The sequence below is a fragment of the Bacteroidales bacterium genome (assembly GCA_021157585.1).
Taxonomy (GTDB): Bacteria; Bacteroidota; Bacteroidia; order Bacteroidales; family UBA12170; genus UBA12170.
Genome location: JAGGWH010000104.1, coordinates 1 through 55212, shown reverse-complemented (window position 1 = coordinate 55212; position 55212 = coordinate 1). Strand labels below are relative to the sequence as shown.

49 protein-coding genes are annotated in these 55212 nt (G+C 33.6%); 30 read left to right on the top strand and 19 right to left on the bottom strand.

What is annotated here, in order from left to right; translation table 11 throughout:
- On the top strand, nt 1–867 hold an 867-nt coding region (locus J7K39_07455), incomplete at its 5' end, for a bifunctional riboflavin kinase/FAD synthetase (protein MCD6179724.1).
- A 113-nt stretch (nt 868–980) separates the two neighbouring features.
- Here J7K39_07455 and J7K39_07450 read toward each other — a convergent pair.
- The 4 genes from J7K39_07450 to J7K39_07435 form a co-directional block, all read right to left on the bottom strand.
- Entirely contained in the window at nt 981–2195 is a 1215-nt protein-coding gene (locus J7K39_07450; protein ID MCD6179723.1) for an acetate kinase, read from the bottom strand.
- Between the two features lie 24 nt (nt 2196–2219).
- On the bottom strand, nt 2220–3191 hold the full coding sequence (locus tag J7K39_07445) for a 3-hydroxyacyl-CoA dehydrogenase family protein (GenBank protein ID MCD6179722.1): 972 nt from the start codon (nt 3189–3191) through the stop codon (nt 2220–2222).
- A gap of 11 nt (nt 3192–3202) precedes the next feature.
- Nucleotides 3203–4210: a phosphate acetyltransferase gene (gene pta / locus J7K39_07440; protein ID MCD6179721.1), complete on the bottom strand. Its 1008-nt coding sequence runs from the start codon at nt 4208–4210 to the stop codon at nt 3203–3205.
- Nucleotides 4211–4372: 162 nt separating this feature from the next.
- Nucleotides 4373–5407: a proline racemase family protein gene (locus J7K39_07435; GenBank protein ID MCD6179720.1), complete on the bottom strand. Its 1035-nt coding sequence runs from the start codon at nt 5405–5407 to the stop codon at nt 4373–4375.
- A 132-nt stretch (nt 5408–5539) separates the two neighbouring features.
- Between J7K39_07435 and J7K39_07430 the strand changes: the two genes are divergently transcribed.
- Both J7K39_07430 and J7K39_07425 read left to right on the top strand, forming a co-directional pair.
- On the top strand, nt 5540–6988 hold the full coding sequence (locus J7K39_07430; protein MCD6179719.1) for an LptF/LptG family permease: 1449 nt from the start codon (nt 5540–5542) through the stop codon (nt 6986–6988).
- Between the two features lie 156 nt (nt 6989–7144).
- Nucleotides 7145–8668 carry a 2,3-bisphosphoglycerate-independent phosphoglycerate mutase gene (locus J7K39_07425; protein MCD6179718.1) on the top strand — a complete coding sequence of 508 codons (1524 nt, stop codon included), beginning with the start codon at nt 7145–7147 and terminating at the stop codon, nt 8666–8668.
- Nucleotides 8669–8686: 18 nt separating this feature from the next.
- Here J7K39_07425 and J7K39_07420 read toward each other — a convergent pair whose 3' ends face one another.
- The 4 genes from J7K39_07420 to J7K39_07405 form a co-directional block, all read right to left on the bottom strand.
- Nucleotides 8687–8974 carry a hypothetical protein gene (locus J7K39_07420; protein MCD6179717.1) on the bottom strand — a complete coding sequence of 96 codons (288 nt, stop codon included), beginning with the start codon at nt 8972–8974 and terminating at the stop codon, nt 8687–8689.
- 448 nt (nt 8975–9422) lie between these two features.
- Nucleotides 9423–10013: a nicotinate-nucleotide adenylyltransferase gene (locus J7K39_07415; protein ID MCD6179716.1), complete on the bottom strand. Its 591-nt coding sequence runs from the start codon at nt 10011–10013 to the stop codon at nt 9423–9425.
- The gene (gmk, locus tag J7K39_07410; protein ID MCD6179715.1) at nt 10010–10579 is read right to left on the bottom strand and encodes a guanylate kinase; all 570 of its coding nucleotides are present in this window, start codon (nt 10577–10579) and stop codon (nt 10010–10012) included. Before gmk ends, J7K39_07415 begins: the two co-directional genes overlap by 4 nt.
- Nucleotides 10580–10666: 87 nt before the next feature.
- A complete protein-coding gene (locus J7K39_07405) occupies nt 10667–11542 on the bottom strand; it encodes a YicC family protein (GenBank protein MCD6179714.1) in 876 nt (291 codons plus the stop codon).
- A gap of 168 nt (nt 11543–11710) precedes the next feature.
- Between J7K39_07405 and J7K39_07400 the strand changes: the two genes are divergently transcribed.
- The 15 genes from J7K39_07400 (at nt 11711) to meaB (ending at nt 25603) form a co-directional block, all read left to right on the top strand.
- Nucleotides 11711–13261 carry a response regulator gene (locus J7K39_07400; GenBank protein ID MCD6179713.1) on the top strand — a complete coding sequence of 517 codons (1551 nt, stop codon included), beginning with the start codon at nt 11711–11713 and terminating at the stop codon, nt 13259–13261.
- A 166-nt stretch (nt 13262–13427) separates the two neighbouring features.
- On the top strand, nt 13428–13940 hold the full coding sequence (locus J7K39_07395) for a Na+/H+ antiporter subunit E (GenBank protein MCD6179712.1): 513 nt from the start codon (nt 13428–13430) through the stop codon (nt 13938–13940).
- Between the two features lie 2 nt (nt 13941–13942).
- Nucleotides 13943–14209, top strand: a complete 267-nt coding sequence (locus J7K39_07390) for a hypothetical protein (GenBank protein ID MCD6179711.1) — start codon at nt 13943–13945, stop codon at nt 14207–14209.
- A gap of 1 nt (nt 14210) precedes the next feature.
- Complete coding sequence (locus tag J7K39_07385; GenBank protein MCD6179710.1) at nt 14211–14558, top strand: Na+/H+ antiporter subunit G; 348 nt, start codon at nt 14211–14213, stop codon at nt 14556–14558.
- Nucleotides 14555–14854 (top strand): DUF4040 domain-containing protein, encoded by a 300-nt coding sequence (locus J7K39_07380; protein MCD6179709.1) that lies wholly within the window; start codon nt 14555–14557, stop codon nt 14852–14854. The genes J7K39_07385 and J7K39_07380 overlap by 4 nt, the downstream gene beginning before the upstream one ends.
- Nucleotides 14851–15567 (top strand): Na(+)/H(+) antiporter subunit B, encoded by a 717-nt coding sequence (locus J7K39_07375; protein ID MCD6179708.1) that lies wholly within the window; start codon nt 14851–14853, stop codon nt 15565–15567. The genes J7K39_07380 and J7K39_07375 overlap by 4 nt, the downstream gene beginning before the upstream one ends.
- Before the next feature lie 9 nt (nt 15568–15576).
- The gene (locus J7K39_07370; protein MCD6179707.1) at nt 15577–15939 is read left to right on the top strand and encodes a cation:proton antiporter subunit C; all 363 of its coding nucleotides are present in this window, start codon (nt 15577–15579) and stop codon (nt 15937–15939) included.
- On the top strand, nt 15933–17423 hold the full coding sequence (locus J7K39_07365; protein MCD6179706.1) for a hypothetical protein: 1491 nt from the start codon (nt 15933–15935) through the stop codon (nt 17421–17423). Before J7K39_07370 ends, J7K39_07365 begins: the two co-directional genes overlap by 7 nt.
- A 12-nt stretch (nt 17424–17435) precedes the next feature.
- A complete protein-coding gene (locus tag J7K39_07360; GenBank protein MCD6179705.1) occupies nt 17436–19286 on the top strand; it encodes a hypothetical protein in 1851 nt (616 codons plus the stop codon).
- Nucleotides 19287–19339: 53 nt separating this feature from the next.
- Complete coding sequence (locus tag J7K39_07355) at nt 19340–20251, top strand: NADH-quinone oxidoreductase subunit H (GenBank protein MCD6179704.1); 912 nt, start codon at nt 19340–19342, stop codon at nt 20249–20251.
- A gap of 20 nt (nt 20252–20271) precedes the next feature.
- Nucleotides 20272–20817 carry an NADH-quinone oxidoreductase subunit B gene (locus tag J7K39_07350; GenBank protein MCD6179703.1) on the top strand — a complete coding sequence of 182 codons (546 nt, stop codon included), beginning with the start codon at nt 20272–20274 and terminating at the stop codon, nt 20815–20817.
- Nucleotides 20818–20827: 10 nt separating this feature from the next.
- Complete coding sequence (locus J7K39_07345) at nt 20828–21406, top strand: NADH-quinone oxidoreductase subunit C (GenBank protein ID MCD6179702.1); 579 nt, start codon at nt 20828–20830, stop codon at nt 21404–21406.
- A complete protein-coding gene (locus J7K39_07340; protein MCD6179701.1) occupies nt 21381–22511 on the top strand; it encodes an NADH-quinone oxidoreductase subunit D in 1131 nt (376 codons plus the stop codon). The genes J7K39_07345 and J7K39_07340 overlap by 26 nt, the downstream gene beginning before the upstream one ends.
- A gap of 51 nt (nt 22512–22562) precedes the next feature.
- Nucleotides 22563–24368, top strand: a complete 1806-nt coding sequence (locus J7K39_07335) for an FAD-dependent oxidoreductase (GenBank protein MCD6179700.1) — start codon at nt 22563–22565, stop codon at nt 24366–24368.
- A gap of 137 nt (nt 24369–24505) precedes the next feature.
- Nucleotides 24506–25603, top strand: a complete 1098-nt coding sequence (meaB, locus tag J7K39_07330; protein MCD6179699.1) for a methylmalonyl Co-A mutase-associated GTPase MeaB — start codon at nt 24506–24508, stop codon at nt 25601–25603.
- 28 nt (nt 25604–25631) lie between these two features.
- Here the strand turns inward: meaB and J7K39_07325 are convergent, their stop codons facing one another.
- Nucleotides 25632–26693: a TerC/Alx family metal homeostasis membrane protein gene (locus tag J7K39_07325; GenBank protein MCD6179698.1), complete on the bottom strand. Its 1062-nt coding sequence runs from the start codon at nt 26691–26693 to the stop codon at nt 25632–25634.
- Between the two features lie 144 nt (nt 26694–26837).
- Here J7K39_07325 and J7K39_07320 point away from each other — a divergent pair, with 144 nt between their 5' ends.
- From J7K39_07320 to J7K39_07310, 3 genes are all read left to right on the top strand, one after another.
- Nucleotides 26838–30203, top strand: coding sequence for an isoleucine--tRNA ligase (locus J7K39_07320; GenBank protein ID MCD6179697.1), 3366 nt, complete (start codon nt 26838–26840; stop codon nt 30201–30203).
- A 34-nt stretch (nt 30204–30237) separates the two neighbouring features.
- Nucleotides 30238–30639, top strand: coding sequence for a TraR/DksA family transcriptional regulator (locus J7K39_07315; protein ID MCD6179696.1), 402 nt, complete (start codon nt 30238–30240; stop codon nt 30637–30639).
- Nucleotides 30640–30729: 90 nt separating this feature from the next.
- The gene (locus tag J7K39_07310) at nt 30730–31335 is read left to right on the top strand and encodes a lipoprotein signal peptidase (protein ID MCD6179695.1); all 606 of its coding nucleotides are present in this window, start codon (nt 30730–30732) and stop codon (nt 31333–31335) included.
- 29 nt (nt 31336–31364) lie between these two features.
- Here the strand turns inward: J7K39_07310 and J7K39_07305 are convergent, their stop codons facing one another.
- The 5 genes from J7K39_07305 to J7K39_07285 all read right to left on the bottom strand — a co-directional run bounded on the left by J7K39_07305 (nt 31365) and on the right by J7K39_07285 (nt 38600).
- Nucleotides 31365–33743: a LysM peptidoglycan-binding domain-containing protein gene (locus tag J7K39_07305; GenBank protein ID MCD6179694.1), complete on the bottom strand. Its 2379-nt coding sequence runs from the start codon at nt 33741–33743 to the stop codon at nt 31365–31367.
- 24 nt (nt 33744–33767) lie between these two features.
- Nucleotides 33768–35411 carry an alanine:cation symporter family protein gene (locus J7K39_07300; protein MCD6179693.1) on the bottom strand — a complete coding sequence of 548 codons (1644 nt, stop codon included), beginning with the start codon at nt 35409–35411 and terminating at the stop codon, nt 33768–33770.
- A gap of 11 nt (nt 35412–35422) precedes the next feature.
- The gene (locus J7K39_07295) at nt 35423–36241 is read right to left on the bottom strand and encodes a universal stress protein (protein MCD6179692.1); all 819 of its coding nucleotides are present in this window, start codon (nt 36239–36241) and stop codon (nt 35423–35425) included.
- A 7-nt stretch (nt 36242–36248) separates the two neighbouring features.
- Nucleotides 36249–37244 (bottom strand): potassium channel protein, encoded by a 996-nt coding sequence (locus tag J7K39_07290; protein ID MCD6179691.1) that lies wholly within the window; start codon nt 37242–37244, stop codon nt 36249–36251.
- An 87-nt stretch (nt 37245–37331) separates the two neighbouring features.
- On the bottom strand, nt 37332–38600 hold the full coding sequence (locus tag J7K39_07285; GenBank protein MCD6179690.1) for a DUF2851 family protein: 1269 nt from the start codon (nt 38598–38600) through the stop codon (nt 37332–37334).
- Between the two features lie 182 nt (nt 38601–38782).
- Between J7K39_07285 and J7K39_07280 the strand changes: the two genes are divergently transcribed.
- The 3 genes from J7K39_07280 (at nt 38783) to J7K39_07270 (ending at nt 40934) form a co-directional block, all read left to right on the top strand.
- Complete coding sequence (locus J7K39_07280; protein MCD6179689.1) at nt 38783–38983, top strand: PspC domain-containing protein; 201 nt, start codon at nt 38783–38785, stop codon at nt 38981–38983.
- 152 nt (nt 38984–39135) lie between these two features.
- The gene (locus tag J7K39_07275) at nt 39136–40263 is read left to right on the top strand and encodes a hypothetical protein (protein ID MCD6179688.1); all 1128 of its coding nucleotides are present in this window, start codon (nt 39136–39138) and stop codon (nt 40261–40263) included.
- A 329-nt stretch (nt 40264–40592) separates the two neighbouring features.
- Nucleotides 40593–40934 carry a single-stranded DNA-binding protein gene (locus J7K39_07270; GenBank protein MCD6179687.1) on the top strand — a complete coding sequence of 114 codons (342 nt, stop codon included), beginning with the start codon at nt 40593–40595 and terminating at the stop codon, nt 40932–40934.
- A gap of 50 nt (nt 40935–40984) precedes the next feature.
- Here J7K39_07270 and J7K39_07265 read toward each other — a convergent pair whose 3' ends face one another.
- A complete protein-coding gene (locus tag J7K39_07265) occupies nt 40985–41989 on the bottom strand; it encodes an NAD(P)/FAD-dependent oxidoreductase (protein MCD6179686.1) in 1005 nt (334 codons plus the stop codon).
- Between the two features lie 155 nt (nt 41990–42144).
- Between J7K39_07265 and J7K39_07260 the strand changes: the two genes are divergently transcribed.
- The gene (locus J7K39_07260; protein ID MCD6179685.1) at nt 42145–43557 is read left to right on the top strand and encodes a hypothetical protein; all 1413 of its coding nucleotides are present in this window, start codon (nt 42145–42147) and stop codon (nt 43555–43557) included.
- 15 nt (nt 43558–43572) lie between these two features.
- Here the strand turns inward: J7K39_07260 and pssA are convergent, their stop codons facing one another.
- The gene (gene pssA, locus J7K39_07255) at nt 43573–44301 is read right to left on the bottom strand and encodes a CDP-diacylglycerol--serine O-phosphatidyltransferase (GenBank protein ID MCD6179684.1); all 729 of its coding nucleotides are present in this window, start codon (nt 44299–44301) and stop codon (nt 43573–43575) included.
- Nucleotides 44302–44445: 144 nt separating this feature from the next.
- Here pssA and J7K39_07250 point away from each other — a divergent pair, with 144 nt between their 5' ends.
- Nucleotides 44446–45972, top strand: a complete 1527-nt coding sequence (locus J7K39_07250) for a glycine--tRNA ligase (protein ID MCD6179683.1) — start codon at nt 44446–44448, stop codon at nt 45970–45972.
- A gap of 12 nt (nt 45973–45984) precedes the next feature.
- Here J7K39_07250 and ispD read toward each other — a convergent pair whose 3' ends face one another.
- Both ispD and J7K39_07240 read right to left on the bottom strand, forming a co-directional pair.
- Nucleotides 45985–46677, bottom strand: coding sequence for a 2-C-methyl-D-erythritol 4-phosphate cytidylyltransferase (gene ispD, locus J7K39_07245; GenBank protein MCD6179682.1), 693 nt, complete (start codon nt 46675–46677; stop codon nt 45985–45987).
- A gap of 129 nt (nt 46678–46806) precedes the next feature.
- Nucleotides 46807–48039 carry an MFS transporter gene (locus J7K39_07240; GenBank protein MCD6179681.1) on the bottom strand — a complete coding sequence of 411 codons (1233 nt, stop codon included), beginning with the start codon at nt 48037–48039 and terminating at the stop codon, nt 46807–46809.
- A 171-nt stretch (nt 48040–48210) separates the two neighbouring features.
- On the opposite strand from J7K39_07240, the gene J7K39_07235 reads away from it, so the two are divergent.
- Genes J7K39_07235 through J7K39_07220 form a run of 4 tightly spaced genes read left to right on the top strand, consistent with a single transcriptional unit; the run spans nt 48211 to nt 52816 of the window.
- Complete coding sequence (locus tag J7K39_07235) at nt 48211–48765, top strand: cob(I)yrinic acid a,c-diamide adenosyltransferase (protein ID MCD6179680.1); 555 nt, start codon at nt 48211–48213, stop codon at nt 48763–48765.
- 47 nt (nt 48766–48812) lie between these two features.
- Nucleotides 48813–49514 carry an HAD family hydrolase gene (locus J7K39_07230; protein MCD6179679.1) on the top strand — a complete coding sequence of 234 codons (702 nt, stop codon included), beginning with the start codon at nt 48813–48815 and terminating at the stop codon, nt 49512–49514.
- Nucleotides 49515–49574: 60 nt separating this feature from the next.
- Nucleotides 49575–51191, top strand: coding sequence for a S41 family peptidase (locus J7K39_07225; protein ID MCD6179678.1), 1617 nt, complete (start codon nt 49575–49577; stop codon nt 51189–51191).
- Nucleotides 51191–52816, top strand: a complete 1626-nt coding sequence (locus J7K39_07220; GenBank protein MCD6179677.1) for an O-antigen ligase family protein — start codon at nt 51191–51193, stop codon at nt 52814–52816. Before J7K39_07225 ends, J7K39_07220 begins: the two co-directional genes overlap by 1 nt.
- A gap of 374 nt (nt 52817–53190) precedes the next feature.
- On the opposite strand, the gene J7K39_07215 is transcribed toward J7K39_07220, so the two are convergent.
- Complete coding sequence (locus tag J7K39_07215; protein ID MCD6179676.1) at nt 53191–54339, bottom strand: N(5)-(carboxyethyl)ornithine synthase; 1149 nt, start codon at nt 54337–54339, stop codon at nt 53191–53193.
- Nucleotides 54340–55212: the final 873 nt, after the last annotated feature.

The window sequence follows — 55212 nt, the reverse complement described above, 5'->3', positions numbered from 1 at the left end:
TTAGGACATAAAAAACTTATTGAACGTCTGAAAAATATCGCTAAAAAAAATCTGGGACAAACGGTAATTATTACTTTTAGCCCTTCGCCCGAGGAAGTGCTTTATGCCTCAGAAGGAAAAAATATAAGGTTGTTGAATATTCAACAAGAAAAAGAAGAGCTATTACAAAATTTAGGGATAGACTATTTATTGGTTCTTCCGTTTACCGAATCATTTTCTAGGATTACTTCCGAAAATTTTATTCTTGATTATTTGGTCGATAAGATTCATCTGAAAGAATTAGTTGTAGGTTTCTCTCATAATTTTGGATATGGTAGAGAAGGCGATTTTCTTCAGCTTAACAGCTTAGGGAAAAAGTGTGGTTTTCGTGTAAACGAGATTCCTATGGAGGATATCAGAAAACGAAATATCACGGCAGTAAAAATCAGGAAATTTTTAAAAGACGGCTTAATAAAAGAAGCTAATGAACTTTTGGGATATCCGTATAGCATTAGTGGTAAGGTAATTAAAGGAAATCAAATAGGCAGAACCATAGGCTATCCAACAGCAAATATTGATGTAAAAGACACTTATAAAAACAAGCTTATTCCTAAACAAGGTGTTTATGCTGTCTTAATCCGCTATCAAGAAAATACTTATAGAGGAATGGCAAATATAGGCTATCGTCCTACTCTTAAATTGGAGAAACACGAACTAACTACGGAAGTATACATTTTTAATTTCTCCGGGGAAATTTATGATAAAAAACTAACAATATATTTTGTGGAACGCATACGCGATGAGGTTAAATTTGATAGCTTGGAGAATCTGAAAACTCAGTTGAAAAAAGACGAAAACCGTAGTTTGCAGTTATTGGCAGGTTACTAGAAAAGAGTAATTGTAAAATAGTTTACATCTAAGTCCAACTTATATACTTTTTTTAAAGCTCTAAATTTGGTATTGGTCGGGATGCTGTTTAAAGTTGCATCCCGACTAATAATCTAAAGCTTATCCAATCCTTTATCTAGAATTTCAAAAGTATCAGAAGCAATAACCAACTCTTCGTTTGTAGGAATTACTAAAATTTTAACTTTAGATGAATCTGTAGAAATATCCATAGTTTTACCACGCATTCCGGTATTTTTTGATTTGTCTAACTCAACACCCATAAATTCTAATCCTTGAACAGAATTCTGACGAGTCAGCCAATCATTTTCACCAATACCTCCGGTAAATACTATGGTATCAACACCACCCATTGCAGCTGCGTAAGAGCCAATATATTTTTTAATCCTATACTGATACATTTTTAGAGAACACTGAGCACGTTCATTACCTTCTTCAGCGGCTTTTTCAATGTCGCGCATATCTGAAGAAACACCACTAATACCCAACATTCCGCTATGCTTATTAATTAAAGTGTTGGCAGTAGCAAGATCTATTTTCTCTTTTTTAATAATGTGAAATAATGCTCCAATATCTAAATCCCCACTACGAGTTCCCATAATTAAACCTTCTATGGGAGTCATGCCCATACTGGTATCTATTGATTTCCCTTTCTGAATAGCGGCAATACTAGCTCCATTACCTAAATGACAGGTAATAATATTTAGTTCTGACATTGGTTTATTTAGAAATTCAGCGGCTTTTTTTGATACAAATTTATGGCTGGAGCCATGAAATCCATATCGCCTAACGCCATGTTTCTTGTATAATGAATACGGAATTCCATATAAAAAGCTGTGTTTTGGCATAGTTTGATGAAAAGCAGTATCGAAAACTCCCACTTGAGGAACTTCCGGAAGAAGTTCTGTAATGGCATTGATACCATCTAAATTGGGGGGATTATGCAAAGGTGCTAAATCAATCATTTCTTCTAAAGTATTAGTAACAGATTCGTTGATTCTAACACTTTCTCCATAACGCTCTCCACCATGTACAACGCGGTGACCTACAGCATCAATTTCTTCCAATTCTTTTATGCTTCCATATTTTTCGCTTAGTAAAACGCCTAAAACATATTCTATACCTTGTTTGTGATCAAGAATTTCACCCTCTAATATAGCATGAGCTCCATCTTCTCGTTCATGATCGATTAGAGAACCCTTTAAGCCAATTTTATCAACTAGCCCCTTAGCTATAACTTGTTGACTGGGCATATCAAATAATTGATATTTTATTGATGAACTACCACAGTTTAATACAATAATTTTCATAATTCTTTTTGATTTTTAATTAGCTTAAATGCTTCTTCCCAGATGCAAAATATTGCCTTTTTTCTGTATACGTTTACCGTCTTTATAAAGATAAAATCCTTCTCCAACTCTTCGTCCAAGCATACCGGCACGTACCAAACGTTTAATAAATGGGGATGGTTTAAATCTAATTTCTCCAAACTCTCTATAAAGATTTTCCATCCATTTTAATACTTTATCTAAGCCAATAGTATCAGCCATTTCAAAAGGTCCGTTTAAGAGACCTGTTGAGCTTTTAATAGTTTTATCAATTTGAGCAACATCAGCAACACCTTCTAGTAAAATAGCGCAAGCTTCATTAATCAAAGGCACCATAATTCGAGTATTAATATTTCCGGGTGATTCCTGAACTTCAACCATTTGACGCTCAGTCATTTTTAAAAATTTACTGATACAATTCATAGTCGGGTCATTGGTGCTAACAGTTTTTACTACCTCTACAACTTTAACATGATCTATAGGTAAAATAAAATGCAAACCTATTGCACGTTCTTTATGCTTAAGCACCGAAGAGATTTCGGAAATCATCAGCGTAGCCGTATTTGAAGCTATGGTTGTTTCAGGAGATACAACAGCCTCTATTTTTTGAAACACTTTTTTTCGCTCTTCTAAACTAGTCCCCGGTTTTTTAGAATTGATAGCTTCTATAACAATATTACAACCTTTTAATATTGAATAATCTGCCGATCCGTGAATACGACTCAACATCGCCCTTTTTTCTCCTTCGGTTAGTCCCCATCGATTAATCTTTGCATCTAACTGTTCATTGAGGAGTTTCATTACTTCTTGAACTCTTTCTTCACTAATGTCAACAAAAACGGCTTCAATACCTTTTCGTGCCACTAAACGAACAATTTCTTTTCCGGTACTTCCTGCACCAACAACCCCAATTTTTTGGAGTCCGCCTTGTTTAATCATTTTCTTTCCAAGAGAAAAATCTTCTAATCTTTCTTTCATAGCTTTTATTTTTAAGCCTTTTTACTTGCTGCTTGTAGTGAAGTAATAGCTATCATATTTATTATATCATCAACGGAACAACCACGCGATAAATCGTTAATTGGAGCTGCCATACCTTGTAATACCGGACCTACAGCTTGAGCTCCCGCTAAACGCTCTACTAATTTGTATGCAATATTTCCAACTTCTAAAGTAGGAAATACTAAGACATTAGCATAGCCGGCAATAGTACTATTGGGAGCTTTTTTATTTCCAATAGCCGGGATAATTGCTGCATCAGCTTGTAACTCACCATCAAATTGATATTCGGGAGCCATTTTTTGTGCCAATGCTGTTGCTTCTATAACTTTATCTACCATTTCGTGTTTCGCGCTTCCTTTAGTTGAAAAACTTAATAAGGCAACACGTGGTTGCATATTAGCAATGGCTTTAGTTGTGTGAGCCGTAGAAACTGCTATTTGAGCCAATTCCTCGGCTGTTGGATTAGGATGAACAGCACAATCGGCAAATACCATCATACCATAATCACCAAAATCTTTGTTTTCTAATAGCATGAAAAATGCACCTGAAACGACAGTAATGCCGGGTAAAGTCTTTACTATTTGAAAAGCCGGACGTAAAACATTGCCGGTGGTGTTCATTGCACCTGCAACCTCTCCGTCAGCATCTCCATTTTTAACTAATAAAGTTGCCAAATAAAGAGGGTCTTCAACTAATTTCTCGGCTTGTTCACGACTCTCAATTTTTTTTCCTCTGATTTTCATCAGTAAATCCACGTATTTATCTTTACTTGGGTTATTCTTAGGATCAATAATTTTAGCTTTGTTCAAATTTTTTAAGCCCAAAGTTTTTGCTTGATTCTCAATCTCTTTTGAGTTTCCTAATAAAATTAAATCGGCAATGCCCTCTGTAAGAACAAAATCGGCTGCTTTTAAAGTTCTTTCTTCTGTTCCTTCGGGTAAAACAATGCGCGAATGTGCTTTTATTGCTTGTTCCCGAATTTTTGTTGTAAATGTCATCTTTTATTCTTCTGAAATTATATTATAAATGTCTGTAAAATAACGGCTTACAAAAGCCGTATTACTTTTGCAAAGATATAATAAAATTTCTATTGTTAATTGAGTAGCAAAAGAAATATTTAAAATAAATGGTGCTATATAGTTTTGCTTTTCTAAAAGGGATTATCTAAAGATAAAACCGGCTTTAAAAGGGTCGTTTGTATCGAAAATAAATTCATGTTTTCCCGTAAAAAATGCAGTTCCACTAACTTCCGGAATAATAGCATCATAGATACCGAATTTGGTTTCTTTTACTACTTTAACATTCATAGTAGATCCGACTATACTTTCTATGCTGATATTTTCTTCTATTTTTAGTTCGCTTTTAGCAAAATGTAAAGCTGCACGGGCACTAACTCCTGATCCTGTTGCGCTTCTGTCTACTTCGCCATTGGCAAAAATGCAAATATTCTTAGAGTGATGGTTTTTGTTATCAGCTTTGCCAACAAAAATAGTTCCGTATAAAAAACTAAGGTCTTCTTCAAAAGGATGCTTAATTTCCATTTCATCCATAATTGATAGTTTAATTTTACGTCCCCAATCAATTTGTTTTAAATAATTTGATTTATCTAAACTTAATCCTATCGAATCCGCTTCGACAAAAGCATAAAAAGCACCTCCAAAAGCAATATCAAATGTAAGCTTACCAATACCTTTAACATTAATTTCCTTATTTAAAGCATAAACAAAAGAAGGTACATTTTGAAAACTTATCGTTTCTACTATTCCATTTTTACGTTTAGCAAAGGCTGTAATTTTACCCGGTGGTGCATCAATTACTAATCTTGGATTATCGCCTCTTTTTTCAATCATTCCGGTTTCGAGTACCAATTTACATAATGCCAAAATAGCATGACCACACATTGTTGAATATCCTTCATTATGCAAAAAGAATGTTCCAAAATCAGCATCTGCACTTTGCGGTTCTGTTATTATAGCACCATACATATCGGCATGACCGCGAGGTTCCCACATTAATCCTGTTCTGATATAATCTAAATTCTCTTTAAAATATCTTCGTTTTGCTAAAATACCCTGTCCTTTAATTTCCGGTAAACCATCAATAATTATACGTAAAGGTTCTCCACCTGTGTGCATATCAATAGTTTTAATTATTTGCCATTTGTTTGGAATGTTCCAGTCACTTTTTATGTTCATGCTGTGCTTTTTTTCAAAAATACTTCTTTTTAAAAAAGGAAAGTCATTTGCTTTCTTACTTTTTAGTTATCAAAAGGTGGTGTTAAAAAGCGAATACTTTATCTTTGACGAAAATTTTGTGAATAAATACAAATGAAAAAGGTTGACATCTTTATTTTAAGGACATATATCGGGCCACTTATTATGACCTTTTTTATTGCGTTGTTTATATTGCTAATGCAGTTTCTATGGCTATATATTGATGATTTGGTGGGAAAAGGATTAGATTGGTATGTTCTGATGGAATTACTTTTTTACGCATCATCAACTTTTGTTCCAATGGCATTACCTTTATCTATATTACTTTCCTCGTTAATGACTTTTGGTAACTTAGGAGAAAATTATGAGTTGGTAGCTTTAAAATCTTCCGGAATTTCTTTAAAGCGATTAATGCGACCTTTAATTGTTTTATCGGTTTTAATTAGTATTTCCGCATTTTTATTCTCTGATTTTATATTACCGGTTGCTAATCTGAAATTCCGTTCTCTTCTTTATGATGTGCAGCATCAAAAGTTGGCTTTTAAAATGAAAGAAGGAATTTTTAATCGTGATTTAGGTGAATATGTTTTACGAATAGGATCTCGTGATGATGATGGAGAGGGTATAAATGATGTAATGATTTACGATCATTCGCAAAAGTATGGAAACACTAAACTCACAATTGCGCAGACAGGCATAATGAAACAAACGCCAAATGGAAGTGCTATTTTGTTTACTCTTAATGATGGTGTTAATTATGAGGAAAAAATCGATAAACAAAATTATCGTAAAACCCGTCCATTTCAACGAATGGAGTTTAAGGAAGAACAAATAAGGTTTAAACTTGATAATGGATTAGGAAGAACGGACGAAAATTTATTCAAGTCAAGTTACCATATGATGAATTTGGAACAGCTTAGTATTTCGAAAGATTCATTACAAAAAGAATTAGTTAAAAGAAAAGAAGTTTTTAGCCGTACGCTAAAAAATAGGTTAACACAATATAACAAATTGGATTCTTCAAGGTTGGCACGTAATACTATGGTTATAGATACCCAACAGCTGGCGTACAATAGTTTTTTATTTAAAATGGATATCAAACTCAGAAAAAAAGCTATTGAAAAAGCATTGGAAGCTGCCAGAAATACAAAAGACAATATTAAATATCAGAAAAAAGATTTTAATCATCGAAGGGAACAAATAAGAAAACACACTATAGCTTATCATAAAAAATTCACCCTTTCGTTTGCTTGCTTAATATTGTTTTTTGTTGGTGCACCATTGGGCGCAATTATTCGTAAAGGTGGCTTGGGCTTACCTGTAGTAGTGTCTACATTGTTTTTTGTTCTATATCATATTTTATCTATGATAGGTGAACGCTCGGCTGTAGCCGGAGGTATAAACATATTCTTTGGAATGTGGTTAGCTTCAATGGTATTTCTTCCTTTAGGTATTTTTCTCACATACAAAGCTACTTCGGATGCTCCTTTATTCGATTCGGAAACATATAAAAGGATGTTTAGTAAACTACATAAGCTAATTCCTTTTTTGCACAAAAATTAAAAGAAAAAGCCTTTTTAATCAATTATAGGTATTTAAGTTTTTTGGGAAGGCTCTATTAATATTCTTCAGTATCTTTGCGCTCAGTTTGAAAACATACAGACATAAAGTAAATTTCAAACAAATAATAAGTTTTAGCAAATATGAATCAAAAAATTTATGAATAAAAAAGTTGTATTTATTATAATGGATGGCTGGGGCGAAGGTAAAAAAGATAAAGCCGACGCTATTTTTCAAGCCGACACAAAATATATCAAAAGTTTATATCTTCCGGAAAATGCCGCTCATTCTCACCTTTTAACAGATGGAGAAAATGTAGGCTTACCCGAAGGGCAAATGGGTAATTCTGAAGTTGGACACTTAAATATAGGAGCCGGTAGAGTTGTTTATCAAGATTTGGTAAAAATTAATCATGCTATTCAAGATGGCTCTATCGAAAAAAATAAAGTTATAACAGACGCATTTAAATACGCTAAAAAGAACAATAAAAACGTTCATTTTTTAGGTTTGGTTTCTGATGGAGGAGTTCACTCATCAACTAAACATTTGATGAAACTTACAGATATTGCCAAACAATATGATTTAGAAGATGTTTTTATACATGTTTTAACCGACGGAAGAGACACTGATCCAAGAAGTGGTGCTGCTTATGTTCAGGAATTAGAAGATCATTTAAAAAATTCTACGGGAAAAATTGCATCTGTTTGTGGTCGTTATTATACCATGGATAGAGATAAACGTTGGGAACGTATTAAACTTGGATACGATCTTTTAGTAAATGGAAAAGGTAAAGCGGTTAAGTCTGCGGTTAAAGCAATTAAAGATTCTTATACTGAAGGAAAGACCGATGAGTTTATAGAACCCCAAGTAATAGTTGATGAAAATGGAAATCCTCTAACTAAAATTGCTAATGACGATGTAGTGTTTTGTTTTAATTTTCGCACCGATCGTCTTCGCGAAATAACTACCGTACTTAGTCAGGAAGATATGCCTGATTATGGTATGAAAACCTTGCCTTTATATTATGTTACTCTAACAAAGTACGACGAGAAATTTAAAAATATCCATCTTGCTTTTACCAAAGACGATTTAAAAAATACTTTGGGAGAAGTTATGGAACAGCAAAATAAAAAGCAGGTTCGTATTGCCGAAACAGAGAAATATGCTCATGTAACTTTTTTCTTTAGTGGAGGTAGAGAGAAGGAATTTAAAGGTGAAAAAAGGATTTTAATTCCTTCGCCAAAAGTGGCTACTTACGACTTGCAACCTGCTATGAGCGCTCCGGAAGTTACCGATGCTATTGTTAAAGAATTACAAGCTAATAAACCCGATTTAGTAGTGTTGAATTTTGCCAATTCCGATATGGTTGGACATACAGGAGTTTATTCTGCTATTATTGAAGCTGTGGAGACAGTGGATCGTTCGGTAGAGAGAGTCGCCAAAACAGCTCGCAGTTTAGGCTATTCTGTTTTAATTACTGCCGATCACGGAAATTCGGATAATGCTATTAATACCGATGGAAGTCCAAATACGGCTCATTCTCTAAATCCCGTTCCAATATTTCTTTTAGACGATAATTATAAAGAAATGAAAGATGGTAAATTAGCAGATATTGCACCCACTATTTTAAAAATAATGGAGCTGCCAATTCCAAAAGAGATGGATGGTAATGTTCTGATTTAAAATAATTAGCCTTATTAATTAAGTAGTAGTTACTTCTTGCTTTATTAATTTTATTTCTTTTCCGTTTTTACTGCAATAGGGACAAAATTCCAACTCTTCGGTAAAATTATAGCCGCAACGCGGACAATGATATTGAAACTCAGAATAAGTAATCTTTTTTGAGGAATTGGCAACAACTACTATTCCAATAATAGGAGTAAACAACAGGCTAAAAACAAAGGCTTTTGTAGATCCAATATTTCTATTTTCCCCTAAATAAGCTACTACCATAGTGAGTAGTAAATAAATTATTATCAAATATATCATCCTTGGTTATTGAGTTTCAAATATAATAGCTTTAAGTATAACATACAAACCAGTATAAAAAACACGAAAATAAGCGATTTATCATTTATGATAAAAAACGTATTAAGAAACTCGCCATTTCATGTAAAACTATCTTAAAAAATAGCTTTAGTTAATTTTCAACTAAAAAAGCGGAACTTTAAATATTTAATATTTGGTTGAAAAATAAATGAAAAATAATTGCTTTTTTATGGTAACGTTTTTACAAAATCTGTAAATTAATATGAAAAATCCAGCGAAAGAAGCCTATGGATTAAAATTTAATACTGTAATGAATGGTTTTAAATTTGGAATGGCAGACGTTATAATGAATTCTATAGAGTGACCTTAAGTCATCTTATGTCTTGGATATTGCAATAGTTTGCTTCTAATAGTGAGAGTGCGACTTCAAGTCGCGCCCTCACTTTTATCACTTCTGATAAAAATGCATTTCTGTTAAATAATCCCAAACTTTAGGCGATAGAAAATGCCTTAAATCTTTTCCTTCTTTAATTCCTTTACGAATAAAGCTACTCGATATTTCCATTTGTGGTGCATCAAAAAATTGAATATCGCCTTGAGCAGAAAAATCATCTTTTTTAAATCCCGGACGAGCATAAACATAAAGCGGATAGTAATCTAAAATGCTTTGATAATTTTTCCACTTATGGAAATTACTTAAATTATCGCCACCAACAATCAAACAAAACTGGTGCTGTGGATATTTTTCGTGTAAGTACGTGAGCGTATCAATAGTATAGGAAGGTTGAGGTAATTTAAACTCAATATCCGAAGCGCGAAAGCGATAATCGTCTTCAATAGCCAAACGTACCATTTCCAAACGTTGGTAATCATCAAGCAAGGTTTTCTTTTCTTTTAGCGGATTATGAGGCGAAACTACAAACCAGATTTCTGTTAAATCGCTATATTCAAGCATATAATTGGCAATGGCGGTATGTCCAATATGTATTGGGTTATAACTTCCAAAAAACAAACCTATTTTATGTTGTGCAGTATTCATTTTTCCAAAAAATCCTGAATTTGTTTTTTTGTTTCTTCAATAGCTTTATTTAGATTGTCGTTTATAATTATGGTATCAAACTGAGTAGCAAAACTCATTTCGTAAGCGCTTTTAGCTAATCGCTTTTGAATACTTTCTTCATCGTCTGTGGAGCGATTTCGTAGTCGCTCTTCAATAATTTCAATTGAAGGAGCTTGTACAAAAACAGCGAGGGCATCGTCACCAAAATATTTTTTTAGATTTAAACCGCCAACAACATCAACATCAAAAATTGGGTATTTTCCATTTTCAAAAATCCTTTCAATCTCACTTTTTAAAGTCCCGTAAGAAACGTTTTCATACACTTCTTCCCACTCGACAAACTCATCATTTTCCACCTTTTGTTTAAATTCTTCAGGACTAACAAAATAATAATCTCTGCCGTGAGTTTCTGTTTTTCTACTCGGACGACTTGTTGCGGAAATAGAAAATGAAAAAGGTAAGCCTGCATCTAATAAAGCACGGACTATAGTTGTTTTGCCCGATCCTGATGGAGCCGAAAAAATAAATACTTTACGCTTTTTCATGTGTCTATAATTTAATTTTTAATGGTCACATAGAACATCCATTTTATAGTCATTCCACTGTAAGAACGTATTCTTATGGATGTTTCATTATAAAATATTAGATAGTTGTTCTTTGATTTTTTCCAGTTCATCTTTCATCATTACCACAAGCTTTTGAATATCGGCACTGTTGGCTTTTGATCCAATAGTATTTACTTCGCGTCCAATTTCTTGAGCTATAAAGTTGAGTTTTTTTCCATTGGTACCACCGTCGTTTAGCGTTTCAATAAAATAATCTAAATGACGTGCTAAGCGCACTTTTTCTTCTGTAATATCAAGCTTTTCAATATAATAAATCAGCTCTTGCTCAAAGCGGTTAGTATCAAAAGTCGATTCTTCAGCAAGGCTATATAGGTTCTTCTTAAAGCGAGTTCTTAAAAGCTCAATTCGTGGTTCTTCAAAAGGCACTACCGCCTCAGAGTATTCCCGGATTAATTCAATCCGTTTTGAAAAATCTTTAAGTAAAACATCTCCTTCGCTTATACGAAAAGCATCTAACTTAACTGCGGCTTGTTTTAATCCTATTTCAATTGCCAACCATTCTTCTTCGTCTAAATCTTCCATTGGCGAGCTTAAAACATCAGGCATTTTCAAAAGAGTACTCAATAAATTGGGATCATCCGGTAAGTTAAGCTTGTTTTGTAATTCTTTTACTTGCTTTAAATAGGCGTCGGCAGCAGCTTGATCGACTTTTACACTAGTATCTCCACTTTTGTTTTCGGTAAGCATACTCAGCTCAATTTTCCCTCTTTCTAATATCCCATTAAGTAAAGTTCTAATAATAGGCTCTTTTTCTTTATAAAGAGACGGTATACGGGAAACGAAATCGAAATATTTACTGTTTAGAGCTTTTATTTCTATTACTATACTTTTGTTGGGTAAGCTTACGATTGCTTTTCCGTAACCCGTCATTGATTTAATCATAATTCGATGTTTTTGCAAAGATAAGATTTATAGAAAGATCATATAATAATTAATGAGTTAAGATATTATTGCGGTTGTTAATGGTCTGTAAATGAATACGATAATTTATTATTTTCTTTTTTGCAGCTATAGTTGTATATTTGAAAAGCTATTTAAAACAAAATAACTATGTCGAACCCACTTTCGTTAAACGCTATATTTTCACTAATTATCAAGCATTCTAATCAATTTATTATTTTAAGCAACGAAGAAGGCAAAATCCTTTTTGTTAATGAAATGTTTGAGAAAATTAGTGGTTATTCTTTTCGTGAAGGAGATACCCTCAGAGATATTCCTTTTGAAAAACTTATAAGTAAAGAAGATAAAGAATCTATTTCCTTACTTTATAAAGCAAGCTTATTAGGGAAGAAAAAGAATTTCAGTTTTAATATTAAAAAACAAGATGTAAACGGAAAAGTTATTTGGTATCATTTAACGAATAAAGTAATAAAAACTGAATCGGGGGACTACTATTTTCTCCATTTAGGTGAGGATATCAGTTTACAAAAGATAACAGAAGAAAAGCTTATTAAAGATAAGGCAAAAGCAGAAGAAAACGACAGGCTTAAATCGGCATTCTTAGCTAATATGAGTCACGAAATTCGTACTCCTATGAATACTATTATTGGGTTTACTAAATTACTTGCCGAATCGGAAGATGCAGAAGAAAAAGAGCAATTTGCCGAAATAGTAAAAACAAGTGGAGCTCATTTATTAACTCTTATTAATGATATAATAGATATTTCTAAAATAGAAGCCGGTTTTCAGGATATAAAATTGGTATCCACCAATATTAATGAAATTTTAATAGACCTGCAGAAACTTTATAAACACGATAAACGATTAGTTTCTAAAGCTTTGGATTTAGAGTTAGAACAGGGGTTACCCTATCTTAATGCAGATATTTTAACCGACGAAACACGCCTTCGTCAAGTAGTATCTAACCTTATTGATAATGCGATTAAATTTACAGAAAGTGGTAAAATAACTTTTGGATATAAGCTTATTTCTGAAACTTATAATGATGGAACACCTAAGTTGTTGTTTTTTGTGAATGATATGGGAATAGGTATTTCCAAAGAAGATCAAAAACTGATTTTTGAACGTTTTCATCAGGTAGATGGCAAAGGTAAAAAGATGGGTACAGGTCTAGGTTTGACAATTGTAAAAACCCTTGTAAAAAAATTAGGTGGCGATATTTGGGTAGAATCAGTTTTAGGAAAGGGGAGTAGTTTTTACTTTACCCTTCCTTACCTCCAAAGAAAGCAGGAAAAAGAAGGAGTTACGATAAAAGAAAACAAAAAAATTCCCAATTTTGAGAATAAGGTTATACTGATTGCAGAAGATATCGCATCAAACTACCAATATTTAGAAGCTCTTTTACGTAAAACAAAAGCAGAGCTTATTTGGGTAAAAAACGGTAAAGACGCTGTCAAAGAAGTGCTTACGGAGCGTAAGATTGATTTGATATTGATGGATCTTAGAATGCCGGTTATGAATGGTTATAATGCAACTAAGCAAATAAAACTATTAAATCCAAAACTTCCTGTTTTAGCTGTTACCGCTTATGCTATAGATGGCGATATGGAAAAAGCCTTCGATTTTGGTTGCGATGAGTATATTACAAAACCTATAATAAAAGCCGAGTTATTTCAGAAGATTAAGATGTTTTTAAGCTGAAAATCAATAGTATATATAGTAATAATTGTAAGCTTAGATATACCTACTTACATAGATTTATTATAAATTAGGATTCAACTTAGCTACCCTGCATTTTTGAACTATTTTTGTGTCAATATTTAGGCTTAACCTAAGTATTAAAGCCAAAAACTTAAGTTCTTAAAACATGAAAAATACTTCTTCAAAATGGAGCCGGTTTTTATATACCTGGCTATTGTTAATGGTGGTTTGGTATGCCTTTACTGTTAGTTTTGCAACTGCCGAAATTGTTACGGGACTTATAGTAACGGGAATAATATCTGCATTAAATTTTACTTCTTTTTCCCATTATGGCTTTCGTCTTTTTCATCCCCGTAGAATAATGTATTTGCTTCAATATTCTTGGGTGTTCTTAATTGCTCTTATAAAGGCTAATTTTCAAGTTGCTAAAATTGTAATCAATCCTAAATTACCTGTTAATCCGGGGATAGTTAAATTTAAGTCGAGCTTAAAATCCGATTTTGCCAAAATGGTTTTAGCAAACAGTATTACTCTCACTCCCGGAACGCTTACCGTTGATTTAATTGAAGATGAATTTTATATTCATTGGTTAAAAATGACAACAAAAGATGAAGCAGGTGTTTATGAAGCAATAGCTGCTGATTTCGAGAAAATTTTAATTAAAATATTTGATAAATAGATATGGTATTCGAGGACTATTTTAATTTGGTAATCATTGCAATTATTTCTCTTGGTATTTTGTTGGGATTCGTTAGGTTTTTAAAAGGGCCTACGGCTTCTGATAGAGTGGTTGCTCTTGATACCATTTCCGTTTTAGCAATAGCTGCAATGGTATTTATGTCGCACGTTTTTGGGCGCTTTATTTATGTTGATGTTGCATTAGTATATGCTGTCTTAGGTTTTATTGGCGTTTTAGCATTTGCCCGCTATTTGGAGGGAGGTATTTAATATGGAAAATATTTTTACTTACATAGGCTATTTCTTTGTTAGTATCGGAGCTGTCTTTTTGTTTTTGGGAGCTTTAGGTATTTTTCGTATGCCCGACATCTATACTAGGATCCAAGCCGGAACAAAAGCTTCTACTTTAGGTGCTATGAGCTTAATTTTTGGAGTCGCTTTTTTAGAACCTGATTGGTGGATAAAATTGGTATTAATGATTTTGTTTATTGCCTTTTCTAATCCGCTTAGCTCGCATGCAATTGCTAGAGGAAGCTATAAAGATAAACTTAAACCCATTTCTAAAGAGCATATTGATGCCTACGAAGAAGTGGTAGAAAAAATGGAGGAATCAAAATGAATTGGTTAGTAATTCCTGTTTTTGCTTTAGTTATTTTAACTATAGGATCAGCAATTTATGCGGTAATCTCTAAAAACTTACTTTATGCCGTTGTTGCTACCGGTCTTGTTAGTTTGGGTCTTTCGTTATTCTTTTTTATTCTGCAAGCACCCGATGTTGCACTTACCGAAGCTGCTATTGGAGTGGCTTTAACAACTATCATTTTTATTATTACTATTCGTAATACTACCGATAAGGAAAGATGTTGCGACAAAAAAACATCTTATGTTGAGATGAAGAAAGGAGATGATAAATGATTAAAAGAATTATAGTATTTCTCATTTTAGCTACTATCGGTTATTTTCTTGTAGGTGTTGTTTCTCAAATTCCATTTGGAGAAGATCGTAATAACGTTGGCGATTATTACATTGAAAAAACTCCGTCTGAACTTAAAGTGTCGAATGCGGTTACAGCTATTGTAGTTAACTATCGGGGTTTTGATACTTTGGGCGAAGTAACAGTATTATTTTTGGCTGCTACCGGCTTGTCAAGTATTATGTATCGTCGTCGTCGAAAAGGCGAAAAACAAATACGCGCCAAATTACCTTCAAGTCGCATTGTTCAGATAGGAAGCCAAATATTATTTCCTTTAATTGTTCTTTTGGGAGCTTATGTTTTTATTCACGGACACCTTTCACCAGGTGGAGGATTTCAAGGAGGAGCAATAATAGCAACGGCTACCTTGTTAATGTTAATTTCATATAGAAAATTTAAAGTTAATCATAATGTCATTAGCTGGATAGAATCTATAGCAGGAGTTGTTTTTGCTACTGTTGGTTTTGTAGGACTTATTCTTGGTATGACTTTTCTTGAAAACTTTTTGCCTACCGGCGAATTAAACGATTTATTGAGTGGAGGTATCATCGGAATTATTTATGTAGCTGTTGGATTTAAAGTAGCTTCAGAACTTGCTGGTGTTATCGATACCGTATTGTTAAACAATCGGCCTGAGGCCAAAAATGAAAATTAAGACGCTAAAATGAACGAATTTTTAACGATAAGTATTTACGGAACAGCAGTAGCTCTGATGTTAATCGGACTCTACGCTGCTCTAGCTAAGAAAAATCTACTTAAGATCGTTATCGGTCTTTCGATAGTAGATTCTGGTCTTCACCTACTTTTTGTAGCTATAGGATATGTTAATAACGGAACAGCTCCTATTTTTTCACCGGAAGTTTTGGGCTCTACTCAAGCTATGGTCGATCCTGTTCCTCAAGCATTAGTGCTTACGGCTATTGTTATTGGTTTTGCTGTAACCGCCGTAGCTCTCTCGTTGGTTATCCGATTATACAGACATCATAATACTGCAGCTATTGACGAAATAAAGAATTTAAGATGGTAATATCTCCGGTACATTATATAGCACTTCCGCTTATGGCGGCTTTCTTAATCCCTTTGTTTGGGAAATTAAATAAGAATCTAGTACGACTCATTCCCGGATTGGTATTGCTTTACCTTTCCTATATCTCGGTTATTTTAATGACACAGGTCATTACAAAAGACACAACTATTATCGAAATTATTGCAGGTTGGTCGCCTCCTTGGGGAATCAATCTGGTATTTAGTCCTTTCACAGGCTTTCTTGTTAGCCTTTTTAGCTTTCTTGGACTTATAATATGGATATATACTTATAATTTTAAACCTGAAGTTGATTATGCTCAAACACAAAAATTTTATGTGTTATTTATGATGCTTATTACAGGTGCAATTGGAGTTGTGCTAACGGGTGATATTTTTAACTTATTTGTATTTCTTGAAATTACAGCCATCTCGGCATATTCCTTAACGGCTTTTTATCGCGAACGCGATGGTGCTGAAGCTGCGTTTAAATATTTATTGATTGGTTCTTTTGCCTCATTTCTTATACTATTAGCTATATTAATTCTTTATACTCAGGTTGGAACACTTAATATGGCCGAAATTGCTCAGAGAGTTCCTGATATGAATCCATATATGAAAGGTGTTATTCTGATACTATTTTTTGTTGGATTTGGTATTGAAGCCGAAATGTTTCCATTAAATGGTTGGGCTCCCGATGTTTATACTCAAGCTCCCGGACCTATAGGTGCTATTTTTGCAGGTATAGTTGTAAAAGCCGGTGTTTATGCCCTTATTCGTATAATATTTACTCTGTTTGATGTTGTTGAAGTTCTACAGTTATTAGTTGTTATGGGATTAATAACGATGGCTGTTGCCGAAGTAACTGCTATGCGTCAAGGAAGATTAAAGCGGATGTTGGCTTATTCCAGTATTGGTCAGATGGGATTAGTCTTGGTTGCTTTTGGTATTGGAACACACGAAGCCGTATTTGCAGCTATTTTCTTAATGTTTAATCATGCCATTATTAAAGGAATGCTTTTCTTAAGTGCTACCTATTTAGTATATCATTCCAAAGAAAAAAATATTTCTGATTTAGATGGTATAGGTAAACTAATGCCATTTACAGCTTTCCTTTTCGCTTTGGGCTCGTTAGCCATTGTCGGCTTACCTCCTTTTGCAGGTTTTTGGAGCAAATTATATATTTTAATGGCTGCTGCCGATGTTCGCTTAATTGCGGTTATTGCCATTATTTTAGTGGTGAGTGTTATAGAAATAGTATACTATTTCAGAGTCCTTCATCGCATTTATTTTAAAGAACGTATTTCTACTGTCGAAATAAAGATACCAAGCCTTAACGCAAAATTTGCAATGCTTATTTTGGCATTAGTTATTGTTATTATTGGTATTTATCCCGATTTGATTTCGGGTTTAATCGAAAGAGCCGCTACTGACTTACTCGATAAGCAACATTATATTCAGTCGGTTTTATCAGTTGGGCGTAATTAAAAAGAAAAAGAAATGAATAGTTTAATTATCATATTAATTCTGGTTTTTGGCGGAGCAATTATAAGCTTTGTTTTAAATAAGTTTCTGCCAATTCTACTCAATTCCTTTGTAGTACTTATTATGCTTGCAGTATCATATCTCTTTTTCTCAATAGATGCAGCAGCGCAGCTCAATTTTGAAATTGGAGGCCTTCATTTACAATGGGGCTTTACTTCGGCAGGATATTTATTTGGGATAATAGTAGTGGTTTTAGGTTTTTTAACCCTTTTATATTCCACAGCTTATATGAATGGGAAAGATAATCTTGGCTACTTTTATATGAATTTCCTTTTTAGCATTGGTGCAATGTTGGGTATTCTTATGAGTCGCGATTTAATTTCGCTTTTCTTTTTCTGGGAAATAATGACTTGGTCGTCTTATCTTATTGTAATCTATTCCGGTAAAGATGTAGATCGTAGGGGCTTAAAATATATGATTTTTAGTGCTATTGGAGCCTATTCAATGTTAATGGCTATTGTAATAATATATAGTTTTATTGGAAGTTTTTTATTGGAAGATATATTTGCCAGTATTTACGCTATCGGCTTTGGCTATCAATTAGCTATCGCAATATTATTAATGATAGGCTTTGGTGTTAAAACCGCTATTATGCCTGTTCATGTGTGGGCGCCTGAAGCTTATGCAGGCTCACCAATGTCATTTACTGCTTTATTTTCAGGAGCACTTTCAAAAATGGGTGTTTTTGGATTTGCTTTAGTTCTATTTAATTTAGTAAGTACGCAAAACTGGCTGATTAATGAAGTTGTGGCTTGGTTAGCAGCTATTACTGCGGTATTAGCAACATTTTATGCCGTTATTCAAACTGATGCAAAAAAACTTTTAGCTTATTCTTCTATTGCTCAATTAGGTTATATTATTATCGGTTTGGCTTCAGGAACTTATCTTGGAGTTATGGCAGGTTTGTTTTTAGCTGTTCTTCACGCCGTATTTAAAGCAACCTTATTTATGGCCGTTGGAGCTGTTGAGCGTCAGGTTGGAAGTACGGATATGACTAAAGTAACAGGTCTGATTAGAAGAATGCCTTGGACATTTATTGCCACTTTAATATCCATTATCACCTTAGCCGGAATTCCTCCTTTAGGTGGTTTTGTGGGTAAATGGATGCTTTACGAAGCTTTAATTACTTCTGATCATTATTATTTAGTGATTATGGTTTTCTTATCCAGTACTGCTGCTTTTTTGTATTCCTATCGCATTTTATTTGGAATGTTCTTAGGACAAGAAGAGCCGGAATATGCTAATGTTAAAGAAGCTCCATTAGCAATGCTGATTCCTATGTTAGTCCTCTCAGCCATTTCGGTATTTGCCGGTACTTTTCCCGGATTTATTATTGAACCTATTCAAAAAGCAATGCTTGTTCTTGGGTTTGAAAACAGAATTCCTAATATCGAATGGTATCAGCTTAGTGTATTATTTAACTCTTGGGGCGATAAAGTAGTATTGCAAAATATAATGATTTCCGTTATGGGTGTCTTTTTAGTTGGCTTGGCATTTATAACAATTAAAGGATATAAAAACCAACGTTATGTTAGCACTAAAGATATTAGCTCTTCAGGCGAAATAATTCAGCCTGAAGATAATATGACTTTTCAAACGGATTTTTATAAACCTTTTGAAAGAGCCATTTGGCCTTTATTAAAGAGAAAAATTGATGATTATTATACCGATTTCGGCAAAGGTTTAGAAGCATTGTTCGATTTCATTCGACGTTTTTATAGTGGTAATGGTCAGCTTTATGCTATCTATGTAATGGCATTTTTAGTCTTACTATTGATAGCCGGAACAAAATATTTTGGCTTCTAATTAATGGAAGAAGGATTGAAATAAAAAATAAAAAGAAATAAAGATTCTATAAAATGAATACAATTTTAATAGAAATACTTGGAGCAATAGCCACCATTTTATTAGCCTTTACGGTTGGTATGTTGTACGGTGGAGCAAGAAGAAAAGTTATTGCTCGGATTCAAAATCGTGTAGGACCACCCATCTATCAGAATTTTATAGACGTGGTAAAATTATACTCTAAAGAAACCAGTATTCACCATGGTTGGATGCAACATATGGGTCCTGTTTTTGCTATTACCGCTTCTATTACATCACTAATGTTTGTCCCTATTTTAACAAGTGGGAATTGGTTTTCAAATTTAAATTTCAGTGGCGACCTTATTTTTCTCATATATATGATGGTTTTCGGATCTTTAGGAATGGCTTTAGGAGCCGGACAAACAGGAAATCCAAACTCAGCTATTGGTGTTAGTCGTGGTTTAAGTCAAATGGTGGGCTACGAAATTCCTTTTGTTATGTCTATGGTAGCATTAATGACTCAGTTTCACACGACTTCAATTACCGGAATGATTGAACTTCAAGCACAGAGTGAAAGCTGGATGATGTTCAGCAATCCCTTTGCTTTTATAGCTGCTATTATGGCAATGTTAGGAATGTTTCATTATGCTCCATTTGATATTGTTCATGCTCCTGCAGAGGTTGCTTCCGGTCCTGTTTCGGAATTTGGCGGAAAATATCTGGGAATGATGATGACAAGCGGATCAATATTCGCCTTTGTTAAACTTACCTTATTTGTAGATGTATTTATGGGAGGAGCATCCAATTTGATAGAATTAGTTATTAAAACATTTGCTCTGTATATGATTCCTGTTTTGTATGGCGTAATAAATCCACGTTATCGTACAGAACAAGCCATTACATATTTTTGGAAGTGGCCTGCATTTTTTGGTCTTATTGGTCTTGTATGGGCAGCTTTTTATTAAATGATTAAAATATTTATTCGATGTATAACGACAAAAACGCACAAACAATCGTTGATTATATAAAGAATTTTACTCGAAAAAATTCTTTATTTATGTTGGCCTACGGAACAGGCTGTGGTGCTATTGAATTACCAGCAACACTAACTTCTCGCTATGATGCTGAGCGTCTTGGTGTTCGTGGTGCTGCTACTCCTCGTCAGGCCGATTTACTCCTGATAACAGGTTATCTATCAACAAAAACATTAAAGCGTGTTATTCGTGTTTACGAACAAATGCAAGACCCAAAATATGTTATTGGATTTGGCTCTTGTACCATCAATGGAGGAATGTATTGGGATTCGTATAACACCATCAAATTGCTTGATAAATATATTCCTGTTGATGTTTATATCAATGGATGTATGCCTCGTCCGGAATCTGTAATTGAAGGATTTAAAGAATTGCAAAGACTTATTGCGGCAGGTAAAGCCGATGGTGCAACAAAATACAAAGAGAATTTAGATTGGTATCGCAATAATCAAAAGAAAGTACTTAAAAACTGGCCTTTGGTTGAATACAACTGGTAAACGGATAGATATGGAAACAAGCTATACAAAAGAAGAAATATTAGCTCAACAGTTACAAGCAGCTTTTGAGCACCTGATAACGGAAGTGGTTAGAAAAGACACCGTTTTTGCATTTGCTCCAAAAGAACAAGTTTCATCTATTTTGCTCTATGCCAAAGAAAAGCTGGGTTATATTAGTTTATCGCATTTAAGTTGTGTAGACTGGCTTGAGAGTGGAGAGCTTGAGCTTGTGTATATTATTTGGTCGCCAGAAACAAAAGTAAACCTCTTTGTAAAAACCCGTATCGATAGAGAAAATCCTGTAATGGAAAATACGGATATGATTTGGCGACAAATTAATACTTATCAGCGTGAAATTCGTGAAATGTTTGGTGTGGAATTCCCCGGATTTATTGGTGAAAAAGAATTTATTTTAGAAGATTGGGAAGATGCACCTCCAATGCGTCGCGATTTTGATACTCTCGAATATGTAAACGATACCTTCTTTGAAAGAGAAGGAAGAGAAGATAAACAAGATGTAAGAGAACGAATTGCGAACCGTAGCGGTGAAGAAATTCCTGATTTTGCAAAAAAATACTCAAGAGAATAAGATGAGAGAAAAATCTACAACATTATATCTTGGCCCTCAGCATCCGGGAATTACCGGAAATATGATGGTAAAACTTCAGCTCGAAGGCGATACTATTGTGAAAGCTACTACTCACGTAGGTTATTTGCATCGCGCATTCGAGAAATTAATCGAACGTAGAAATTGGATGCAATCAACAACTATTTTATGTCGTTTTTGTGTTCCTGAGCCTGATCCGCCGGAAGCTGCTTTTGCTTTGGCTGTTGAACAAATTGAAGGTCGTGAAGTTCCGGAAAGAGGACAATATTTACGTTCCTTAGTTTTGGAATTGGCACGTTTGCAAAGTTTTATGCTTTGGTATGCAGGCCAATCAGGTTCCGCAGGATTATATACTGTTGGACAATGGTCAGTGGGTGATCGTAACTATGTTTTAGATTTATTTGAAGAGCTGACAGGAGGTCGTATTTATCATATGTATATTTGGCCGGGTGGTGTTAGAAGAGATATTCCGGAAGGCTTTGAAGATAAAGTACTTCGCACGATGGATTATATCGAAAAGCGTATCGACGATTATGATCGTATGATGTTTGATAGTGCTATTTTCCAAAAAAGAGCGCAAGGTGTTGGTGTTATCACCAAAGAAAAAGCAATGGAATGGGGAGTAGTTGGAGCTCCACTTCGTGGCTGTGGTATTGGTCACGATGTGCGAAAAGACAATCCTTACGACGCTTACGATAAACTCGATTTTGAAATGGGTATTTTCGAAGGTGGTGATGTTTGGGCTCGTGCCAGAGTACGTCAGTTCGAAATTCGTCAAACAATATCTATGATTCGTCAGCTGATTCAGAATTTGCCTTCCGGCGATTATTTGAATAAAATGCCGAATCCAATGAAATGGACTATTCCGGCAGGGTCGGCATATGGAAAAGTTGAAAGTGTAAGAGGAGAGTTTGGTTTTCATGTGGTAAGCGACGGAAGTGACAAACCACGTAGAGCTCACGCAAGAGGCCCTGCCTATGTGCATGGTGTTAGTTTGTTAGAAGATGTTTTGGTAGGAGAAAATTTAGCCGATGTATCGTTCATTATGAACAGCCTTGGTGTTTGTCCTCCTGAGATAGAAAGATAAAAAAGACTTTGGGCTTATTTAGGTAAGTCGTCAAAAATAAATTTAAGAAAAATGAGTTTTTTCGATTTAAAAGGATTTGTAAGACCACTAACGGGTATATCACAGTTCGGTAAAAATCCACATACCAAACGTATGGATGTGCTTGGACAAGATACTGCCGATCGATATCGTGGTTTCCACTATAACGATTTACAGGATTGTATAGGTTGTGGAAATTGTTCTACAATTTGTATGAATGAGGCTATCGATATGGTTGAACTGGCAGCTGAATTTAACATTAAAGAAGAAAAAGGAAATTCCGGTCTTCGCCCAAGAGTTGATTATGGTCGTTGTTGCTGGTGTGCGCTTTGCGTAGATGTTTGTCCAACAGGATCGTTAAATCTGACCAAAGAATATAATTATGTTTCACCTGATGCCAATTCATTTTTATGGACTCCGGGTGTTGATAATCCCTACGGAAAAGATCAACTTTCATTTACAAGCAATAATGAAACCAGTTTGATGGTTTTCAACCGTGTTCCTATGCGTGAGCTTGATGGAGCAGAGCGTGTTAAATCATTTGCCGAAGTAGTATTGGGTTATAACGAGGAAGAAGCGCGTGCTGAGGCTAGTCGCTGTATCTCTTGCGGATTGTGTACCGAAGTTTGTCCTGACCATATGCATATTCCCGAATATATCAATGCTATTGCTAAAGGAAATGATGAAGATGCGTTAAAGATTATTTACGATAATAATCCATTACCCGAAATGTGCGGTAAAGTATGTACTCGTCGATGTGAAGATGTTTGTGCTATAGCTGTTCGTGGAGAGGCCGTTGCTATTCGTTGGTTAAAACGCTATGCTACCGAGCGCGCTCAAACTTCGGATTTGATTAAAGAAATTGTAAATCCTGAAATTAAAGAAGCTAATGGCTATAAAGTAGGTATTATCGGTGCCGGACCTTCCGGTTTAACAGCCGCTTATTATTTGGCTTTACGTGGTTTTGATGTTACTGTTTTCGAAGCCAAAAAATTTGCCGGAGGAATGACGATGTATGGTATTCCAAAATATCGTTTACCTATGGAAAGTTTGGATAAACAGATTGGTTATCTTCAGAAGATAGGTGTAAAAATTGAGTTTAATACTCGTGTGGGTACAGATATTACTTTCGATGAAATATATAAAAAGAATGATGCTGTATTTATTGGTATTGGATTTGAAAAACCTTGGAAATTAGGTGTTGAAGGTGAAGATCTTGAAAATTCTATTCCTGCTGTTGAATATCTTCGCTTGATTAATAACGAAGAATCTTTTGATGTAGGTAAGAAAGTTGTTGTAATTGGTGGTGGAAACGTAGCTATTGATGGTGCACGTGTTTCTGCTCGTTATGGAGCTGATGTAACCATTCTTTATCGTCGTAGAGTACAAGATATGCCTGCTGATTGGGAAGAGATAGAAGGTGCCGAAGACGAAGGTGTTCATATTCATCCACAAGCCATACCTGTTCGTATTATTGCCGATGAAAGTGGTAAAAAAGTAAAGGCTATTGAATATATAGAAGCTAAAATGGTAGCTGAAGAAGGCGCTCGTCCTCGTCCGGTTCCAATAGAAGGCAGCAATAAGATTATAGAAGTTGATACGATTATCGGTGCTATTGGTCAGGAAGCAGATTATTCATTTATTTCAGAAGAATATGTGGATAAGATTGATCTTAATCGTGGCCGGATTGTTACCAACGATCAACAACAAACTTCTGACCCAAAAGTGTTTGCCGGCGGTGATGCTGTAAATCGCACAGCAGATGCCATTAGTGCTATTGCTGATGGTTTCCGTGCCGTAAAAGGTATTGAAGCAATGCTATTGAAGAATAAGAAATAAACCAAATAGAATTTATTTAGACGAAGGCCTGTCACGTTGTGAAACGAGATGGGCTTTTTAGTTTTGGGGAATCTCGTAGAAATTCGTTGATTTGTGTGTATACTGTTTTCCACTGCTTTTTAATATCTTTGCTTAGAATGGGTAAATCAAAAAATAAATCGGCTATTAAAATACAAAAAGGAGTTGTATCCCCCGGATCCATTAATCCAAACACAAAAGAAAATAAAAAACTATCTTCTACTCGTCATAGTACCGATTATTATGTGCAAGGAATTTTGAATGGTAAACGTGCTATCCTGAGTCAAGCTATTACTTTAGTAGAGAGTACTTTAATTAGCGATCAGGAACTTGCACAAAAAATTATAGAATCGTGCTTACCATACTCTCAAAATTCTATCCGAATAGGCATAACAGGTGTTCCCGGAGTAGGCAAAAGTACTTTTATTGAAGCTTTAGGATCTATATTGGTTGAAAAATACGATAAGAAGTTAGCCGTTTTAGCGATAGACCCAAGCAGTGAACGCAGTAAAGGAAGTATTTTGGGCGATAAAACCCGTATGGAAAAGTTATCTAATCACCCAAATGCTTTTATTCGTCCTTCTCCCTCGGCAGGTTCTTTAGGTGGCGTGGCTCAAAAAACAAGAGAAAGTATTATACTTTGTGAAGCAGCAGGATATGATATAATTTTTATTGAAACGGTGGGCGTTGGACAAAGTGAAACTGCTGTTCATTCTATGGTAGATTTTTTTCTTTTACTAATGTTAGCCGGTGCCGGAGACGAATTACAGGGTATTAAAAGAGGTATAATGGAAATGGCAGATGCTCTGATAATTAATAAAGCCGATGGCGATAACTATCACAAAGCTCTTATAGCAAAAACACAATATGCTAATGCTTTGCATCTTTTCCCCAGTCCTCCCTCTAAATGGTCACCAAAAACAGCCATTTGCTCGTCGGTAAAATTTTCCGGTTTGGAAGAAATATGGGAAATGTTATTGGATTATAAACAATTTACCCAAGCCAATGGGTATTTTAATCGGAAACGAAAAGAACAAGATTTAAAAGCATTAAGTGCTAGCTTTAAAGCAAAACTTCAAAATCGGTTTTATGCAAATAAAGCAATAAGAGAAAAGAGTGACTTTTTAGAAAAACAAATAATAAACCGAAAAATAAGTCCATACCAAGCAGCAGAGCAATTAGTACGGTTTTTTGTTGATGAATTAAAAAAGGAATAATATCCTAAAACGCTACTTATTTTTTTAATTAAACGTCTTTTGTATCTTCTTTTTTTTCGGGAAAAAGTAAAGAAGCAATAATACTAACCCCTAGAATAAGTAATATAAGATATAGGGATTCTATTGTTCCAATTCCTAATTTCTCGTATAAGAAATCGTGAAAAAGTAGTTTGATACCGATAAACGATAGTAAAACTCCCAGTCCATATTGCAAAAAGCGGAACAGATCCATAATGTTAGAGACTAAGAAAAACAGAGCTCTTAATCCTAAGATTGCAAATATATTGGAAAAGAAAACGATATAAGGGTCTAATGTAATACTAAAAATAGCAGGAATGCTATCCATAGCAAATATTACATCGGAAAATTCAATAACTATTAAAACCAAAAATAAAGGAGTAAGCAAGTATTTACCATCTCTTTTTAGAATAAATTTTTGCCCAACATAATCACCTGCAACCTTAAAATGTTTACTTGCAAACCTCACTAAAGGGTGGTTTTTAGTTTCCACCTGTTCATCATCTTTTTGGAAAAATATTTTAGCACCGCTATAAATCAAGAAACCACCAAAGATATATAGTACCCAATAAAACTCATGAATAAGAGCAGCACTGGCAAAAATAAAGATGAAACGCATAATTACTGCACCAAGAATCCCCCAAAACAGTACTCTGTGAAAATATTTATTACCAATACCAAAACCTTTGAATATCAGTATCATTACAAATATATTATCTACTGAAAGGGCTTTTTCTATCAGATAAGAGGTAATATATTCTAGGGATAAATTTTTATTATATAAATCGCGTGCATCTTCAAAGCTTAAGCCCGTAATATCAATAGGATGACGATAAAAAGCAATTCTAGCTTGTAACTCTTCCAAATTATCTAAGCCATGAACTAAATATCCGAAGTGGCGAAAGAAATAATAAGCCGAAATGCCGAGACCAACCCAAAAAATGCTCATCCAAAGAGCCTCTTTCATGCCGATAACGTGAGCTTTTCGATTAAAAACGCCCAAATCGAGAGAAAGCATAAGAACTACGAAAACTATATAAGCTGTGAAAAAATAGAATTCTTGATTATTCATTAATTAGATATAAATGTATAGTAGTTCACTTTCACAAAGATATTAATTTTTTATTTTATTAAAAAATGAATAAAACAAATTGATATAAGTGCTTTTTCTATGTCGTAAAGTTAAAAATTTATACTTTTGCAAGCTTTAAAAATAATAAGTAAAATGACACAATATCAGGAATATAATAATTTAAACCTTTCGGAGATAGCTAAAGAAGTACTTAGGTTTTGGGAAGAGAATCACACTTTTGAAAAAAGCCTAAAAACTCGCGAAGGAAAAAAGCCTTTTGTTTTTTATGAAGGACCTCCATCTGCTAATGGCGTTCCGGGTATTCATCACGTTATGGCTCGTACCATAAAAGATATTGTTTGTCGTTACCAAACACTCAAAGGAAAACAGGTTATGCGTAAAGCCGGTTGGGATACTCACGGATTACCTGTTGAAATTGGTGTAGAGAAAAGCTTAGGAATTACTAAAGAAGATATAGGAACAAAAATTTCTGTAGAAGATTATAATAAAGCTTGTCGTACCGAAGTAATGAAATACAAAGATCTTTGGGGCAACTTAACAAAAGAAATGGGTTATTGGGTCGATTTAGACGATCCTTATATCACTTTTGATAATAAATATATAGAAACTGTTTGGCATTTATTAAGCAAGCTCAACGAAAAAGGCCTAATCTACAAAGGATATACTATTCAACCTTTTTCTCCGGCTGCCGGAACAGGTTTGAGCACTCACGAGTTAAATCAACCCGGTTGCTATCGCGACGTAAAAGATTCAACTATGACTGCACAATTTAAAGTTGTACGTAGTGATAAAAGTGAGAAATTATTTAAAAATGCTTTTGGTGATGTGTTTTTCTTAGCATGGACAACAACACCATGGACCTTACCATCAAATACCGCTTTAGCTGTCGGAAAAAAAATTGATTACGTTATCGTTAAAACATATAATCCTTACACTTTTGAAAAAGTGACTGTTGTTTTGGCCGAAAAGCTAATGAATAGTCTTTTTCCGGCAAAAAATGCAGAGCTAAAACTAGAAGATTATGAAGCCGGACAAAAAGCAATACCTTTTGAAATTATTGGTAGTTGTAAAGGTTCTGAATTAGCCGGTATTCGTTACGAACAATTAATGCCTTATGCTAAACCAAAAGAAGGTGATGCTTTTCGTGTTATAATTGGAGATTTTGTAACTACTGAAGATGGAACAGGAATTGTGCATATTGCTCCCAGCTTTGGTGCCGATGACTTTAAAGTAGCTGCTCAAAACGGTATAGGCTCTCTAACAATGGTGGATAAAACAGGTCGTTTTGTTAAGGAAATGGGAGAGTTTGCCGGACGTTTTGTTAAATCAGAATATTATTCTGATGACGATCCTTTAAAATCTCAATCTGTTGATGTAGATATTATCGTTAAATTAAAGAAAGAGAATAGAGCCTTTAAAGCCGAAAAACACACTCACTCTTATCCTCATTGTTGGCGTACAGATAAGCCCATTCTTTATTATCCTCTCGATAGTTGGTTTATTAAAACTACAGCAATGAAGGACAAAATGATTGAGCTTAATAAAACCATCAATTGGAAACCTGCTGCTACCGGAACCGGTCGTTTTGGTAATTGGTTAGAAAATCTTGTTGACTGGAATCTGAGTCGTTCTCGTTTTTGGGGAATTCCCTTGCCTATTTGGCGTACTAAAGATGGAGAAGAGCAAATTTTTATAGGTTCTGCCGAAGAACTAAAAAATGAAATTGAAAAATCGGTTGCTGCCGGTTTAATGGATGAAAATCCTTTGGCAAATTTTGTCGTTGGAGACATGTCGAAAGACAATTATGAGACTTTTGATTTTCATCGCCCTTATGTAGATAAAATAGTCTTAGTTTCCGTTTCCGGCAAAGCTATGTATCGCGAACCGGATTTAATAGATGTTTGGTTTGATAGCGGTTCTATGCCTTATGCTCAATGGCATTATCCGTTTGAGAATAAAGAAAAAATCGATAATTTTTTTCCGGCTGATTTTATTGCCGAAGGTGTTGATCAAACACGAGGATGGTTTTTTACACTTCATGCCATCGCTACAATGATTTTTGATAAAGTAGCATACAAAAACGTTATTTCTAACGGTTTGGTTTTGGATAAAGCAGGGAATAAAATGTCGAAACGATTAGGCAATGCTGCCGATCCTTTTGAAACTCTTGAAAAGTATGGTGCCGATGCTACACGTTGGTATATGATTACTAATGCTCAGCCTTGGGATAACTTAAAATTCGATTTAAAAGGAATAGAAGAAGTTCGTAGAAAATTCTTCGGAACGCTTTATAATACATATAACTTTTTTGCTCTTTATGCTAATATCGATGAGTTTACTTATGCCGAAGACGATATTCCTACTCAAGATCGTCCGGAAATAGACCGTTGGATATTATCAGAATTAAACAGTTTAATTTTAACCGTTGATAAAGCACTTTCTGATTATGAATTAACTCGTGCCGGTCGTGCAATATCCAATTTTGTAAATGAGCACTTAAGCAATTGGTTTGTACGCTTAAGTCGCCGCCGTTTTTGGAAAGGCGATTATAGCAGCGATAAAATATCTGCATATCAAACATTATATAAATGTTTGGAGACTGTTGCTCAATTAAGTTCGCCAATTGCTCCTTTTTATAGTGAAAAGCTATTCCTCGATCTAAATAAAGTAAGCAAAAAGCATCAAGAAGAATCTGTTCATTTAACGTATATGCCTGTTGCTGATTTAGATTTAATTGATAAAGATTTGGAAGAACGTATGGAGATGGCACAGATATTTTCTTCAATGGTTTTGTCGCTTCGTAAGAAAAACCATTTACGTGTTCGCCAACCATTAAATAAGTTGATGATTCCTGTTTTAAATGAGAAATTCAAAGAACAGATGGATAAAATCAAAGAGCTTATACTATCGGAAGTAAATGTAAAAACGCTTGAGTTTATGCCGGAAGATTCTTCTTTATTGGTAAAAAAAATCAAGGCTAATTTTAAAAGCCTGGGTCCAAAATACGGCAAACTAATGAAGCAAATTTCGGCTGCCATTATGCAGATAGATCAGGAAGGTATTAAAACACTTGAAAAAACAGGAGTTTATTCTTTGCCTTTGGCAGATGAAACTATTGAAATAGGTATAGAAGATGTTGAGATTTCAACTCAAGATATCCCCGGTTGGTTAATTGCTAATTCAGGAGTTTATACCGTTGCTTTGGATACAACATTAACCGAAGATTTGGTACAAGAAGGGAAAGCTCGCGACCTAATTAATAAGATACAAAATCTACGTAAAGAAAAAGGATTTGAGGTTACCGATAAAATACAGGTGATATTGCAAAAACATCCTGATTTTGATGCTGCAATTGAAAATAATTTTTCTTATATTTGCTCGGAAACGTTAACAGAGTCCTTGAAACTTTCTGACAAACTGCAAGATGGTTCAGACAGCATAGAATTGACTGAATCGGTATCGGTATTTATAGATATTAAGAAAATATAAAAAGGACACTATTTACAAATAAAAATATAGAGCCATGACTAAAACAACAAAATCTGTTATAACCAGATACTCCGATGAAGAATTAGAGGAGTTTAAGGAAATCATCCTCTCTAAGTTAGAAAAAGCCAAGGCTGATCTTATAATGTTGACTGACGCGTATACAAATAAAAACGATCACGACACTAACGATACCTCGCCTACATTTAAAGTGTTGGAAGAGGGTAATGCCGTAATGTCGAAAGAGGAAAACAGTAAACTTGCCAATCGTCAGGAGAAATTTATTTCTTCACTCGAAAAAGCCTTAATACGCATAGAAAATAAATCTTATGGTATTTGTCGCGAAACGGGAAAACTTATTTCTAAGGAACGTCTAAAAAGCGTACCTCATGCTACTTTATCTATTGAAGCTAAGCTAAATCGTCCGGTTTCCAGATAGATAGTAGAAGAAATTACAGGTCGTTTCTATTTAAGAAAATATTAAACCATAAGAAACGACCTTTTTGTTTATGCCTAAAAATACCGGCACTTGAAAAAATCTATCTTCATAATTTTACTGGTACTATTTTTAGATCAAGTTCTTAAAATTTGGATAAAAACTAATTTCTTATTGGGTGAAGAAGTGGCTCTTTTTGGAAATTGGGCTTATCTTCATTTTACCGAAAATAACGGTATGGCTTTTGGCTTTGAATTAGGGTTCTCTTATGGGAAACTATTTTTAAGCGTTTTCAGAATTATTGCCATATTAGCAATCGGATGGTATCTTTGGCGTTGTATTAAGCGTAAAGAAAATAATGGCTTAATTATTAGCCTATCTCTTATTTTTGCCGGTGCTTTAGGTAATATTATTGATAGTGCTTTTTATGGTTTGGTATTTAGCGAAAGCACATTTTATCATAAAGCCGTTTTTTTACCTGCCGAAGGCGGTTATAGTAGTTTTTTACACGGACAGGTAGTTGATATGTTTTATTTTCCTCTTATTAACGGAATATGGCCTGAATGGATTCCTTATTTAGGCGGATCTGATTTCTTGTTTTTCCGTCCTATTTTTAATATTGCCGATTCTGCAATATCAATAGGTGTGGGCTTGCTTATTATATTTCAAAAGCAATTTTTAGGTAAAAATTCTTTATAATTTTACAGCTATTTTTTATACAGGTAAAATCACTTTTCTATTTTGTATGTATAGTTCTCTTGTCGGTACAAATTCCAGTAAATATTTTCAAAACCTCCGTTATTTTGCTTTTCAAAATGCAATTGGTTTTGAAGTAAAGGAATACGAAAATCAGGAATATTTTCTAACATATCGTCGCCAAAATGGAAAAGAGCCTGTAGAAAATAAAAAGTAGCATCATATCCAAGAAATGAATAAGTTTCAACTTCCGGAATTTTATTATATTGTTTTTGGAATTTATAAATAAAACGGTTTACGTCTTCAGAAGTATAATCAACAAAATTTTCGCTTGCTACTCGCAAACTAAATGGCTGAGAATAATCTACATCTAAATTCATAAAACTGTGCCAGTCGTCTGGCAAGCCAATTACTTTTATATTTAAGGAATCGCGTACAAAATTCAGTTTGGTAAACAATTCTATAGCAAAAACTTCGTCGCTACCCATAGCAACAATTAAATTATCGCGAAAAAGAGAAGCATTATTCATAATTCCGGACAAACTATCAGCAGAATAAATAACTGTATTTATAGAATTGTTTACCCAAGTTGTATCAAAAGGATGAGCAATTACACTATCTAAAACAAATGCAGTTTCAATTTTCTCTAATTCATAACGTAAAGTATCAAGATATGTCTCTTGCTTGTCTTCCATATATTTATCTATTTTTTGTAAAGCATAAGCGTTTAAGAAATAGGACTTTTCTTTTACCTGCTCTTTCAGAAGACCGGAAATTAAATTGTACTCATTAGATAATTGATATGGATTATTTCTCACAATTATGGTATTATATTCCGACATATTTTGTCCAACAAAATCGGCAACACTATGATATAACGCATTTGGTTTTGGAATCATCTTAAAAACATAAGGATTTTCATAGATAACTTGTCTGCGCGTTGAAAGTGCATTTACAAGTGGAATATGATATTCTTTACTAAATTCGGAAACCAAAGCAAAGCTACGACTGAACAGGAGGCTTACTATCAAATCCATATCACGTAAACTAGGGTCTTGTAAAAGCAATGCTGTTTCTATTTTATCATCATTCACATCGTAAACACGAAAATTTATTTGCATTCCTAACTGTCTCAGACTATCAACGGCAATTTGTGCTCCTTCATAGAATTCCAAAAATCGAAAAGCTCGGGTCTCATAACGTTTAGCTAATAGTTCGCCACGATCCATATCTAATAAGCTATCAACGTCTGATAAATACAAAGGGAGCATCAAAGCAACGTTAAAAACGCGATGTGTGTTTTGAGTATATATTTCCTGTTCAAATTCAATATCTTTCTTAGTTTCAAACGGTTCTTCAGTTATTTCCTCTTCTTTTTTATCAATAAAATCTAAGGGAATAAAAATGGTTTCTCCCCGACGGACTTTTGTTGGAGCATTAGGATTTAGCTTTTTTAAATTATGTACAGAAATTTCGTATTCACGAGCAATACTGGATAACTTTTCTTTTCTATCGGTTACTTTATGTTCAATAAAGCCCTTTTCATTTGGTTGTCGTGGAATTTTAATGTTTTGACCAATAGAAATAGCATCTGTCAATCCAGGGTTAATTGCTTTTATTTGATTGATATTAACACCATATTTTCGGGCAATACCATACAAACCTTCTTTTGGTTGTACTTGATGAATAATATATGTTTTTCTTTCCTGTGGCTTTTTATTTAATACAACCTTAGGAATTAATACAATTTGCCCCGGTTTAATGTCGTTGCCGGAAAAGTTATTGATATATTTAAGCGTTTCTAAGCCTATTCCATATCGCTTAGCAATACTAAATAAGGTTTCTTTAGCTTGAACGGTATATTCAAAATAGCTTAACTTTTTTGTTGCTTGCGGAACTTCCGTTTTCTTAGTTATTAGTGTCGTCTTGTATTCTATTTCAGGGATTTTTAAATGAAATCCGGGAGAGATATTGGTAGAGTTAAGTTTATTAATATTAACTATATCTTCAACTGTTACATCAAATATCTTAGCAATAGAAAATAGCGATTCACCCTGTTTTACAATATGAAAGAAATAGTTATCGTAAGATACTGTTGGGCTTGATGATGTTTTAACTTCTGCTATATCGGCTTTAGGGATTAGAATAACAGCTCCTAATTTTAGTTCATTATCCAAATCAGGATTAGCAGTTTTTATTTCGTCGGTTGTTACTCCATACACTTTGGCAAGGCTATAAAAAGTATTCCCTTTTGCAATTGTATGCAGATAAAAAACTTGATTCCCTATCTGCTCTGTTATTTCTGATTTTTCTACTGTTCCCCATTCTTGAGCATAGCTCACGGAAGAAAGCCCGAGAAAAAGGCTAAGTGTTATAACACGAAGTATTAATTTTATATTTATTTGCATCATTTCTAAAACGACAAAATTATAGTTTTATTTATATCTTTTTATTTCTCCACTTTTTACCCTTGCCAAATAGTCTTTCAGATCGCGTTTTACTTCGGGAGCCATAATAATTAATCCTAATATATTAGGTAATCCCATACTTAAAATCATCATATCAGAAAAGTCGGTAACAGCTCCCATTGTTGATGAAGAACCTATGACAATAAATATCAGGAACAATATACGATAAAAATTTGCAGCATATTTACGTGTGCCAAACCATTTTTCTGACATACCACCAAACAAATAGTCAAAGCTTTTTAATCCATAATAAGACCAGCTAATCATAGTTGAAAAAGCAAATAAGAATATTGCTACAACCAAAAGGTAAGGAAACCAGGAAAAAACTGTGCCAAAGGCTTGAGATGTTAATTCTGCTCCTTCTAAGTTGTCGGGATTTAAATAGCTGCCGGTAAAAATAATTACCAAAGCCGTCATTGTACAAATCACAACAGTATCTACAAAAGGTTCAAGAAGCGCAACAAAACCCTCGCTGATAGGCTCGTCGGTTTTTACGGCAGAGTGAGCAATAGCTGCCGATCCGGCTCCGGCTTCATTAGAAAATGATGCTCTTTGAAACCCGACAATTAACACGCCAATAAAACCACCTTTCATTGCTGTTGGAGAAAAAGCACCTTCAAAAATCAAACGAAACGCTTCTCCCGTTCGGTCAATATTCATAAAAATAATAATCAGTGCTGTTCCAACATATAAGGCTGCCATAAATGGAACTATCTTATCTGTAACATGAGCAATACTTTTAATACCGCCAACAATTACCAGACCTACCATTATGGCTAATACTGTTCCAAAAACCCAACCGTAATCGCTTATTGCGGGATAAATGGTTTTAAGTTGAGCAAAGGCTTGATTTGCTTGAAACATATTTCCGCCACCAAAAGAACCTCCTATTGCTAAAACAGCAAAAACAACAGCTAAAATAGCTCCCAACCATTTCATTCCCCTGTTTTTCATTCCCATATAAAGATAGTACATCGGACCGCCGGAGACTTGACCAAAAATATCAATCTTACGGTATTTTACACCTAAAGTACATTCTACAAATTTTGTTGACATACCCAATAAACCGGCTAAAATCATCCAAAAAGTTGCTCCCGGACCTCCAATTACTATTGCAATAGCAACGCTGGCAATATTTCCTAATCCAACAGTTGCTGAAAGAGCTGTTGTGAGAGCCTGAAAGTGGGTAACTTCACCGGAATCTTCGGGATTATCAAATTTTCCGCGTACAATATCAAGAGCGTGTTTAAATCCGCGAAAATTGATAAATCTCATATAAACAGTAAAAAATAAAGCTCCCATAATAAGCCAAGCAACAATCATAGGAATATGACTTTTAACCGGATTTCCGGCTTGATCTAATACCGGATTTCCTTTTTCATCATAAATTACAGGATCGTGTAATCCGAGGGCTTCAAAAGGATCGAAAAATAATACCGTTGCCATTTTAGCAACTATTGGTTCGAAAAAGGAATTGATTTTATCGCTTGTAGTCTCCTCTTTTATTTTTTCAATATTATTTGACTGATTGGTAGTGTCTTGTGCAAAAACAGTATTGTAGGTAAATATAAATAGAAGTAAAAGAGTACTTAAAATAAGTTTTTTTGCCATTATACTTGGTTTTATAGTTGTTTTTGCACACAAAAAATAGGTATTTGTGCTGTATTAAATAGTATTTTCTCTTCGGGAGAACCTATGATAAAAGAAGGCTCAAACTCATCGTTATCTACTTTTATAACTATTAATTGAGCACTGTTTGAAATGGAAAATTCCATAATTTGTTTAGGAAAATCGGCTTTAAATTCGGCAATATCTTCAGTAAAATTAATTTTATGTGCTAAAAAAGTATCCCGAATATTTATCAATACTTCTTCCATTTTAGCTTTTACTTTTGCCCTTGTTTCGTTATAAATAAATAGCTTAACTGTTGCATTAAAGCTTTTGGCGACAAACAGAGTCCATTTTAATTTAGTTTTATACTCGGTTGAGGTATTTACCGGAAAGACAATTGTTTTATATCCTTCTTCAAAACCTCTTTTTTGAACTACAAAAACAGGAATACTAACGGCATTAATAAGTTTTAAAGCCTGACTGCCTGTTATAATCTGCATTCCTTTTTTACCATGCGTTCCAAACATGAGTAAATCAATTCCCAGCTCGCTTACTAAAATAGGAATTTGCTCTGTTATTTTTCCTTCAAGCACCCTAATATCTGCTCTAATATTAAAATCGTTTCTTAGTTGTTTCTGATAATCTTTAAGGTATTCTGAAACGAGATCTTTACTTTCTTTGTTTTTCTTTAGATAAGCACGAGTATCGCTATTGATAACATGTGTCAAAATTAAATTAGCTCCTGTTTGTTGAGCAATTCCGGCAGCATGCGTTATTGCATTTTCGCTTATTAATGAGAAATCGGTTGGAACTAAAATGGATTTAACCATAGCAATATTATTTTCTTAAAGATTTTATTTGTTCAGGAGTTCCCAAAACAAAAAGTGTAGAGCCAATTTCTATTTTTACATCAGGTGTTGGATTAATAATAAATTCTCCTTTAGATGTTTTAAAACCTACAATGTTAGCTCCTGATTTTTTTCGTATTCCTATTTCGAGTATTGTCTTATTATGATATTCTTCTGGTAAATCCATATAATCAATCTCTTCTAAATTTGTTAAAGAATCTCCTCTATACGATAGATGGTCTAAAAACTCAACAACATTTTTTCTGGTTACAAGTTTTGCCATATGAGCACCCCCTACTTTTTCAGGAAGAATAACATGATCGGCTCCGGCAAGATATAGCTTTTTTTCTGCGCTTTCGTCAGAGCCACGACTGATAACGGTTATGTTTTTGTTAAGGGATCTTGACGAGAGGGAAATATAAAGATTATCGGCATCAAGAGGCAGAGCCGATATTAAAGTTTTAGCATTTTCGATGCCTGCTTTTAATAAAACATCATCGTTTGTAGCATCACCTTCAACAAATATTACTTTTTCGTTAGTATCGTTTGAGATAACTTCTGTTTTTTCATCAATTACTAAAAAAGGTATGTTATATGCTAATAATTCTTCGGTAACTTGCTTACCTATTCGGCCATAACCGCAAACAATTGTATGATCTTTCATCTTTTTGCTTTTTTTATGAATTCTACCTCGTATTAATTTTTCCATATTACCTTCAACAAAATACGAAGTAATAATAGAAATTGAATATGCATAAACAGCTAAGCTAATAAAAATTAAAAATATGGTAAATATTTTTCCTTCATTTGTTAACTCATGAAGAAGGCTATATCCTACAGTTGAAAGAGTAATAATTGATAAAAAAACAGAATCTAAAAAGCTGTCGCCCTCAAAATACATAAAACCAATTGTTCCTGTTAATAAAACTGTTGCAATTGCAATTGCAGCGTAAAACAATCTATTTAATGAGGCATGTTGAGACACGGGTTCAAATATTAATTATTTAATTGCAATATTAAAGAAATACAAGGATTTAACCAAAACTGTTCTTCCGAACTAAACTACTCAAATTTACTTTAATAAATGGTTTCCTATCGGACATTCAAGACATTTTTTTGTGTCGCAATATTTTGTTTTAAGTTGAATTAGTGCCTGTGTTTGAAAAGCAGATTTAAAAACCAAGCCTTCTTGCCCAAAATTCTTTGTTGCTTTATTATTCTCGGCAGGAATTAAATTCAGAAATTCTAATGCTTTTTCAATCAGGAATTCTTTATTTCGTTCTTTTCCATAAAGAAACATAAATGGGATTATAACATTGATTAACAAAAGATTGATCCTGTTTTTACTCAATTTCTTGGGATGTGTATCTGTGTGTTTATCCCAAATATAATGACTATCCCAATAGGATGATGCTTTAACGTTAAATAGGCGATAAAGATCTTCTATTTTCGCACTTTCAATAATTTTTGAGAATAAGTTTTTATGAGCAAAAAGCAAAGCTGAAAATTGTGCAATACGTAAAGTTGGGAAATTATATGGTCGTAAACGAAGGTATTTCCAAAGATGTCCCTGTAAACTGTTAAGCTGATATTTTTTTGCGAGATAAGTGTATTCTTTTTTCAAACTAATAGGATATTCATCTACAAAAGGATTTGAGTAAAGTAAACCTGCTTGCCCAAAGAGCAAAGCTTCAATCTGAAATATTTTATTGTGTTGATATAAAACTTTTTTCAGAGGTAAGGATTCGGCTAATCGAATAAAAACATCTTGATTTATTTTTAAACCAAAACCTCCGGCTAAGACCTGATAAAATGTTTCTTCCCAGTCGTTTTTATTCTTTTCTAAACGATTAAGAATAGTTTGAGATTTGTCTTCCAAACGCTCAATACTCAAACGAGAATATAAAGCATTTAGTTTTATTTTCGGGAAATCGTTCAGTTGACCACTACAGGGAATCCACTTTTCCGATTTTAAAAATCCTTCATATTTTTTTAGTAAATCCTCTTTAAATTTCCCCTTTAATTCTAAGCAGGGAATAGTTTCTCCGTTTTCTAAACGAACATCCATATCGCAACTGTAAACTACATGTAAAATGGTGTTATTATACGCTTTGTCTTTTTGATGTTTATGTTTGTTCCAGTCGGAAGCCTGCAAATGTAATTCAACATTCCCTGCCCAAATGGTCTCCGCTATTTTTACTTTTGCTTGAATAAAATCCGGTCCTGCATCTGTATTATGCAAGCCGGTATTTATTACTTCAATACTTTCGTTATTAGTAGTAAAAAGCGAAGGCTGAAGTAAACGAAATCTCCATAGATAATGTAAAAATTCTTCTTTCATCGAAAAATAAATGAGAAATCTATATTTGGAATTTTAAAGATACACTTTTCAGAGCGAAACTCAAAATCAAATAATTCAATATTGTAACCTTGGTTTTTATTTTGCATCAAAGTTATTGATTGAAGAGTTCACAAAGCAGTTAAACATTTGTCAGCTAATTGGTGGACTAAAAAGAGAAAATAATGGAAGCAAAGAAATTATATAGAAAATCACGCGAAGGAGTTTTTGGTGGTGTTTGTGCCGGATTGGGCGACTATTTTAATATTGACAAAGTTCTTATTAGATTGATTTGGGCACTAACGGTAATTTTTGCAGGATTTGGCTTACTGGTTTATCTTATTGCTTGGATAGTAATTCCTGATGATGTAATTACGAACTATTGATAAACATAAAATATTAATGAATTTTTGAGGGAACAGAGGATTTTGTATACCCCTTTTTAAATCCAAATATATTTACTGTTTATACAAAGGTTTAAACTCATACTTTTTTGCTATTTAATTAATACCTTTGTTTAAAAACAAATCTATTAATTATGCATATTTCATCTGCTTTTGATGCCGGAAATATTGAAGTTATTTCTGCTGTCGATCCACAAAATATTGAGTTAAATATCCGAAAAGATACCAATGCTGAATTCTTTCAGTGGTTTTATTTCCGTATTCAGGAAGCGCAAGGTTTAGATTTAAGTATAAATATTTTAAATGCTTCGGAATCATCTTATCCCGAAGGTTGGGAAGATTATCAAGCTGTTGTTTCTTACGATAGAATTACTTGGTTTAGAGTTCCAACTTCTTACGATGGAAAGAAGCTGACTATTGAATTTATGCCTGAATACAATAGTGTGTATTTGGCTTATTTTGCGCCTTATTCGCACGACCAACACCTCAATTTATTAAGTACGGCACAAATGTCGCCCGAAGCTATGGTAGTAAATATTGGGCAAACTGTTCAGGGTCGTGATTTGGATATGCTTGTAATTGGTAATGATGAAGAGGAAAATAAAAAACGAATTTGGATTATAGCTCGTCAGCATCCGGGTGAAAGTATGGCAGAGTGGTTTGTAGAAGGTTTTTTAAATCGTATATTAGATGATTCTGATCCGCTTTCTCGTAAACTTTTGGAGAAAGCTGTTTTCTACGTAGTCCCAAATATAAATCCCGACGGATCTTTACTTGGTAATTTAAGAGCAAATGCTGCCGGTGTTAACCTTAATCGCGAATGGGCAAAGCCTAATCCGGAAACCGCTCCTGAGGTTTATCATATTCTTAAAACAATGGAGCTAACGGGTGTGGATCTCAATCTTGATATTCATGGCGATGAAGCCTTACCATATAATTTTATTTCTTCGATAGAAGGAATCCCTTCTTATAACGCTCACCTAAAAATGATTGATGAAAAATTTTCAGAAAGCTGGGAACGTATTAGTCCCGATTTCCAGACTAAAGAAGGCTATCCTAAAAACGAAGCCGGAAAAGCAAATCTTAATGTTTGTTCAAAAGCTATAGGTGAGAAATTCGGCTGCTTATCAATGACAATGGAAATGCCATTTAAAGATAATGCAGATATGCCGGATGAAATTTTTGGCTGGTCACCCGATCGTGCAATGAATCTTGGAGCTTCTGTTTTACATCCGATAGCAGAGATTATTGACGATTTATAGAAAACTTTATACTTTTTTAGTATAGAATATGCCGAAATGCCGGATAATGGCGGTAGACATAACTTAGGATATTTTGGAATTCCAATCTTTCACGCTGTCAGCCGTTGGCTAGGTTTATAGAAACGAAAAAACATTAGTAAACCAAGAAAAAGTTTTTAAAGCGTTTTTTATTGTAAAACATAAATTACAGATAATCAGTAAGAAAAACGTTTTTAATCGTTTATATCCGACTACAAATATTTATTAACCGACTAATATTTGCTTGCCAATATACTTTTGCATCAACAGGAATTCAAACGGGATTCCATCATCAGTAAAAAACAAGTATTATGAAAAACTTAAGAAATCAAGTCCAATTAATTGGCCGCTTAGGCGCAGATCCAGAAGTAAAAAGTTTAAATTCAGGAACCAAAGTAGCACGCTTTTCTCTTGCCACCTCCGATTATTATAAAGATAAAGACGGAAATAAAGTGGAGGATACTCAGTGGCATAAAATTATTGCATGGAATGGAAGTGCAACTTATGCCGATAATTATTTGAAGAAAGGTATGGAAATTGTGGTTTCAGGGAAATTGGTTTATGGTAGTTACGACGACAAAGACGGAAATAAGCGTTATACTACGGAGATAGTAGTAAACGACATGCTTATCCTAAGTAAAAAAGAAAACTAGTTTTTTATAAGCCAAAGTTTAGCCGGCTTCTTTGTAAGAAGTCGGCTTTTTTAATTTCCAAAATAGCTTTGAAAATGCTGACTTTTCATCATTTTTAAAAATAAGTAGAAAAAACTTGATTGTAAACGAGGGTGTTTATCAAAATGATTAATCATTTTAGTGTGCCGTTGTACTATTTTAATAATAGATTTGAGTTCGGGCGTAGTATATTTTGGGTCTAAAATTTTACGTGCTATTTCTTTGCCGCTTGTAAGTGCCATAGCAATTCCTTCGCCTGTTGCTTTAGATACCAATCCGGCAGCATCGCCGACTAAAAACACAGTACCAAAAGCATAAGCTTGATAGTCGTAATTTAAGGGAGCGCTTTTAAGGTTTTCTTTTTTAAAGCTATAATTATTTTTTACTAAGAAATTATCTAAGATCTTTTTTGCCTCACTTCCCGAAATAAATTTTGGGTTAAAATGAAAGCCAATATTTGTATGTTTTAGATGTGGAAAAACCCATAAATAAGCAGAGCCCCAATCTTTGGTATTTACATACCATTCAAACTTATTGCTAACAAAATCAAGATTATAATACAGACCCATATTTTGAGTAGAAGATAATTTTAATGATTTACGCACCAATGAGTTTGAGCCATCGGCACCCACGAGATATTTAAAATTGATCTTCCCGTTTTGAGTAATTATAGAATTGGATTTTATTTCTAAAACGCGGTTATCAGTGTATACATCAATATTATTTGCATTTTTGAGTTTTTCCAATTGATATTGTCCTAAATCGGTTCGCGAGATAGTTTTTAAGGGATAAGCTAATTTAATTTGATGTTCTTTACCGTTAAAAAATATATGCTGAGTTTTAAATTCTCTGCTTTTGTTTTTGGGTAAATCAAAATCAGCATCCAAACGAGTTAAACCACCGGCGCAAATTTTTGGTCCGACAATACTATTTTTTTCAAGTAGTAAAACAGTTAAAGCACTATTTTTTAATTCTTCGGCGCAAGCCAAACCGCCCGGTCCAGCTCCAACAATTATTACATCGTATTTGTTTTTCATTTTGTGCATACTGTTTTCATCAGCGAACAAAGATAAGTTTTTAACACATTTGTAAATGAGCTTGTTTAATTTAAACAGCCAGAGGTGTATTATTGTTGGTCTTATTCATTTTATCTATTTTTGCAAGCAAATCATTTTTAATCGGAATATACAACATGAACAGGACTTACTTATTACTAATTACTTTTTTTACTTTTTCTCTTTTTTCAGCAAATGCACAGCAAAGCGATTTAAAAATTCTGTATGGCGAACAAACCTATAACCAATATTTAGAAAAGGATTGGTCGGGATTAATTACAACAGCAAACGAAGCTTTAGATAAAGGTGTTGATTTCTATTATTTGCGAATTCGTTTAGGTATAGCTTATGCAAATCAGAAAAATTACCGAAAAGCTATAATAAATTATAAAAAAGCAATAGATTTTGTTCCTAACGATCCTATTGCACAAGAGTATTTATATTATGCATATCTGTATTCGGGGCAGAAGAATGTGGCACGACTTTATGCTGCCAATTTACCTATTTCTTTAAGAAAGAAAATAAAGCCTGAAAATCTTTCCGCTTTAGGAAATATCTATATGGAAACCGGTTTTGCTTTTGCCGATTACGACGATAAAGACATTAGTCTTCCTTCTACATCTGAAATTTATTTATCAGAAATATTTACTCGTAAGTCACAAAGCTATTTTAATATGAATCTTTTGCTAAATGTGGCAAAACCGGTAAGTGTGAATCTTGCTTATACCAGCTTGGGGATTCAATCAGAGCATCAGTATAAAGTTAAAGATAAAGATTTGGAGCAAGAGGATTTAACTGTCAAGCAAATTGATTTTGCTCTATCGGTAAATATTTATAATGCTTCCGGCTTGATGATAACACCATTTTTTCATAATGTTAACACATCTTTAACCCTTACCGAAATAATGTACGATACCACAGCATATGAATTAGAACAGGGTATTGATATTGATTTTGGAAGAAGTATAAATAGTTTAAAATGGAACGACCAACTCCTTGGTTTTGGTGTTGTAAAACGAAGTGGCTTGTTTGATTTAGCAGCTTCTTTGAGCTATTCTTGGTTAAACGAAACTAGTCAGCGACAGCTAAATGCCAAATTAAGCTACTTGCCAAAAGGAAATTACAGTTTGTATTTTACTCCCGAGTTACGTTTTTTTAATGAAGATCAAAGCTCTAGAATGATTTATAAACTTGCTGTGGGTGGGCAATTAACCACAAGATTGTGGGGCGAAACAGCTTTTACTTATGGCGATTTAAAAAATACTCACGAAAATTTTGGAGCTATAGTTTATAATCTGCCCGACAAAACAATATATAAAGCCGATGCGGTTTTAAACCTTGCTTTTACAAATGGAGTCAGCCTTTCTCTGCGTTATCAATTAACTCGAAAAGAAAGTCCATTAACAAGCCATACTTTAGGAACAGCTCAGGATGAGGGTTTTGGTTTTGGTGGAGGAACAAGTGATATGGGAACAGACTGGATAGAAACAGAAACCTTTTTTCCGTTTAATCAGCACTTTATTATTTTTGGATTTAATTGGGCAATTTGAGTTAACACTCGATTTTTATTTAGTAGAAAATTTATTTTGCACTATTGATAAAGCAATATAGATTAGAATAATTATTGGAAAAGCGGTAAACTGTAAAAGTATAAGCAATACAATAGCAAGACTTATAAACACAAATCTAAATTTATTATCGCGCCAGCTTAAATTGGAAAATTTTAGAGCGAATAGCGGAAGTTCTGCTACCATTAAAATGCTAATTAAAAATGCCATAATTAGTAAAAACCAATAGTTTGAAATCCAGCTTTGGAAAATAGGTAAATCAATAGTATAAGTTGCGCTTAGAATAAATGGGAGTGAGGCAAAAAATAAGGCGTTTGCCGGAGTTGGCAAGCCAATAAAACTTGTAGTTTGTCTTGTGTCGATATTAAATTTAGCTAAACGGAAAGCTGCAAAAACAGGAATTATAAAAGCAAAAAATGCTGCAATATTATAATTAAATAAAATCCATTGAGGAAGGTTATTGGTTTGTAGCATAAGCTGATAAGCAATAAATCCCGGAGCAACTCCAAAGCTTACTAAATCAGCAAGCGAATCCATTTCTTTACCTATGTTCGACTTTATTTTGAGTAAGCGTGCTGACATACCATCAAAAAAATCAAAAAAAGCACCTAAAGCAATAAAAAATCCTGCCCAAAGTAAAACCCCTTCAAAAGTGGCTATAATAGCAAAAATACCGCTAAGAAGGTTTAGTGCCGTAATACTGTTTGGAATCTGTTTTTTAAACATTTGTTTCTATTTCTTCAGCAAAAGTAAAAAATAGCAGGCAATAATTGTTAAAGCAAAAGAATATAAAGAGCATTTATTATAATTCATCGCTTCAAAAGCTAAACAAGATGCTGTCAATCAAAACAAATGTACTAATTTTGCAGCATGACAAATAACGAAGATAAATTGAAGAAAATAATAAGTCATGCTAAAGAGTATGGCTTTGTTTTTCAGAGTAGTGAAATATACGACGGCTTAAGTGCCGTTTACGATTATGCTCAAAATGGTGTTGAGCTTAAAAAGAATATCCGAAACTATTGGTGGAAAGCCATGGTGCAAATGAATGAAAATATTGTTGGTTTAGATTCTGCAATATTTATGCACCCTACAATTTGGAAGGCTTCCGGTCATGTGGATGCTTTTAACGATCCGATGATTGATAATAAAGACTCTAAAAAACGCTATCGTGCCGATGTTTTGGTTGAGGATTATTTGGCTAAAATTGAAGGAAAAATAAATAAAGAAGTTGCTAAGGCGCAAAAACGTTTTGGTGACTCGTTTAACAAAGAAGAATTTTTAAGTACCAATCCAAGAGTTCTTGCCAATAAAGAAAAAATGGAAGTTATTTCCAAGCGTCTTTATGGTTCTTTAGAGAAAAATGACTTAGTGGATGTTAAGGCTTTAATAGAGGAATTAGGAATTGCTTGTCCTGTTTCGGGTTCTAAAAACTGGACGGAGGTAAAGCAATTTAATTTGATGTTTGCTACTCAAATGGGATCTACATCAGAAGGAGCAAACGAAATTTATCTTCGTCCGGAAACGGCTCAAGGTATTTTTGTGAATTACCTGAATGTACAAAAGACAGGACGCATGAAAATACCTTTTGGAATTGCACAAACAGGAAAAGCATTTAGGAATGAGATTGTTGCGCGTCAATTTATTTTCCGTATGCGTGAGTTTGAACAAATGGAAATGCAATTTTTTGTCCGCCCCGGCGAAGAAATAAAATGGTATGAGTATTGGAAATCCGAGCGTATGAAGTGGCATCTTTCTCTTGGAATGAAAGCAGAGAATTATCGTTTCCATGATCATGAAAAATTAGCACATTATGCTAATGCTGCGGCAGATATCGAATTTAATTTCCCTATGGGATTTAAAGAGCTTGAAGGTATTCATTCGCGTACCGATTTTGATTTAAAAGCTCACGAAGAATATACCGGTAAAAAACTTCGTTATTTCGATCCTGAAATTAACGAAAGTTATGTGCCTTATGTTGTAGAAACATCCATCGGATTAGATCGTATGTTTTTAGCAATCTTGAGTACGGCTTATAAAGAAGAGAAATTAGAAGATGGTTCGGAACGTGTTGTTTTAAATCTTCCTCCAGTATTGGCTCCTATAAAAGCAGCTATTTTGCCTTTACTAAAAAAAGACGGTTTACCTGAGAAAGCACGCGAAATTATGGCAGAATTGCAGGATGATTTTATGTGTAAATACGAAGAAAAAGATGCTATTGGAAAACGCTATCGTCGACAAGATGCTATCGGAACACCTTTCTGTATTACCGTTGATCATGACAGTCTGAAAGATAATATGGTAACAATTCGTGATCGCGATAGCATGAAACAAGAACGTGTTGCTATTTCTGAATTGCGTCAGATTATTGCAGGTAAAATAAAAATTAAAGCTTAAAAAGAATAAGGATTAAGGTTTTTCAAGAAGCTGTTTTGCTAAAAGAAAATCTACAGTATAAGTTATTTTTATGTTTTCTTCGCTTCCGGAAACTAAGTAAACGGAAGCAAGATTATAATACTGAATAAGACTACTATCGTCGGTAAAATTTGTTTTTCTTTCTTTTGTTGCTAAAGAATATGCCGTTTTTAAAATATCTGTTTTAAACGCTTGTGGCGTTTGAATACGCATTATGTTATCTCTTTCGGGATAGGATACCGCAAGTTTATCTTTATTAGTAAAAACTATAGTATCTGTTGATTTTATAGCACAACTAACTGCTTTTTCTTGTTTGAGTTTTAAAAGACAATTATCAATAAGTAAATTGTTTATAAAAGGTCTGGCAGCATCGTGAATAAGTATGTTTTCAGCCGAATCATTTAATATGCTTAAAGCGTTTTTAACACTTTCAAAACGTGTTTTTCCTCCGGCAATTAATTTTACGGTTTTTGGTAATACCTCTTTCTTAAATCTTTCTTTTTCGGATAAAAGTAAGTCTTCGGGGAGGACTAAAATTATGGTGTCAATTTTATGGTGGGCTAAAAAAACATCTAAACTATATCGGTAGACAGCCTTATTATTTAAAAGCAAAAAAGGTTTTAACTTCTTGTTTTTAAAACGTTCCGATTTTCCGGCAGCAAGAAGAATTGCGGTGGTTTTTTTCATTTCTTGAATTTCTGTTCGAGTAAATCTATAAATTTTCTTCTTTTGGTAAATTGCAGTATCTGACTGTATAAATTGTGCTTTTGTAAAAATACAGAAATTGTATCAAACTATTTAGGCTTAAAATAATATCTATTTTTTCAACCAATAAAGCGGTGATAGTAAAAGCAAAAGTAAAGCCGACAAAATTAAAGCTAAACTAACAGAATATAAATCGGCAATAAAGCCGATAAATAAAGCTAAAAGAGCCGTAATAGCAGCTTGAATTTGTGAGCCTATGGATAAAATAGTTGCGTTTATTTTTTCATTAGAATAGTTTATTACCCGACTAATACCTATGGGTTTTCTTAAGTTTTCGATAATATAAATCCCGAAAAATAATAGGACAGCAATTAGTTTTAAATCGAAATATAAAAGTAAACCGGCAAAACCACCAACCAAAACACCCACAATAATACTATAGTTTAAAGCTCTTTTATCGGAAGTAAAAAACGATAGAAATTTTTGTGATTTTTTTGATGCAACAGAAGATAGAAGAAATAGTAAAGTATAAGCAATACCAATAAAAATAGCATTTTGCTGATTAGTATTAAAGTTTGGTAAAAAGACAATGCCGGCACTAAAACTTAAAATAAGTACCTGAAAATAATCCTTTACAGATTTATAATAAGCAGAGTAAAACGATAGATTAAATGTTGCCAAAACCATTTGCTTTTGTTTAAATGCCTTCAAACTTTCTACGCTTAACTGTAATGCTTTTTTCCAAAGCTTACTAAAAGATTCATTTTTATTAATAGTGTCTAAATAAGCAGGATAAAGACTAAGGTTAATCAGTCCGAATAAATAAGGAATGGTAGAAAAAAGAAAAATAGTTTCAATATTGGCATTTAAAATAACAATAAAAGCTGCAAGAGTAGCAGAAAGGGCGGAGCCTAATTGGGAGCAGGCTCTGGTGTTTCCATAATAATCTGTTTTTAAAGAATCCCATTCCTTATGTTTTAAATAAGTAAAAATAAGTGCTTTATGCGTCCCTGAACGAAAGCTTTCGCCAAAAGAAAAAACTAACATTGCAGTGGCAGCCAAGGCAAAAGAATGTGCAAAATAAAACCCTAAAAACGAAAGCAGATAAGCGATATAAGAAATAATTAATGTCTTTTTTCGCCCAAAAGTATCAGCAAAAATACCGCTGGGAATTTCGGTTATAATAAAACCCATTTCACGAATAGCATAAAGCATCCCGATATCAAAATAATCAAAACCTTTAGAAAGAAAAAATAGAAGTAAAAAAGGGTCGAAAAACCGAAGGTTTTTTAAAAAACCATAAGCGCAAAACTGATAAAATTGTCTGTTTTTAAACGTTGTCATTAATTTGATTATTGAAAAACACCCTGAAATATAGCACTAAATTTTATCTTAATCTCGGAATTAATTGATTAAATTTTTCACGCCTTTTTTGAGTATAGAAGCTTAAAAATTTAAATCCAAAACCATCATCGACGAAAATACATTAATTTAGCACAAAGAAAAAAACTGATAATGGACTGGAAAATATATACCAAAGGAGGCGATAAAGGTAAAACGGCTTTAATTGGCGGAAAGCGCGTTCCTAAATATCATCAGCGAATAGAAGCTTACGGAACGGTTGATGAACTAAAATCTTATATTGGTTTAATACGCGATTTGTCGGAAGATGGAGATATACGTGATTTATTATTTGAGGTACAGGATAGGTTGTTTACAGCCGAGAGTCTGATTGCTGCCGACTCCGAAGAATCATCTAAAAGTTTGCCTAAGTTATTTGAAACCGATGTAGAGCTTTTAGAAAAAAGTATTGATAAAATGAATGAAACTCTTCCTCAACTTTCGAGTTTTATTATGCCCGGGGGGCATATTTTGGCTTCGCATACGCATATTGCCCGTACTATCTGTCGACGCGCCGAACGCCAAACAATTAAAGCGGCAAATGAATTTAATATAGATTCTTTAACAATTAAATATTTGAACCGCCTTTCGGATTTCTTATTTGTTTTAGCTCGTAAGTTTGCCGTAGAACTTGGTGGAGAAGAGATTAAGTGGAAACCCAGAGTGTAGGAACACTTTTGATATAAAGTATCTTGATAAGAACTAAATTGATAAAAATGAATATCAACTCGAAAATTAAAATTATTGCTTTTGATGCTGACGATACGCTTTGGGTAAATGAGACTTATTATCGAGAAACAGAAAGAGCGTTTACGCATCTTTTAAAAGATTATTTACCGGAAGAAAAAGTAAGCGAAATACTCTTAAAAACGGAAACGCAAAATATTAAACTCTATGGTTATGGCGTTAAAGGCTTTGTGCTTTCGATGATAGAAACGGCTTTAGAAATAACTAAAGATAAAATCGAAAATGAAATTATCAATCAAATTTTAACTTTGGGTAAAGCTTTAATTAATAAACCTATTAAACTATTAGATGGAGTTAGATTGACTCTTGAAAACTTAAATAAAAGAAGTGTAAAATTAGTTTTGGCTACTAAAGGCGATTTGTTGGATCAGGAACGAAAATTAAAAAAATCGGGTTTAGCCAAATGTTTTCACCATATCGAAATAATGAGTAATAAAAACCAAGATGATTATCAAAAACTCTTGGAGCGTTTAGAAATTTCTCCCGATGAATTTTTAATGGTAGGTAATTCGGTGAAATCAGATATCTTACCCGTTTTAGCTATGGGTTCTTATGCCATTCATATTCCGTACCACACAACTTGGATACACGAAAATGTTACTAATAATGAACAAAATAACGAACGTTTTTTAAAAATAAAGTCCATTTTAGAATTATTAGAAGCCATTTAGCGATAACCCTCACTCTTTTTTATTAAATTTGATGAAAGATATAAGGCAATATTTATTCCTATGATAAAAAAAACGGCTTTCCTCTTCTTACTTTTCTTTGTTTTATCAAGTTTAAAACTTAACGCACAAAATAAAGATATTGCATTTGATTATTCCAAGAATCTTGAGATTTACAATAATCTTATCAAAACACTCAAGATGTCGTATATTGATACATTAAATTTTTCTGAGTTAAATAAAACTGCTATTGATGCTTTATTGGCAGAATTAGACCCGTATACTGTTTTTATTCCCGAAGCAGAAAAAGAAAGTTTTGAATATGTACGTACAGGTAAGTACGGAGGTGTGGGACTTGCAATTGTAAAAAACGAAAATGACTACGCTTATATTTCCAACATTATGCCCGATCAGCCGGCCGATCAGGCGGGTTTGCAAATAGGCGATAAAATACTTAGAGTTGATGGTTACGACACCAGAAAAATGACAAAAAAAGAACTTGGTGTTATTTTTAAAGGCACACCCGGAAAGCCTTTTTTGTTAAGTATTGAAAGACTTGGTGAAATAACTTCGGTAGATTATTTATTAACTCGTAAAAATATTAAGGTAAGAAATGTTGCATTTTCTACTATGCTCGATAATTCTATTGCATACATTTCCCTACAATCTTTTACTTTAAATGCTGCAAATGAGTTCTTAAGTGCTTTTCTCGATTTAAAAGAAGAAAATCCAAAAGGTTTAATTATTGATTTGAGAGATAATGGAGGCGGTTTAATAATAGAAGCCGTTCATGCTTTAAATGTATTTTTACAACGTGGTTTAGAACTCGTTAGAACGGAAGGTAAACAGGCCAAGAGCGAATATATCTACCGTACTCAACGTCCGGCTGTAGATATTGCTATACCATTGGTTTTTTTAGTCGATGACCAAACAGCTTCAGCAGCTGAAATAATGGCCGGAGCGGCTCAGGATTTTGATAGGGCTGTTTTGATAGGACAAAATACTTACGGAAAAGGATTGGTGCAAAATGTTGTTCCTTTAAATTACGACGCTCAGTTAAAAATTACTATAGCACGCTTTATATTGCCAAGCGGAAGAGGTATTAAAAACGAAGAATCACAAGCTTCAAGTGAAGTCTTTACCACATTGAGTGGAAGAGAAGTCTTTGAAGGAAAAGGGCTTACGCCCGATATTAAAATGATTAAAAAAGTTAACGATCCTCAACTTCTTGATCAATATAAACGACTTTTTATTTTTGAGTTTGCCAATGAGTATTTTGCAAAACAAAACCGTAAGGAGATTGATGAAAATTTTATTGTTGATGATGTGATTGTAGATTCTTATAAACAATTTCTTGCAGAAAGAAATTACAGCTATGTTAGCCCTACAGAAAAGAAAGTTCGTGATTTGCGAAAACAAATTGAGAATGAAAAAGGACAAGAAGAGTTAGTAAATTTATTACTGCAAGCCGAAAATCAACAAAGATTGCTTTCGGAGCAGCAAAGCTCACAGGCGGTTCAAGAACTAAAAAATATTTTGCGTTTTGAAATCTTAACTCATAAGTTTTATCGCGAAGGCGCAGCACGACTTTGCTTAGGAAATGATGAAGCCGTACAAAAAGCTATTGAAGTTTTAAGCGATAGAAATACCTATCAAGCACTAGTAAGACCACAAAAATAATGAATCGGCAGCCCCGTTTTATACTTTCAAGATTATCACAAAATTATTACGAAGAATTTTTCTTTTTCTTTCTTTTAGTAATGGCATTTGCTATTCCAACATCTCGTTTACTAATGAGTATGAGCCAAATTGCATTAGCAAGTTTGTGGATATTAGATGGACGGTATCGCGAAAAACTCACTCTCTTTTTTCGTAATAGAATTGCTGTTATTTTATCTTCATTATTTATTGTACATCTTGTAGGCTTGCTTTATACCGCCGATTTTGAAGCTGCGTTTAACGACTTACGAATAAAACTACCCTTATTACTTTTGCCTTTCTTTTTTAGTAGCTCAACACGGTTTACCAAGAAAAAAACTATTTGGATTTTAATCGCTTTTATTGCCGGAGTGCTATATGCAAGTCTGTTTGTAAGTGTAGAAAATTGGATTTGGGGCAAAGATATTAAGTCTATATTATCCGATAGGTTTATAAAACATATGCGATTTAGTTTAAGTATAAATTTGGCTATTTTCAGTCTGTTATTATTGCTTGTTTATGAGTGGAAAAAGATATGGCTCAAGGGTTTAGCCTTTTTAATTGTTCTTTGGCTTTTTGTGTTTATGCTGAAAACGGGTGCTTTATCGGCTTATATTATTTTTGTTTTGTCCTTAGTATTTTTATGGATTTATACTTTAAGTCAAATCAAAGGCAAGAAATTTATCTTTAGTTTATTTATCTTTTTCATTACTCTATTTGCGGCTTCTTATTTTGTAATTTCTTCTATAATGCCTCTTTTTTTGAACGATGAAATAATAGAAAGCCTGCCCTTAGATAAAAAAACAGCACAAGGAAATTATTATAGCCATAAGCCAAAAGAACTAACAGAAAACGGAAAAAGAATCTATGCCTATGTTTGCGAAAAAGAGTTAAATAAGCAGTGGAGCAGCAAAAGTGAATTTCCTTTTTATGGAACGGATAGGAAAGGGCAAGAACTAAAGACAACACTTATTCGTTATTTGACATCTCTTGATTTACGTAAAGACAGTTTGGGATTTAGTCAATTATCCGATAGGGATATTTTGAATATAGAAAATGGTATTGCCAATATTAATTATGTTAGTAAAGCAGCATTTAAAGTTCGTTTAATGCAATTAGCTTTTGAGATGGAACAATTAAGGATTAACAATAACCCTTCCGGTTATAGTTTAGCTCAGAGACAAGAATTTTGGAAAAGCAGTTGGCATATGATAAAGAAATCTTCCCTTTTTGGCTACGGTAGCGGCGACAATACTACAATTATGCAAGAAGGTTATAGGGAAATAAATACCAAATTAAGTAAAGATTTATGGTTTCATCCGCATAATCAGTTTTTAAGTTTTTGGCTTAGTTTTGGAGTCTTTGGTCTTTTTCTTTTCCTTTTTATACTGTTTTATCCCCCTGTTTATATTGCTGCTTTTAAAAATCCGTTTTATTGGCTCTTTTTTATAACTATTTTCTTTTCTTTTCTTGTTGAAGATGTGTTGGAAACCCAATCGGGAGCGACATATTTTGCTTTTTTTAATGCTTTCTTTTTAATGCTTTGGCCTTTGGAGTTGAGTAAAGATGAAACTCAAAAGAGAGAAAGAAAAGAGATAGAGAAGTGAAAAATAAATATTCAATACATCCCTTCATCTTCATATGCTTATACTGTTGGGAAAAACACATTGGATATGAAAATTAACAAATAACTCTCTATAAAAGGATCATATGTAATAGGAGCAGCAGTTGTTAGTACGACTTAGTTGACGATTCTTTATCGGTCTTGCCGACCGAAAACGAATACCTTCGAATCTGCTACGCTTCTTACACAGACTGCTAAACCCCAAAATAATCGGGGCAAGTCGCTCAATAAGCTCTAATTTTCAATAAATCTAAAATAACTCCCAATTGTTGATAAAATCAATATATCAACAAGCGTATTTAACTGATTATTAGTGAGCTCAAATTCTTTATTCTCAAGAATTGATAGTTCTGACGGTTAATTTTTTATAAAATCATGTGGGTAATTTTGCATACGATTTTGAAAAGTTAAAACAGATTCTTTTTTAATCACACCATCATCAATATTGATAGCCTTTTGAATTGTAGGGTTTTTCATCCAACTTTTACGACCTTCTAAAATTGTTTGTAGATAAATAATTAGTGCTGCAGAAATCGACCTTGAAGCACTTTCCCATAGATAACTTGGCGTATGATCAACTGCATAATAGTCGATGCTATCGATCTTTAGAATTGGGGTTTTAAAAGTTGTAGGCTTAGCAAAATAGAATCCCATACCTTCGTCGCAACTTACATCAATAATTAAACTTCCTGATTTTAAAGTATCTTTTTCTTCTTCCGTGACAAAATCGATTGGATTGTCTGTATCCTGATAGGTGCCATTAATAATGATTTCAGATTCACTGATTAAATCGGATAAAGGCCGAACTGTTCCATCGTGTTCAATAGTTACCATTCTGGCCTCACCATTATTCCCTTTACGGATACGAACATAATTAACATCTAAAATTTCTTCACGCACCTCATAATCCGGTCTTTGGATACAAATTGTAATATCTCTGAAACCATGAGCTTTGAGTGCATAAATAGCGCCGCGACTAACTGCCCCAAAACTAAAAATAATTACTTTTCGTTGGTTACCATAATGGCCATCAATACCCCTTAATTGTAATGCATGAATAACTGCACAATAGCCTGCCATTTCATTATTCTTATAAAATGTATGTCTACCTATTTGACCATCAGGAGACCAAACAAACATATCCTCAAATGCAATTAATGTTAATTTTCGGTCTATTGCAGCTTGCGTAATATCACGTTGTTGTGCGGAATGTGGATAACCCCATATTAAACCTCCTTCACGTATTTCTTGTAAATCTGCTAATACAGGTTTCGCAATAATTACCGAACCTAAATCGGCCAATAATTCATGACGAGAGGCAACTCCTCCGGTTTGAGAAATAAAAAAATCATCATCTAAACCAAAAGGAATACCATATCCCTTTTCAAAAATTAATTGTTTCCTAATATCTTCCGGTATACGTGATAAATGTTCCGGATGAATTGGTACGCGTTTTTCATCTTCTTTTCTTGAAGTTCCAATAACTCCTAATGTTAGTTTTTTCATAAATTCTACTTTGCTAATTATGCTATAAATAAATTAATGTCGGCCTGACTATCCGTAATTCAATGAGAAATAATTTGCCAGAGTGAAAGATTTATTATTAAAGCAGCAAAGTGGAGTAGTGACTAATTGAAATCAAAAATGGTATAAACCTGCTGCAAAGATACTCTGTTTTTCTAAAAGACGCTTAAATTAAAAAATTGACAGTAAAAAATAGTCTATAATGCGCGCTCATACAGCCTGCCGGCAGCTATAATATTTATACCTATAATTAAATATTTTTGTAAATAGAAAAATTAGAAATATTTAGTTTTCGTCATTACAATAATTGTATGCGACTGATTACTATTATATTATACTCATTAAACCCAAGATGTTAATGTAATATAATAGCTTTTTATAATTGGGGATTGATGAGTAAAATCCCATTGTGTTAATGTGAGTAAATGCGGTATGCGGAGAATGATCACAATATACTCCTTAAATATGCGGAGAATATTTGCTATATCTGATTTATTATTAGCTCGTTCTGATGAAAGTTCACAGCGTTTTTAAAAGGGAAAACCCTCCTTTTTTATGTTCGGGTTTTATCGTTTTTTTAAATAAACTGCTCATTTTGTTGAATAAACAAAATATTACTGTAACTTTGGGAGTATAGCATTAATATACCCCTCTAATTTGAGTTATAATAAATACATAAAACATATACATATTCCCCACATTTGGGTGGTATAGTTTAACTTTTATAAACATATAAACTAGTTTACCAGCAAGCATAAAACACAATAATTATGAAAAAACTACTTTTAATTTCGGCATCCCTTTTATTAATGAATCATTTATTTGCCCAGCAAATCACAGTCGGAACAACATTTT

Coding starts and splice junctions, on each gene's coding strand:
- J7K39_07385 (MCD6179710.1), top strand. CDS start 14,211: ATGGAAAATATTTTTACTTACATAGGCTATTTCTTTGTTAGTATCGGA.
- J7K39_07300 (MCD6179693.1), bottom strand. CDS start 35,411: ATGGCAAAAAAACTTATTTTAAGTACTCTTTTACTTCTATTTATATTT.
- J7K39_07355 (MCD6179704.1), top strand. CDS start 19,340: ATGAATACAATTTTAATAGAAATACTTGGAGCAATAGCCACCATTTTA.
- gmk (MCD6179715.1), bottom strand. CDS start 10,579: ATGAAAAAGCGTAAAGTATTTATTTTTTCGGCTCCATCAGGATCGGGC.
- J7K39_07230 (MCD6179679.1), top strand. CDS start 48,813: ATGAATATCAACTCGAAAATTAAAATTATTGCTTTTGATGCTGACGAT.
- J7K39_07285 (MCD6179690.1), bottom strand. CDS start 38,600: ATGAAAGAAGAATTTTTACATTATCTATGGAGATTTCGTTTACTTCAG.
- ispD (MCD6179682.1), bottom strand. CDS start 46,677: ATGAAAAAAACCACCGCAATTCTTCTTGCTGCCGGAAAATCGGAACGT.
- J7K39_07235 (MCD6179680.1), top strand. CDS start 48,211: ATGGACTGGAAAATATATACCAAAGGAGGCGATAAAGGTAAAACGGCT.
- J7K39_07390 (MCD6179711.1), top strand. CDS start 13,943: ATGGTATTCGAGGACTATTTTAATTTGGTAATCATTGCAATTATTTCT.
- J7K39_07295 (MCD6179692.1), bottom strand. CDS start 36,241: ATGGTTAAATCCATTTTAGTTCCAACCGATTTCTCATTAATAAGCGAA.
- J7K39_07345 (MCD6179702.1), top strand. CDS start 20,828: ATGGAAACAAGCTATACAAAAGAAGAAATATTAGCTCAACAGTTACAA.
- pssA (MCD6179684.1), bottom strand. CDS start 44,301: ATGTTTAAAAAACAGATTCCAAACAGTATTACGGCACTAAACCTTCTT.
- J7K39_07325 (MCD6179698.1), bottom strand. CDS start 26,693: ATGAATAATCAAGAATTCTATTTTTTCACAGCTTATATAGTTTTCGTA.
- J7K39_07240 (MCD6179681.1), bottom strand. CDS start 48,039: ATGACAACGTTTAAAAACAGACAATTTTATCAGTTTTGCGCTTATGGT.
- J7K39_07450 (MCD6179723.1), bottom strand. CDS start 2,195: ATGAAAATTATTGTATTAAACTGTGGTAGTTCATCAATAAAATATCAA.
- J7K39_07395 (MCD6179712.1), top strand. CDS start 13,428: ATGAAAAATACTTCTTCAAAATGGAGCCGGTTTTTATATACCTGGCTA.
- J7K39_07350 (MCD6179703.1), top strand. CDS start 20,272: ATGTATAACGACAAAAACGCACAAACAATCGTTGATTATATAAAGAAT.
- J7K39_07250 (MCD6179683.1), top strand. CDS start 44,446: ATGACAAATAACGAAGATAAATTGAAGAAAATAATAAGTCATGCTAAA.
- J7K39_07400 (MCD6179713.1), top strand. CDS start 11,711: ATGTCGAACCCACTTTCGTTAAACGCTATATTTTCACTAATTATCAAG.
- J7K39_07260 (MCD6179685.1), top strand. CDS start 42,145: ATGAACAGGACTTACTTATTACTAATTACTTTTTTTACTTTTTCTCTT.
- J7K39_07370 (MCD6179707.1), top strand. CDS start 15,577: ATGAACGAATTTTTAACGATAAGTATTTACGGAACAGCAGTAGCTCTG.
- J7K39_07225 (MCD6179678.1), top strand. CDS start 49,575: ATGATAAAAAAAACGGCTTTCCTCTTCTTACTTTTCTTTGTTTTATCA.
- J7K39_07215 (MCD6179676.1), bottom strand. CDS start 54,339: ATGAAAAAACTAACATTAGGAGTTATTGGAACTTCAAGAAAAGAAGAT.
- J7K39_07220 (MCD6179677.1), top strand. CDS start 51,191: ATGAATCGGCAGCCCCGTTTTATACTTTCAAGATTATCACAAAATTAT.
- J7K39_07420 (MCD6179717.1), bottom strand. CDS start 8,974: ATGATATATTTGATAATAATTTATTTACTACTCACTATGGTAGTAGCT.
- J7K39_07365 (MCD6179706.1), top strand. CDS start 15,933: ATGGTAATATCTCCGGTACATTATATAGCACTTCCGCTTATGGCGGCT.
- J7K39_07270 (MCD6179687.1), top strand. CDS start 40,593: ATGAAAAACTTAAGAAATCAAGTCCAATTAATTGGCCGCTTAGGCGCA.
- J7K39_07405 (MCD6179714.1), bottom strand. CDS start 11,542: ATGATTAAATCAATGACGGGTTACGGAAAAGCAATCGTAAGCTTACCC.
- J7K39_07435 (MCD6179720.1), bottom strand. CDS start 5,407: ATGAACATAAAAAGTGACTGGAACATTCCAAACAAATGGCAAATAATT.
- pta (MCD6179721.1), bottom strand. CDS start 4,210: ATGACATTTACAACAAAAATTCGGGAACAAGCAATAAAAGCACATTCG.
- J7K39_07315 (MCD6179696.1), top strand. CDS start 30,238: ATGACTAAAACAACAAAATCTGTTATAACCAGATACTCCGATGAAGAA.
- J7K39_07275 (MCD6179688.1), top strand. CDS start 39,136: ATGCATATTTCATCTGCTTTTGATGCCGGAAATATTGAAGTTATTTCT.
- J7K39_07265 (MCD6179686.1), bottom strand. CDS start 41,989: ATGAAAAACAAATACGATGTAATAATTGTTGGAGCTGGACCGGGCGGT.
- J7K39_07360 (MCD6179705.1), top strand. CDS start 17,436: ATGAATAGTTTAATTATCATATTAATTCTGGTTTTTGGCGGAGCAATT.
- J7K39_07430 (MCD6179719.1), top strand. CDS start 5,540: ATGAAAAAGGTTGACATCTTTATTTTAAGGACATATATCGGGCCACTT.
- J7K39_07375 (MCD6179708.1), top strand. CDS start 14,851: ATGATTAAAAGAATTATAGTATTTCTCATTTTAGCTACTATCGGTTAT.
- J7K39_07445 (MCD6179722.1), bottom strand. CDS start 3,191: ATGAAAGAAAGATTAGAAGATTTTTCTCTTGGAAAGAAAATGATTAAA.
- J7K39_07335 (MCD6179700.1), top strand. CDS start 22,563: ATGAGTTTTTTCGATTTAAAAGGATTTGTAAGACCACTAACGGGTATA.
- J7K39_07280 (MCD6179689.1), top strand. CDS start 38,783: ATGGAAGCAAAGAAATTATATAGAAAATCACGCGAAGGAGTTTTTGGT.
- J7K39_07380 (MCD6179709.1), top strand. CDS start 14,555: ATGAATTGGTTAGTAATTCCTGTTTTTGCTTTAGTTATTTTAACTATA.
- J7K39_07425 (MCD6179718.1), top strand. CDS start 7,145: ATGAATAAAAAAGTTGTATTTATTATAATGGATGGCTGGGGCGAAGGT.
- meaB (MCD6179699.1), top strand. CDS start 24,506: ATGGGTAAATCAAAAAATAAATCGGCTATTAAAATACAAAAAGGAGTT.
- J7K39_07305 (MCD6179694.1), bottom strand. CDS start 33,743: ATGATGCAAATAAATATAAAATTAATACTTCGTGTTATAACACTTAGC.
- J7K39_07415 (MCD6179716.1), bottom strand. CDS start 10,013: ATGAATACTGCACAACATAAAATAGGTTTGTTTTTTGGAAGTTATAAC.